The 53954-nt window shown below is 69.3% G+C and carries 61 protein-coding genes and 1 riboswitch (2 of these 62 running past the window's edge); of the genes, 41 read left to right on the forward strand and 20 right to left on the reverse strand.

Going from position 1 to position 53954, the window contains the following annotated elements; translation table 11 throughout:
* Window positions 1-144: the 5' end (the start) of a GbsR/MarR family transcriptional regulator gene (locus ACZ6O0_RS26115; RefSeq protein ID WP_465767601.1), read on the reverse strand. It extends 360 nt beyond the left edge of the window; the window shows 144 of its 504 coding nt (coding positions 1-144); its start codon is at window positions 142-144; its stop codon lies beyond the left edge, outside the window.
* A gap of 97 nt (window positions 145-241) precedes the next feature.
* On the opposite strand from ACZ6O0_RS26115, the gene ACZ6O0_RS26120 reads away from it, so the two are divergent.
* The 7 genes from ACZ6O0_RS26120 to rpe all read left to right on the forward strand — a co-directional run bounded on the left by ACZ6O0_RS26120 (window position 242) and on the right by rpe (window position 6590).
* Window positions 242-1156: an ABC transporter ATP-binding protein gene (locus ACZ6O0_RS26120; protein ID WP_465767602.1), complete on the forward strand. Its 915-nt coding sequence runs from the start codon at window positions 242-244 to the stop codon at window positions 1154-1156.
* Window positions 1153-2751, forward strand: coding sequence for an ABC transporter permease (locus tag ACZ6O0_RS26125; protein ID WP_465767603.1), 1599 nt, complete (start codon window positions 1153-1155; stop codon window positions 2749-2751). The genes ACZ6O0_RS26120 and ACZ6O0_RS26125 overlap by 4 nt, the downstream gene beginning before the upstream one ends.
* Window positions 2752-2869: 118 nt before the next feature.
* Entirely contained in the window at window positions 2870-3256 is a 387-nt protein-coding gene (locus tag ACZ6O0_RS26130) for a pyridoxamine 5'-phosphate oxidase family protein (protein ID WP_465767604.1), read from the forward strand.
* Window positions 3246-4448 carry a precorrin-6y C5,15-methyltransferase (decarboxylating) subunit CbiE gene (gene cbiE / locus ACZ6O0_RS26135; RefSeq protein WP_465767605.1) on the forward strand — a complete coding sequence of 401 codons (1203 nt, stop codon included), beginning with the start codon at window positions 3246-3248 and terminating at the stop codon, window positions 4446-4448. The genes ACZ6O0_RS26130 and cbiE overlap by 11 nt, the downstream gene beginning before the upstream one ends.
* A complete protein-coding gene (gene cobM / locus ACZ6O0_RS26140; RefSeq protein WP_465767606.1) occupies window positions 4445-5185 on the forward strand; it encodes a precorrin-4 C(11)-methyltransferase in 741 nt (246 codons plus the stop codon). Before cbiE ends, cobM begins: the two co-directional genes overlap by 4 nt.
* Window positions 5182-5913 carry a cobalt-precorrin-6A reductase gene (locus tag ACZ6O0_RS26145; protein WP_465767607.1) on the forward strand — a complete coding sequence of 244 codons (732 nt, stop codon included), beginning with the start codon at window positions 5182-5184 and terminating at the stop codon, window positions 5911-5913. The genes cobM and ACZ6O0_RS26145 overlap by 4 nt, the downstream gene beginning before the upstream one ends.
* Window positions 5914-5924: 11 nt before the next feature.
* Window positions 5925-6590 carry a ribulose-phosphate 3-epimerase gene (rpe, locus tag ACZ6O0_RS26150; protein WP_465767608.1) on the forward strand — a complete coding sequence of 222 codons (666 nt, stop codon included), beginning with the start codon at window positions 5925-5927 and terminating at the stop codon, window positions 6588-6590.
* On the opposite strand, the gene ACZ6O0_RS26155 is transcribed toward rpe, so the two are convergent.
* Complete coding sequence (locus tag ACZ6O0_RS26155; protein WP_465767609.1) at window positions 6555-7772, reverse strand: MFS transporter; 1218 nt, start codon at window positions 7770-7772, stop codon at window positions 6555-6557. The two genes, rpe and ACZ6O0_RS26155, sit on opposite strands and share 36 nt — an antisense overlap.
* 222 nt (window positions 7773-7994) lie before the next feature.
* Between ACZ6O0_RS26155 and ACZ6O0_RS26160 the strand changes: the two genes are divergently transcribed.
* Window positions 7995-8747 (forward strand): HAD-IIA family hydrolase, encoded by a 753-nt coding sequence (locus ACZ6O0_RS26160; RefSeq protein ID WP_465767689.1) that lies wholly within the window; start codon window positions 7995-7997, stop codon window positions 8745-8747.
* On the opposite strand, the gene ACZ6O0_RS26165 is transcribed toward ACZ6O0_RS26160, so the two are convergent.
* The 3 genes from ACZ6O0_RS26165 to ACZ6O0_RS26175 all read right to left on the reverse strand — a co-directional run bounded on the left by ACZ6O0_RS26165 (window position 8744) and on the right by ACZ6O0_RS26175 (window position 11014).
* A complete protein-coding gene (locus tag ACZ6O0_RS26165) occupies window positions 8744-9481 on the reverse strand; it encodes a polysaccharide deacetylase family protein (protein ID WP_465767610.1) in 738 nt (245 codons plus the stop codon). The genes ACZ6O0_RS26160 and ACZ6O0_RS26165 overlap by 4 nt on opposite strands.
* A gap of 124 nt (window positions 9482-9605) precedes the next feature.
* Entirely contained in the window at window positions 9606-10199 is a 594-nt protein-coding gene (locus ACZ6O0_RS26170) for an amino acid ABC transporter ATP-binding protein (protein WP_465767690.1), read from the reverse strand.
* A 137-nt stretch (window positions 10200-10336) separates the two neighbouring features.
* A complete protein-coding gene (locus ACZ6O0_RS26175; RefSeq protein WP_465767611.1) occupies window positions 10337-11014 on the reverse strand; it encodes a helix-turn-helix domain-containing protein in 678 nt (225 codons plus the stop codon).
* Window positions 11015-11193: 179 nt separating this feature from the next.
* Between ACZ6O0_RS26175 and ACZ6O0_RS26180 the strand changes: the two genes are divergently transcribed.
* The 8 genes from ACZ6O0_RS26180 to ribH all read left to right on the forward strand — a co-directional run bounded on the left by ACZ6O0_RS26180 (window position 11194) and on the right by ribH (window position 21321).
* Window positions 11194-13215 carry a vWA domain-containing protein gene (locus tag ACZ6O0_RS26180; RefSeq protein WP_465767612.1) on the forward strand — a complete coding sequence of 674 codons (2022 nt, stop codon included), beginning with the start codon at window positions 11194-11196 and terminating at the stop codon, window positions 13213-13215.
* Between the two features lie 587 nt (window positions 13216-13802).
* On the forward strand, window positions 13803-15269 hold the full coding sequence (locus ACZ6O0_RS26185; protein WP_465767613.1) for a serine/threonine-protein kinase: 1467 nt from the start codon (window positions 13803-13805) through the stop codon (window positions 15267-15269).
* Window positions 15270-15402: 133 nt separating this feature from the next.
* Window positions 15403-16548, forward strand: a complete 1146-nt coding sequence (locus ACZ6O0_RS26190) for an MFS transporter (protein WP_465767614.1) — start codon at window positions 15403-15405, stop codon at window positions 16546-16548.
* A 462-nt stretch (window positions 16549-17010) separates the two neighbouring features.
* Window positions 17011-17144: riboswitch (FMN riboswitch) on the forward strand.
* 152 nt (window positions 17145-17296) lie between these two features.
* Entirely contained in the window at window positions 17297-18334 is a 1038-nt protein-coding gene (ribD, locus tag ACZ6O0_RS26195; RefSeq protein WP_465767615.1) for a bifunctional diaminohydroxyphosphoribosylaminopyrimidine deaminase/5-amino-6-(5-phosphoribosylamino)uracil reductase RibD, read from the forward strand.
* The gene (locus tag ACZ6O0_RS26200; RefSeq protein WP_465767616.1) at window positions 18335-18940 is read left to right on the forward strand and encodes a riboflavin synthase; all 606 of its coding nucleotides are present in this window, start codon (window positions 18335-18337) and stop codon (window positions 18938-18940) included.
* On the forward strand, window positions 18937-19611 hold the full coding sequence (pnuC, locus tag ACZ6O0_RS26205) for a nicotinamide riboside transporter PnuC (protein WP_465767617.1): 675 nt from the start codon (window positions 18937-18939) through the stop codon (window positions 19609-19611). The genes ACZ6O0_RS26200 and pnuC overlap by 4 nt, the downstream gene beginning before the upstream one ends.
* 1 nt (window position 19612) lies before the next feature.
* Window positions 19613-20851 carry a bifunctional 3,4-dihydroxy-2-butanone-4-phosphate synthase/GTP cyclohydrolase II gene (locus tag ACZ6O0_RS26210; protein WP_465767618.1) on the forward strand — a complete coding sequence of 413 codons (1239 nt, stop codon included), beginning with the start codon at window positions 19613-19615 and terminating at the stop codon, window positions 20849-20851.
* Window positions 20851-21321, forward strand: coding sequence for a 6,7-dimethyl-8-ribityllumazine synthase (ribH, locus tag ACZ6O0_RS26215; protein ID WP_465767619.1), 471 nt, complete (start codon window positions 20851-20853; stop codon window positions 21319-21321). Before ACZ6O0_RS26210 ends, ribH begins: the two co-directional genes overlap by 1 nt.
* A gap of 632 nt (window positions 21322-21953) precedes the next feature.
* On the opposite strand, the gene ACZ6O0_RS26220 is transcribed toward ribH, so the two are convergent.
* A complete protein-coding gene (locus ACZ6O0_RS26220) occupies window positions 21954-22916 on the reverse strand; it encodes a hypothetical protein (RefSeq protein ID WP_465767620.1) in 963 nt (320 codons plus the stop codon).
* A gap of 62 nt (window positions 22917-22978) precedes the next feature.
* Here ACZ6O0_RS26220 and ACZ6O0_RS26225 point away from each other — a divergent pair, with 62 nt between their 5' ends.
* On the forward strand, window positions 22979-23944 hold the full coding sequence (locus ACZ6O0_RS26225; protein ID WP_465767621.1) for a helix-turn-helix transcriptional regulator: 966 nt from the start codon (window positions 22979-22981) through the stop codon (window positions 23942-23944).
* Between the two features lie 110 nt (window positions 23945-24054).
* Window positions 24055-24603, forward strand: a complete 549-nt coding sequence (locus ACZ6O0_RS26230; protein ID WP_465767622.1) for an anthrone oxygenase family protein — start codon at window positions 24055-24057, stop codon at window positions 24601-24603.
* Here ACZ6O0_RS26230 and ACZ6O0_RS26235 read toward each other — a convergent pair.
* Complete coding sequence (locus tag ACZ6O0_RS26235; protein ID WP_465767623.1) at window positions 24502-25476, reverse strand: P1 family peptidase; 975 nt, start codon at window positions 25474-25476, stop codon at window positions 24502-24504. The two genes, ACZ6O0_RS26230 and ACZ6O0_RS26235, sit on opposite strands and share 102 nt — an antisense overlap.
* A gap of 18 nt (window positions 25477-25494) precedes the next feature.
* On the opposite strand from ACZ6O0_RS26235, the gene ACZ6O0_RS26240 reads away from it, so the two are divergent.
* The gene (locus tag ACZ6O0_RS26240) at window positions 25495-26187 is read left to right on the forward strand and encodes an MBL fold metallo-hydrolase (protein WP_465767624.1); all 693 of its coding nucleotides are present in this window, start codon (window positions 25495-25497) and stop codon (window positions 26185-26187) included.
* Here ACZ6O0_RS26240 and ACZ6O0_RS26245 read toward each other — a convergent pair.
* Window positions 26173-26568: a VOC family protein gene (locus ACZ6O0_RS26245; protein ID WP_465767625.1), complete on the reverse strand. Its 396-nt coding sequence runs from the start codon at window positions 26566-26568 to the stop codon at window positions 26173-26175. The two genes, ACZ6O0_RS26240 and ACZ6O0_RS26245, sit on opposite strands and share 15 nt — an antisense overlap.
* 82 nt (window positions 26569-26650) lie before the next feature.
* Here ACZ6O0_RS26245 and ACZ6O0_RS26250 point away from each other — a divergent pair, with 82 nt between their 5' ends.
* The 3 genes from ACZ6O0_RS26250 to ACZ6O0_RS26260 are packed head-to-tail and all read left to right on the forward strand — an operon-like array spanning window position 26651 to window position 28283.
* Entirely contained in the window at window positions 26651-26914 is a 264-nt protein-coding gene (locus ACZ6O0_RS26250; protein WP_360167066.1) for a phosphoribosyl-ATP diphosphatase, read from the forward strand.
* A gap of 51 nt (window positions 26915-26965) precedes the next feature.
* Window positions 26966-27814: an ATP phosphoribosyltransferase gene (gene hisG, locus ACZ6O0_RS26255; RefSeq protein ID WP_465767626.1), complete on the forward strand. Its 849-nt coding sequence runs from the start codon at window positions 26966-26968 to the stop codon at window positions 27812-27814.
* A gap of 1 nt (window position 27815) precedes the next feature.
* Window positions 27816-28283, forward strand: a complete 468-nt coding sequence (locus ACZ6O0_RS26260; protein WP_465767627.1) for a PH domain-containing protein — start codon at window positions 27816-27818, stop codon at window positions 28281-28283.
* Here ACZ6O0_RS26260 and ACZ6O0_RS26265 read toward each other — a convergent pair.
* Window positions 28280-29161 carry an aldose 1-epimerase family protein gene (locus ACZ6O0_RS26265; RefSeq protein WP_465767628.1) on the reverse strand — a complete coding sequence of 294 codons (882 nt, stop codon included), beginning with the start codon at window positions 29159-29161 and terminating at the stop codon, window positions 28280-28282. The genes ACZ6O0_RS26260 and ACZ6O0_RS26265 overlap by 4 nt on opposite strands.
* Before the next feature lie 93 nt (window positions 29162-29254).
* On the opposite strand from ACZ6O0_RS26265, the gene ACZ6O0_RS26270 reads away from it, so the two are divergent.
* From ACZ6O0_RS26270 to ACZ6O0_RS26285, 4 genes are read left to right on the forward strand one after another with little or no spacing between them, the layout of a single operon-like run.
* Entirely contained in the window at window positions 29255-29599 is a 345-nt protein-coding gene (locus ACZ6O0_RS26270; protein ID WP_465767629.1) for a YciI family protein, read from the forward strand.
* Between the two features lies 1 nt (window position 29600).
* Window positions 29601-30818, forward strand: a complete 1218-nt coding sequence (locus tag ACZ6O0_RS26275) for an RNA polymerase sigma factor (RefSeq protein WP_465767630.1) — start codon at window positions 29601-29603, stop codon at window positions 30816-30818.
* A complete protein-coding gene (locus ACZ6O0_RS26280; protein ID WP_465767631.1) occupies window positions 30815-31597 on the forward strand; it encodes a class I SAM-dependent methyltransferase in 783 nt (260 codons plus the stop codon). Before ACZ6O0_RS26275 ends, ACZ6O0_RS26280 begins: the two co-directional genes overlap by 4 nt.
* Before the next feature lie 25 nt (window positions 31598-31622).
* On the forward strand, window positions 31623-32081 hold the full coding sequence (locus tag ACZ6O0_RS26285) for a group II truncated hemoglobin (protein WP_465767632.1): 459 nt from the start codon (window positions 31623-31625) through the stop codon (window positions 32079-32081).
* Here ACZ6O0_RS26285 and ACZ6O0_RS26290 read toward each other — a convergent pair.
* The gene (locus ACZ6O0_RS26290) at window positions 32060-32731 is read right to left on the reverse strand and encodes a uridine kinase family protein (protein WP_465767633.1); all 672 of its coding nucleotides are present in this window, start codon (window positions 32729-32731) and stop codon (window positions 32060-32062) included. The two genes, ACZ6O0_RS26285 and ACZ6O0_RS26290, sit on opposite strands and share 22 nt — an antisense overlap.
* Window positions 32718-33215 (reverse strand): hypothetical protein, encoded by a 498-nt coding sequence (locus ACZ6O0_RS26295; RefSeq protein WP_465767634.1) that lies wholly within the window; start codon window positions 33213-33215, stop codon window positions 32718-32720. Before ACZ6O0_RS26295 ends, ACZ6O0_RS26290 begins: the two co-directional genes overlap by 14 nt.
* 88 nt (window positions 33216-33303) lie before the next feature.
* Here ACZ6O0_RS26295 and ACZ6O0_RS26300 point away from each other — a divergent pair, with 88 nt between their 5' ends.
* Window positions 33304-33804: an SseB family protein gene (locus tag ACZ6O0_RS26300; protein ID WP_465767635.1), complete on the forward strand. Its 501-nt coding sequence runs from the start codon at window positions 33304-33306 to the stop codon at window positions 33802-33804.
* Here ACZ6O0_RS26300 and ACZ6O0_RS26305 read toward each other — a convergent pair.
* Genes ACZ6O0_RS26305 through ACZ6O0_RS26315 form a run of 3 tightly spaced genes read right to left on the reverse strand, consistent with a single transcriptional unit; the run spans window position 33790 to window position 37436 of the window.
* Window positions 33790-36261, reverse strand: a complete 2472-nt coding sequence (locus tag ACZ6O0_RS26305; protein ID WP_465767636.1) for an FtsX-like permease family protein — start codon at window positions 36259-36261, stop codon at window positions 33790-33792. The genes ACZ6O0_RS26300 and ACZ6O0_RS26305 overlap by 15 nt on opposite strands.
* 3 nt (window positions 36262-36264) lie before the next feature.
* Complete coding sequence (locus tag ACZ6O0_RS26310; protein ID WP_465767637.1) at window positions 36265-37014, reverse strand: ABC transporter ATP-binding protein; 750 nt, start codon at window positions 37012-37014, stop codon at window positions 36265-36267.
* Complete coding sequence (locus tag ACZ6O0_RS26315; protein WP_465767638.1) at window positions 37011-37436, reverse strand: DUF1707 domain-containing protein; 426 nt, start codon at window positions 37434-37436, stop codon at window positions 37011-37013. The genes ACZ6O0_RS26310 and ACZ6O0_RS26315 overlap by 4 nt, the downstream gene beginning before the upstream one ends.
* A gap of 140 nt (window positions 37437-37576) precedes the next feature.
* Between ACZ6O0_RS26315 and ACZ6O0_RS26320 the strand changes: the two genes are divergently transcribed.
* Complete coding sequence (locus ACZ6O0_RS26320) at window positions 37577-38278, forward strand: TetR/AcrR family transcriptional regulator (protein ID WP_465767639.1); 702 nt, start codon at window positions 37577-37579, stop codon at window positions 38276-38278.
* On the opposite strand, the gene ACZ6O0_RS26325 is transcribed toward ACZ6O0_RS26320, so the two are convergent.
* On the reverse strand, window positions 38275-39441 hold the full coding sequence (locus tag ACZ6O0_RS26325) for a glycoside hydrolase 5 family protein (protein ID WP_465767640.1): 1167 nt from the start codon (window positions 39439-39441) through the stop codon (window positions 38275-38277). The genes ACZ6O0_RS26320 and ACZ6O0_RS26325 overlap by 4 nt on opposite strands.
* 60 nt (window positions 39442-39501) lie before the next feature.
* Entirely contained in the window at window positions 39502-40518 is a 1017-nt protein-coding gene (locus ACZ6O0_RS26330) for a LacI family DNA-binding transcriptional regulator (RefSeq protein WP_465767641.1), read from the reverse strand.
* Between the two features lie 85 nt (window positions 40519-40603).
* Here ACZ6O0_RS26330 and ACZ6O0_RS26335 point away from each other — a divergent pair, with 85 nt between their 5' ends.
* The 5 genes from ACZ6O0_RS26335 (at window position 40604) to ACZ6O0_RS26355 (ending at window position 46404) form a co-directional block, all read left to right on the forward strand.
* Complete coding sequence (locus tag ACZ6O0_RS26335) at window positions 40604-41896, forward strand: ABC transporter substrate-binding protein (protein ID WP_465767642.1); 1293 nt, start codon at window positions 40604-40606, stop codon at window positions 41894-41896.
* Between the two features lie 7 nt (window positions 41897-41903).
* Window positions 41904-42782, forward strand: a complete 879-nt coding sequence (locus ACZ6O0_RS26340) for a carbohydrate ABC transporter permease (RefSeq protein ID WP_465767643.1) — start codon at window positions 41904-41906, stop codon at window positions 42780-42782.
* Window positions 42779-43693 (forward strand): carbohydrate ABC transporter permease, encoded by a 915-nt coding sequence (locus tag ACZ6O0_RS26345; protein ID WP_465767644.1) that lies wholly within the window; start codon window positions 42779-42781, stop codon window positions 43691-43693. The genes ACZ6O0_RS26340 and ACZ6O0_RS26345 overlap by 4 nt, the downstream gene beginning before the upstream one ends.
* Window positions 43694-43757: 64 nt before the next feature.
* A complete protein-coding gene (locus ACZ6O0_RS26350) occupies window positions 43758-45092 on the forward strand; it encodes a galactose-binding domain-containing protein (protein WP_465767645.1) in 1335 nt (444 codons plus the stop codon).
* 409 nt (window positions 45093-45501) lie between these two features.
* Window positions 45502-46404 carry an alpha/beta fold hydrolase gene (locus ACZ6O0_RS26355; RefSeq protein WP_465767646.1) on the forward strand — a complete coding sequence of 301 codons (903 nt, stop codon included), beginning with the start codon at window positions 45502-45504 and terminating at the stop codon, window positions 46402-46404.
* Between the two features lie 129 nt (window positions 46405-46533).
* Here the strand turns inward: ACZ6O0_RS26355 and ACZ6O0_RS26360 are convergent, their stop codons facing one another.
* The 3 genes from ACZ6O0_RS26360 to ACZ6O0_RS26370 form a co-directional block, all read right to left on the reverse strand.
* On the reverse strand, window positions 46534-46788 hold the full coding sequence (locus tag ACZ6O0_RS26360) for a helix-turn-helix domain-containing protein (protein ID WP_465767647.1): 255 nt from the start codon (window positions 46786-46788) through the stop codon (window positions 46534-46536).
* On the reverse strand, window positions 46788-47267 hold the full coding sequence (locus ACZ6O0_RS26365; protein ID WP_465767648.1) for a DUF2975 domain-containing protein: 480 nt from the start codon (window positions 47265-47267) through the stop codon (window positions 46788-46790). Before ACZ6O0_RS26365 ends, ACZ6O0_RS26360 begins: the two co-directional genes overlap by 1 nt.
* A 113-nt stretch (window positions 47268-47380) precedes the next feature.
* On the reverse strand, window positions 47381-47761 hold the full coding sequence (locus ACZ6O0_RS26370; RefSeq protein ID WP_465767649.1) for a VOC family protein: 381 nt from the start codon (window positions 47759-47761) through the stop codon (window positions 47381-47383).
* A 132-nt stretch (window positions 47762-47893) separates the two neighbouring features.
* On the opposite strand from ACZ6O0_RS26370, the gene ACZ6O0_RS26375 reads away from it, so the two are divergent.
* Both ACZ6O0_RS26375 and ACZ6O0_RS26380 read left to right on the forward strand, forming a co-directional pair.
* Window positions 47894-48736 carry a type IV toxin-antitoxin system AbiEi family antitoxin domain-containing protein gene (locus ACZ6O0_RS26375; RefSeq protein ID WP_465767650.1) on the forward strand — a complete coding sequence of 281 codons (843 nt, stop codon included), beginning with the start codon at window positions 47894-47896 and terminating at the stop codon, window positions 48734-48736.
* A complete protein-coding gene (locus ACZ6O0_RS26380; protein WP_465767651.1) occupies window positions 48733-49650 on the forward strand; it encodes a nucleotidyl transferase AbiEii/AbiGii toxin family protein in 918 nt (305 codons plus the stop codon). Before ACZ6O0_RS26375 ends, ACZ6O0_RS26380 begins: the two co-directional genes overlap by 4 nt.
* A gap of 123 nt (window positions 49651-49773) precedes the next feature.
* Here ACZ6O0_RS26380 and ACZ6O0_RS26385 read toward each other — a convergent pair whose 3' ends face one another.
* Complete coding sequence (locus ACZ6O0_RS26385; protein WP_465767652.1) at window positions 49774-50148, reverse strand: DUF1844 domain-containing protein; 375 nt, start codon at window positions 50146-50148, stop codon at window positions 49774-49776.
* Between the two features lie 276 nt (window positions 50149-50424).
* Here ACZ6O0_RS26385 and infC point away from each other — a divergent pair, with 276 nt between their 5' ends.
* From infC to ACZ6O0_RS26415, 6 genes are all read left to right on the forward strand, one after another.
* The gene (infC, locus tag ACZ6O0_RS26390; RefSeq protein WP_465767653.1) at window positions 50425-51159 is read left to right on the forward strand and encodes a translation initiation factor IF-3; all 735 of its coding nucleotides are present in this window, start codon (window positions 50425-50427) and stop codon (window positions 51157-51159) included.
* Between the two features lie 79 nt (window positions 51160-51238).
* Entirely contained in the window at window positions 51239-51433 is a 195-nt protein-coding gene (gene rpmI / locus ACZ6O0_RS26395; RefSeq protein ID WP_465767654.1) for a 50S ribosomal protein L35, read from the forward strand.
* 100 nt (window positions 51434-51533) lie between these two features.
* The gene (rplT, locus tag ACZ6O0_RS26400) at window positions 51534-51926 is read left to right on the forward strand and encodes a 50S ribosomal protein L20 (protein ID WP_465767655.1); all 393 of its coding nucleotides are present in this window, start codon (window positions 51534-51536) and stop codon (window positions 51924-51926) included.
* A 27-nt stretch (window positions 51927-51953) separates the two neighbouring features.
* The gene (locus tag ACZ6O0_RS26405) at window positions 51954-52766 is read left to right on the forward strand and encodes a TrmH family RNA methyltransferase (protein ID WP_465767656.1); all 813 of its coding nucleotides are present in this window, start codon (window positions 51954-51956) and stop codon (window positions 52764-52766) included.
* On the forward strand, window positions 52763-53677 hold the full coding sequence (locus tag ACZ6O0_RS26410; protein WP_465767657.1) for a CehA/McbA family metallohydrolase: 915 nt from the start codon (window positions 52763-52765) through the stop codon (window positions 53675-53677). Before ACZ6O0_RS26405 ends, ACZ6O0_RS26410 begins: the two co-directional genes overlap by 4 nt.
* Window positions 53678-53843: 166 nt before the next feature.
* Window positions 53844-53954: the beginning of a hypothetical protein gene (locus tag ACZ6O0_RS26415; protein ID WP_465767658.1), read on the forward strand. Its footprint extends 600 nt past the window's final position; only the first 111 of its 711 coding nucleotides appear in the window; the start codon lies at window positions 53844-53846; its stop codon lies off the right edge, out of view.

Here is a 53954-nt window from a genome sequence, read left to right on the forward strand (position 1 = left end):
GGCGGCGGTCATCCGGCCGTCCACGCTGGACAGGATCGCGGCGAACACCCGGCCGGCCATCCGCGGCCAGCCGGTCTCGGCCAGCAGGTTGCCGAACTGCTCGGTGTAGCGCCTGACGGCGTCGTCGTCTCGCTGTGCACTCACCGCCCCATCATCCCCTCCAGGTGACTCGACTACCTGACACGTGAACGACGTGTTAGAAAGATTCACAATCTTCTGAATGAAGTGTACGTTATGAATCATGACATCAGCCATCGTGGTCTCTGGACTGCACAAGTCGTACGGGAGTACGCACGCCCTCGACGGTCTCGACCTGGACGTCGCGACCGGTGAGGTGCACGGCTTCCTCGGGCCGAACGGCGCCGGGAAGTCCACCACCATCCGGGTGCTGCTGGGGCTGCTGCGGGGTGACGCCGGCGATGTCTCGCTGCTCGGAGGCGACCCGTGGCGCGACGCGGCGAAGCTGCACCGCCGCCTCGCCTACGTGCCTGGCGACGTGAACCTGTGGCCGAACCTGACCGGCGGTGAGGTGATCGACCTGCTCGGCCGGCTCCGCGGTGGGCTGGACGAGAAGAAGCGCGACGACCTGCTCCGCCGCTTCGACCTCGACCCGACCAAGAAGGGCCGCACCTACTCGAAGGGCAACCGGCAGAAGGTCGCCCTGGTCGCGGCGCTGGCGTCGGATGTCGAGCTGCTGATCCTGGACGAGCCGACGTCCGGCCTGGACCCGCTGATGGAAGAGGTGTTCCGGCAGGTCATCGAGGAAGACCGTCAGCGCGACCGCACCGTGCTGCTGTCGAGCCACATCCTCTCCGAGGTCGAGGCCCTGTGCGACCGGATCAGCATCATCCGCCGCGGCAAGGTGGTCGAGACCGGCACGCTGTCCGACCTGCGCCACCTGACCCGGACGTCGATCCACGCGGAGCTGTCCGGTGCGGTGAACGGCCTGGCCCAGCTGCCGGGGGTCCACGACCTCGATGTCGAGGGCAACCGGGTCCGCTGCGAGGTCGACACGGCCCAGCTGGACGCGGTGATGCGGCAGCTGTCCGCGAGCGGGATCAAGAGCCTGGTCGCCCAGCCGCCGACGCTGGAAGAGCTGTTCCTGCGGCACTACGAGGACGACGCCGCCGACGAGCCGCTGGCGGCCGCGCGATGAACGACTTCGTCGGTACCGGGACGCTGGTGCGGCTCGCGCTGCGCCGGGACCGGGTCTTGATCCCGGTGTGGATCGTGGTGTTCGTGGTGATGGCGGCCGGCTCGGCGAAGGCGTCGATCGACCTCTACCCGGACGTGCAGTCCCGGGTCGAAGCCGCGCGTACGTCGAACGCGTCGCCCGCGCTGGTCTCGCTGTACGGCCGGATCTTCGACGAGACCTCGCTCGGGGAGCTCTCGTTGTTCAAGCTGACCGCGTTCGGTGCACTGCTGGTCGGGTTGCTGGCCGCGATGCTCGTGGTCCGGCACACCCGGTCCGAGGAGGAGTCCGGCCGCCTCGAGCTGCTCAGCGCCGGAGTGGTCGGCCGGTACGCCGCTCTGACCGCGGCACTGATCGTGTCGGCGGGGACCGTTGTACTGCTCGGCCTTCTGACCGCACTGTCGTTGATCGGGACCGGACTGCCTGCTACGGGTTCGTTCGCGTTCGGGTTGATGTGGGCCGCGGCCGGTCTGTCCTTCGCGGGCGTCGGTGCGGTCACAGCGCAGCTCACCGAAGGTGCCCGAGCGGCCAACGGGTTGACTGCGATTGTGCTGGGCGTTTCGTACGTCCTGCGCGCGATCGGCGACTCGTCGTCGGACGGGAGCTCGCAGTGGGTGTCGTGGCTGTCGCCGATCGGGTGGTCCCAGCAGATGCGCGCGTACGCCGGTGATCGGTTCGTCGTCGTCCTGGTGCCGCTCGCGTTCCTGGGGCTGATGGTCGCGAGTGCGATGGCGCTGATCCGACGGCGCGATGTCGGTGCCGGTCTGGTCCGGCCGCGTCCGGGGCCGGCCAGGGCGTCGGCGTCGCTGCGGTCGCCGCTCGCACTGGCGTGGCGTCTGCACCGGGGATCGTTGTACGGCTGGGCTTTCGCGTTCCTCCTGCTCGGTCTGCTGGTCGGCAACATCGCCAGCAACGTGGACGGGTTCGTCACCAGCGACAGCGCTCGTGAGCTGGTGCAGAAGATGGGCGGTGTGGAGGGCATCACCGATGCGTTCCTGGCGACGGAGATGGGAGTGATGGGTCTGCTCGCCTCGGCCTTCGGCATCCAGGCGGCGCTCCGGCTCCGCTCCGAGGAGACTGCGTTGCGGGCCGAACCGTTGCTGGCCACTGACGTCACTCGGGGTCGCTGGCTGGGCAGTCACGTGCTGATGGCGCTGTTCGGCACCGGTGCGTTGATTCTGATCGCCGGACTGGGCTCGGGGATCTCCAGTGGTGCGTCGCTGGGCAACATGGGTCGTCAGATCCCACGGATGCTGGCCGCTGCCGCCGTACAGCTGCCGGCGATCTGGCTGGTCACCGCACTGGTCGTCATCCTGTTCGGCTTCGCACCCAAGCTGGTCACCGGAGGCTGGGTCCTGTACGGCGTGTTCCTGCTGATCGGCCAGTTCGGTGAGGTGTTCAACCTGCCGCAGTCGGTCATCAACCTCAGCCCGTACGGCCACACGCCCCGGCTGCCGGGCGGTGACTTCTCGGCGGCTCCGGTGATCTGGCTGACCGCGATCGCCGCGGCGCTGCTTCTGGCGGGCTTCGCCACGTTCCGCCGCCGGGACATCGGCTGACGTCCTTCGGCCGATTCCTTCGCTGAGACTCGGCTGACCCGAGCGGCGCTGGTCTGAGGGGTCCAGCGCCAACGGCCCGCCCGGCACCTCACCGGGCGGGCCTGTTTACGATCGCTGGGTGTTCACTGAGCGACTTGCCGAGTTCTGGACCGAGCGGCACCTGTGTGTACTGAGTACTGTCCGGGCGGACGGGACCGTGCATGCGACGCCGGTCGGCGCCACGCTGGACGTGGAGGCGGGCCTGGCCCGAGTGATCTGCTCGGGGACGTCGCACAAGGCGCGGACGATCCGGAACGCAGGCCCGGAGGGGGCCGCCGTCGCCGTGACCCAGGTGGACGGGCGGCGTTGGAGCACGCTCGAGGGCCGTGCGGTCGTGAGCGACGACCCGGCGCGCGTCGAGGAGGCGGTACGCCGGTACGCGAAGCGGTACCGCGAGCCGCGGGAGAACCCGCGCCGCGTGGTCATCGAGATCACCGTGACCAAGGTGCTCGGCAATGGCGGCTGACGTCATCACGGTCGTGGGCGTCGGTGCGGACGGCTGGGACGGACTCACTGCCACCGCACGTGCCGCGGTCGAGTCCGCCGAGGTGCTGATGGGCAGTGCTCGTCAGCTCGAGCTGGTGCCTGATGCCGGCGCACAGCGGGTGGCCTGGCCTTCTCCGCTGTCGGAGGCGTTGCCTGGCTTGCTGGACGAGCACAGCGGCCGGCGGATCTGTGTGCTGGCCAGCGGTGACCCGACCTTCCACGGCATCGGTACGACGCTGACGCGGTTGCTCGGTGCGGACGCCGTACGCGTCATCCCGCACCCGTCGAGCGTGTCGCTGGCCTGCGCTCGGCTCGGATGGCCGCAGGACCAGGTTCAGGTGGTCAGCCTGGTCGGTCACCCGGTCGAGCGGATCCACCCGCACGTCCAGCCGGGCCGACGCCTACTGATCCTCAGTTGGGGCGCGCACACGCCTTCCGAGGTCGCCGCGCTCCTGGCCGACCGCGGCTACGGTTCCAGCGAACTCACCGTTCTCGAACAGCTCGGCGGCCCCTCGGAGCTCGTGCGGACCACGCGGGCTGCTGAGTGGTCGCATGACGTCGATGCGCTCAACGTGATCGGTGTGCTCTGCGAGGCGGGACCGGACGCTGCGTTGCTGCCCACAGCACCCGGTCTGCCGGACGACCTGTACGAGAGTGACGGTCAGCTGACGAAGCGCGAGGTACGCGCGGTCACGCTGTCCCGCCTCGCACCGGTGCCGGGACAGTTGCTGTGGGACGTCGGCGGCGGCGCGGGAAGCATCGCGATCGAGTGGTCGCGCCATCACCCGACCTGCCGCGCGATCGCGATCGAACGTGACCCGGACCGGGCGAAGCGACTCGAACGGAACGCCGTCTCGCTCGGCGTCTCCGTCGACGTGGTCCACGGCGCGGCCCCGGCGGCACTCGACGGACTGCAGTCACCCGACGCGATCTTCATCGGTGGGGGAGCGACGGCCGCCGGCATGTTCGACGCCTGCTGGAACGCTCTGCGGCCCGGCGGCCGGTTGGTGGTCAACGGCGTGACGCTGGAGACCGAGGTGCTTATCGCCCAGTGGTACGGCGCGCGCGGTGGCGACCTGATCCGGCTGGAGGTCCAGCGCGCCTCGGCCGTCGGGACCATGACCGGGTGGCGTCCCGCGATGCCCGTGACGATCTGGAGCGTGACCAAATGACCGTGCACTTCATCGGGGCCGGTCCGGGGGCCGCCGACCTGATCACCGTGCGCGGCCGCGACCTGATCGCCGCGTCGCCGGTCTGCCTGTACGCCGGTGCCCTCGTCCCGGTCGAACTCCTCGACCACTGCCCGGTCGGCGCCCGCAAGGTCGACACCGCCGCACTGAACCTGGACGAGATCATCGCCGAACTTTCCGCCGCCCACGCGGCCGGCCTCGACGTCGCCCGGCTTCACTCCGGCGACCCGTCCGTGTTCAGCGCGATGGCCGAGCAGATGCGCCGCCTCGACGCGCTCGACATCCCGTACGACGTGACGCCCGGCGTACCCGCCTACGCGGCGGCCGCGGCGACCCTCGGCCGTGAGCTGACCGTGCCCGAGGTCGGTCAGACGGTGATCCTGACCCGCATCGGTGGACAGGCGAGCGCGATGCCGGCGGGCGAGGACCTCGCGACCCTCGGTGCGAGCGGGGCGACGCTCGTACTCCATCTCGCCGTTCAGCAGATCGATCGGGTGGTCGAGGAGCTCACACCGCACTACGGCCTCGACTGTCCGGTTGCGGTCGTTGCCCGGGCGTCTCGCGCCGACGAGGTGGTCCTGCGGGGGACGCTCGCGGAGATCGCGGAGCAGGTGCGGGCGGCGGGCATCCGGCGTACCGCGGTCATCATCGTGGGCAAGGTGCTGTCGGCAACGACCTTCCGGGACAGTCACCTGTACTCGGCCAACCGGGTCCGATGAGGGTTCTGCTGCTTGGTGGCACTGGCGAGGCGCGGGAACTCGCGCAGGAGCTGGTGACTTCCGGTGTCGAGGTCGTCTCCTCTCTCGCCGGTCGCACGGTGGATGCCCGGCTGCCCGTCGGCGAGGTGCGGTCCGGCGGCTTCGGCGGCGTGGACGGCCTCTCGGCGTGGCTCCGCGCTCATCCGGTCGACGCCGTCGTCGACGCAACCCACCCGTTCGCCGCCACGATGACCGCTCACGCCGTCGCGGCCGCCGCGGAGGTCGGCGTACCGCTCCTGATCCTCCGCCGCCCCGGCTGGACCGCCGGCGCCGGTGATCTCTGGCACCGCGCTGACACTCTTCAGACCGCCGCCGCACTCCTCCCGAGCCTCGGATCGCGGGTCTTCCTCACGATCGGCCGCCAAGGCCTGTCCGCCTTCGCCACCACCGGCCTCTGGACCCTCGCCCGGTGCGTCGACCCACCGGAGCCGCCGCCGACCTGGTGCACGCTGATCCTCGCCCGCGGCCCCTTCGACGTCGCCGGCGAGCTGGACCTGATGCGCGAGCACAACATCGACGTCCTCGTCACCAAGGACAGCGGCGGAGACATGACCGCCGCCAAGCTCGAAGCCGCTCGCCGGTCGAACCTCCCCGTCGTGGTGATCGATCGTCCGCCACTCCCGGCCGACGTCCCCACCGCCCGGACCACCGCCGAGGTCCTCGCCTGGCTCGCCGATCGCCCCCGGTAGATTGTCGTCCCATGGGGATTCAGATCGCGCCGAGCATCCTGTCCGCCGACTTCGCACGGCTGGCGGACGAGGCTGCCGCCGTGTCGAACGCCGACTGGCTGCACGTCGACGTGATGGACAACCACTTCGTCCCGAACCTCACCCTCGGGATGCCCGTGGTGGAGTCGCTGGCGAAGGCGACCGACATCCCGCTCGACTGTCACCTGATGATCGAGGACCCGGACCGCTGGGCCCCCGGCTACGTCGAGGCCGGCGCGTCCAGCGTCACCTTCCACGTCGAGGCCTGCAAGGCGCCGATCCGCACGGCACGCGAGATCCGTGCCAAGGGCGCCCGGGCCGCGATGGCGCTCAAGCCCGCCACACCGATCGAGCCGTACGAGGACCTGCTGTCCGAGCTCGACATGATCCTGATCATGACCGTCGAGCCCGGTTTCGGCGGACAGAAGTTCCTCGACGTCTGCGTACCGAAGATCCGCCGGACCCGCGAGCTCCTGAAGAAGCACGGCCTCGAGCTGTGGATCGAGATCGACGGTGGTGTCTCGGCCGACACGATCGAGCGGTGCGCCGACGCGGGCGCCGACGTCTTCGTGGCCGGCTCGGCCGTCTACGCCGCCGACAACCCGAACGCCATGGTCGATCAGCTACGCGGTCTCGCCGAGCAGGCCGCCGGCCGGTAGCGCCGGCTCGGACTGCTGTTGCGGCGGGATCCGCAACAGCAGCACCAACGACACTGCCGCGAATACGGCGGCCAGCAGCCAGACGTACCGCACTCCGAAGCTCTCGATCACCGCGCCCGACAGCGCTGACCCGATCGCGGCACCACCCATCGCGGCGCTGCCCATCCACCCGAACACCTCGGTCCGGACCGCATCCGGCGTCAGGGCGCCCAGACGCTCGTACAGCGCACCGATCGCGGGAGCCAGCGTCAGCCCGGACACCCCCAGCGCCACCCCGAGCGACACGGGTGACCAGGTCGCGAACACACACAGCAGCATCCCCGCCGTGACCAGAGCAGCCCGGCGCCACAGGTACGACGTACGCCGACCGGGCAACGCACCCGCCACGGCACCGCCGACCAGGCTCCCGAACGCCCAGACGGCTTCGAAGATGCCCGCGATCAGCCGCTGACCGTGCTCGTCCGCGAAGGCCACGATGCCGAGTGAGATCCCGTTGAACGCCATCACCCACAGCCCGAAGGAGAGGATGAGCGGCAATCGGTAGCGATGCCAGAGCAACTGGCGCGCGGTCAACGGTGCTTCGCTGTGGTCGTCGCGATGGACGGCCGGAGGTTGTCGGAGCGCGTACCACCAGATGAAGACGGCCGACATCGACCCTGCGAGCAGAACACCGAGACGCGGACTCGCAACGCTCACCGCCGTTGCCCCGAGCATCGGCCCGACGATGAACAGCAACTCCTGGGCCGTCGCATCCACCGCGTACGCCGTGCGCAGCGCGGGGCCATGGACTACCCGGGGCCAGGCCGCCCGCAGCGTCTGCATCACCGGTGGCACGAGCGCCCCGCAGACCAGCGTGATCAACGGCATCAGCCGATACAACCCGGCCGGTAGCAGGGCCAGCCCGACGCACACCACGCTCCAGGCGATGCCGGTGGTCAACAGCACCCCACGCGCACCACGCCGATCGGCGGTCCGGGACCACAGCGGTCCGGCGATCGCCATTCCGACCGAGTACGCACCCGCGACGACGCCGGCCCAGCGGAACGTCCCACTCAGGTCCTTGGCGAGGAACGCGAGCGGCACCATCATCGCGAGCATCGGCAACCGCGCCAGCAGCGACGACACCAGCAGCGCCATCACGCCGTGCGTTCGCCACAGCTCGCGGTACCCGGCCAGATCCATGCCCGCATTCTCGCGCCGGCCACCGACATTTATCAGTCCCCGCCCCAGTCATGCATTTGTCCGCCCCGGCCCCACCGCCCCGGTCGGGCATTTCTCCGTCCCCGCCCCACCGCCCCCACCGCCCCGGTCAGGCATTTCTCCGTCCCGGCTCCACCGCGCCGGTCAGGGAATTACGATGAGTCGGTGACCGAGCACAAACCGGTGGAGAGCTGGTTGACCGACATGGACGGCGTGCTGGTGCACGAAGAGCGCGCGATCCCCGGGGCCGGCGAGTTCATCGCAGCGCTCCAGGCGTCCGGCAAGAAGTTCCTTGTCCTCACCAACAACTCGATTTTCACGCCCCGCGACCTGCGGGCGCGGCTGCTTGCCGCGGGCATCGACATCCCCGAGGACGCGATCTGGACCAGTGCGCTCGCCACGGCCCAGTTCCTGGACGACCAGCGCCCGGGCGGGACGGCGTACGTGATCGGGGAGGCCGGGCTGACCACGGCGCTGCACGAGGTCGGGTACGTGCTGACCGAGCGCGCCCCGGACTACGTCGTACTGGGGGAGACCCGCACGTACTCGTTCGAGGCGATCACCAGGGCGATCCGGTTGATTTCCGACGGTGCGCGATTCCTCGCGACCAACCCGGACCCGACCGGCCCGTCACAAGAGGGTCCGCTGCCCGCGACCGGTTCAGTGGCCGCGCTGATCACCCGCGCCACCGGAGTCGCGCCGTACTTCGTCGGCAAGCCCAACCCGCTGATGATGCGCAGCGCGCTGAACCGGATCGAGGCGCACTCCGAGACGACCGTGATGATCGGCGACCGGATGGACACCGACATCATCAGCGGTCTCGAGGCCGGCCTGCGGAGCGTGCTCGTGCTCTCCGGGTCCACTGGCGAACACGAGGTCGACCGGTTCCCTTACCGTCCGACGCGGATCGTCGAGTCGATCGCGGACGTCGTACCGCTGGTGACCGCGCTGTCCTAGCAGGTCAGCGTGCGGAAGCCGTAGCCCTGGGATTTGAGCGTCTTCAGGATCTGGGGGAGCGCGGCCACGGTCTGCGTGCGGTTCCCGCCGCCGTCGTGCATCAGGATCACCGATCCGTTGTGGACGCCGGCCAGCACGTGGCGGACGATCGCCGTCGCCCCGGGCTTGGTCCAGTCGCGGGAGTCGACGGTCCACACCACGAGGTCCTTGCCGAGTGCCTTCGCGCGCTGACGGACGGTGGCGTTCATCCCGCCGTACGGCGGTCGCAGACAGGCCGGCGTACTTCCGGTCGCGGCCCGGATCGCCTGGTCCGTCGACGCGACCTCCTGCCGGAACGCGGCGGCGCCCAACTTGCGGAGGTCGGAGTGGGTCCAGGTGTGGTTCTCCACGCTGTGGCCGGCGTCGTGGATCCGCTTGCTCAGCTCGGGGTGCTTCGCGACGTTCTTGCCGACCTCGAAGAACGTGGCCTTGGCGTCGTACTTCTTGAGGATGTCGAGGATCTGCGGTGTGTAGACCGCGTCGGGTCCGTCGTCGAAGGTGAGTACGACGTACTTGGTGGGGAGGGCAGGGGCCTTGGCGGGTGCCGCTGCCGCAGGAGCCGGCGGCTGGGGCGGTGCCGGCCGATCGGGGGTGCGGCCGGCCGCCACGACGACAGAACCGATCACCGCACTGACCACCATCATCATCGCCAGTCCGATGATCCGGTGGCCGGCACGCGTCAGGCGCACGTCCATGCGTCCCCCAGGGCGGTGGGTGGCTCACTTCCTCACCCGTCCACCATGGACGTGCCGCCGCCGAAAGCCAGCGACCACGCCGCTGCCGTGTCAACAATTCTCGGATAGCGGACGCTTCTCGGGCCTAAAGGACTTGGGAGAGGAACTGTCGCAGCCGCGGCGACTCCGCGTCCGTGAACACTTTCTCCGGTACGCGGGACTCCACCACGACCCCCTGATCCATGAACGCGACCTGGTCGGCGACCTCGCGCGCGAACCCCATCTCATGCGTGACCACGACCATCGTCATCCCCGCCTGCGCGAGATCCGCCATCAACCCGAGCACGCCCTTGACCAGCTCGGGATCGAGCGCCGACGTGGCCTCGTCGAACAGCATCACCTCAGGCTTCATCGCCAAGGCCCCGGCGATCGCGACGCGCTGCTGCAGGCCGCCGGACAGGTTGCCGGGACGCGCCGCGGCCTTCTGGGTGAGCCCAACCAGCTCCAGCTGCTCGAGCGCGGCGGCCCGAGCCTGCTCAGCGTCGAGCCTCCTGATCTTGCGCAACGGCAACGTGATGTTGTCGAGCACCGACTTGTGCGGGAACAGGTTGAAGTGCTGGAACACCATCCCGATCCGGCGCCGCAACTCGTCCGGATTGCCCGTCAGCACCGAATCGCCGGCGAGCGTCACGTCGCCCGCATCCGGCCGGGCGCACCGGGCGCACCGGGTGTGCGCCAGAGCGCAGCCTGTGGGTCAGAGCGGCCGAGCTCAGCCCGATGACCTCGATGGGGTTTTTCCAGCCCATCGCCAGATGTTCTTCATCGGCGTCCGACTCTCAACCGTGCTCGCCCTCGCAGACCGCGATCGGCGGGCGCTCATTCGTGGTGTTTCTCATAGTGGGCAAGCGCATCGGCCGTGCGTCCGGTCCCGTACGCCAGCAGCAACTCGGCCACCGCCGGCGAATGCTCCGCCGCTGCGGCGGCCGCACTCTGAATCTCCTCAGCGGACGCGACCGCGCGGAACAGGTCCTGGATCTCCCGCACGACGGCCCGCGCAGATGGCGTGGCACTCACCGGCTGCTCGCCCGGGACGCCACCTGGCCCCGTCGGCCAGGGCTGCCCCGCCGGCAACTGCTGCCCCGTCGGCGTCGATAACCCGGCGGGCGTCGCGAACGGCGCCCCCGAGATCCTGGTGTGTCCTGGTGAGTGGACAACCCCTCGCGGCAGTTGCGCGGTGGTCGACGCGGTGTAGGCCCCGGTGGCCGCACGAATCCTGTCCAGCTCATCGGGAAGATGGTCGGGATCGATCTCGCCGGCCACCGCCAGATCGGCGAGCTCGGACACGGCGCGCAGACGTGACACCACCGCGGGGTTCCCGATCTTGACCCGCTGCGCGCTCATCAACTGCGACAGCATCGGAGCCGACAGCCCGATCACCTGTGCCAGGGCACTCTGTGTCAGATTGAGCGGTCCCGCGACGCGCCGGACCACCTCACCGAGCGGCTCGCCGTACAGCTCGATCTGCTGCTGGATGTTGTGCGCTGTCTGATCCATCGGTGTGATCCCCTCTCCTGCTCGCCCGTCCCTGACCGGCTGCAAACATCTTCGCAGTTGCGAATCGATATTTCCAGTCCTGGGTTTGCATCTGTGCACAACTGAGCCTGCCGAGCGGCTTGACATTTGCGATCGCAAACTGAAAAGGTTTGCGGCAGTGAATCTCACTGGAGGAAACGATGACGGCTCTGCAGGGACACCGCCGCCCCGCGGTCTGGGCGCTTCTCGCCATCACCCTGACCGCGGTCCTGGCCGGACTGACCACCGGGACGGCGCTGGCCGATCCCGACCCGGCGAGCGGCAAGCTCGTCCTCGTGCTCGACTCGTCCGGCTCGATGAAGGAGCCGGCCGGCGACGGCCAGACGAAGATCGCCGCGGCCCGGACGGCGCTGTCCAGCGTCGTCACCAAGCTCCCGACCGACGCCCAGGTCGGCCTCCGGGTGTACGGCGCGACCGTGTTCAAGCGCACCCAGCCGGGTGCCTGCACCGACACCCAACTCACCGTCCCGATCGGCACCGGCAACCGCCCACAGCTGCAGACCGCGATCGCCAAGTACAAGCCGTACGGCGAGACCCCGATCGCCTACGCCCTGCAGCAAGCCGCGAAGGATCTCGGTCCGACCGGGCAGCGCACGATCGTGCTGGTGTCCGACGGGGAAGCGACCTGCGCCCCGGAGCCGTGCGAGGTGGCCCGCTCGATCGCCAAGCATGGCATCGATCTGAAGATCGACGTCGTCGGGTTCCGGGTCGGCGGGAAGGCGCGCAGCCAGCTGCGGTGCGTCGCTCGCGAGGGCCGCGGTGACTACTACGACGCCGACTCGACCGTCGACCTTGAGGCCGGACTCGATCGCTTGTCCACCCGAGCCTTCCGCCCGTTCCGCATCTCCGGAGTGCCGGTCCAGGGCGCGGCTCAGCAGGAAGGTGCGCCGGTGCTTGCCCCGGGCCACTACTCGGACACCTTCGGCAACGACCAGACCGCGAAGTACTACCTGATCAAGCGGACGATGGCGAAGTCGACGCTGCGCGCCGGTGTGAGCTTCCGGCGGCCGTCGGGCGGCAGCTTCGTGCTCAAGGCCGAGGTCAAGCTGAAGACGCTCGCCGGGGAGAACTGCGGCTGGAGCTACCCGCTCGCGTTCGACGGCGAGCAAGGCATCGCGACGGGTGCGGCCTCGAGCTGGACGGACTATCCCAAGGACTGCACCGACGCAGATCAGGTGGTCCTGTCCATCTCGGCCGGCGAGGCGTTCCGCGAGATGAAGGGCGTTCCGTACGAACTGCGCATCGACGAGGAGCCACCGGTCGACTCCACCGCCAACCTCCCGGCGGAGGCGGACGACCCGACCTGGACACCGATGCCGGGCTCGACCCCACGCGAGATCGTGCCGGGCTCGAGCTTCGCGGACGCACCCCTGATCACAGCGGGCAGCTACAAGACGACGCTGATGCCGGGCGAGGTGCAGCTATACCGGATCAAGACCGACTGGGGTCAACGGATCCAGGCGCAGGTCGCCGTACCGCAGCTCGGCGCGGCAACCGCCAAGGCGCTCGACGGCATCCGCTACCTCGACCTCGGTCTGATCTCGCCGATCGGTGAGGACGTCTTCGCCGTCTTCGCCAAGAAGGTCCCCAGCAACGCAGGCAAGCGCGGCGTCCTCACCAAGGACGGCATCGTCAAAGGCCTGACCATGAAGGAGATCCGCTACCTCAACCGCGAAGGCCCCAACAACCAGGACACCGGCACCTCAACACCCGGCGAGTACTACATCGCCGTCTCTCTGACCCGCCACGACGACGACAAAGCCTTCGCCATCCCGATGACCCTCACCACAACCCTGATCGGCACCCCCGGCACCGGCAAGCCCGAGTACACCGACGGCGCCACCCCTGTCGACGGCACCTCCATCACCCCGTCCGCCACCCCCGAGCCAACCACCTCCGGCAACACCCCCCAGGCCGGCGGTCCCATCCACAGCAACACCCCCACCTCCGGCACCCGAACCCCGGTCGCCCTCATCGCCGGCCTCAGCGGCGGCGGCGTGGCCCTACTCCTCGTCGGCCTCTTCGCAGTACTCCGCCTCCGCCGCAAGCCCGCCCTCACCCAACCACCCGCCCCCCGCTGGCAACCCGCTCCCCAGCAATACCCGAACCACCCCCCGCAGCAGCACCCAACCCAGAGCGGCCCGCAGCCGCCCCACCCCTAACCCCCGCGCACAGCCCGGATCACCCCAGGTGATCCGGGCTCGTACCATGTCGAAACCGCACCGGCCAGCGGCCCGCCACCAACCGCCGTTCCGCCAGCTGCCCCGCCGCCAGCTGCTCGCCGCCGGCCGGCGGCCGTCCGCCCCGCCGCCAGCTGCTCGCCGCCGGCCGGCGGCCGTCCGCCCCGCCGCCGTCCGGCCCGCTGCCGACCGCCCCGCTGCCGTCCGCCGGGCCGCCGTCCGCCCTGGTGCCAGGCGCCGTGCCGCCGTCCGCCCCGGCGCCAGCCGCCGTGCCGCCGACCGCCGTGCCGCCGACCGCCGTGCCGCCGACCGCCGTGCCGCCGACCGCCCCGGCGCCAGCCGCCCTGCCGCCGACCGCCGTGCCGCCGACCGCCGTGCCGCCGACCGCCGTGCCGCCGACCGCCCCGGCGCCAGCCGCCCTGCCGCCGACTGCCCCGCCGACCGCCGTGCCGCCGACCGCCGTGCCGCCGACCGGAACGCCGGCTGCAGCCGGTCCGTCGGCCGACCGTTGGAGGTCTACCGACTAATCGCGGCGGGTGGTGGGCGGGTTGGGCGGTAGGTTCTGGTTGGTGGAGGCGTTTGCGGGGCGGTATCGGCTGATCGACCTGATTGGGACCGGAGGGATGGGGTCGGTCTGGCGGGCGTGGGATCTTCGGCGGTCGGCGTACGTCGCGGCGAAGGTGCTCGGTCAGCACGATGCGGCGACGCTGCTGCGGTTCGTCCGGGAGCAGTCGTTGCGGATCGAGCACCCGCATCTTGTTGCGCCTCACGGCTGGGCTGCTGACGACGACAAGGTCGTGTTCGCGATGGATCTGGTGCGTGGCGGATCGGTCGCGACGTTGCTCGGTGATCACGGTCCCCTGCCGCCGGCGTACGTCGCCGTCCTGCTCGATCAACTCCTGCACGGTCTGTCCGCGGTTCATGCCGCGGGCGTCGTCCATCGCGATGTGAAACCCGCCAACCTCCTGCTCGACGTGACGGGCACGGGGCGACCGCACCTCCGGTTGTCCGACTTCGGCGTTGCGGGTCTGCTCGACGAGCCGCGGATGACGCGGCACAGCACGGTCCTCGGCACGCCGGGCTACCTCGCACCTGAACAGTTGGCCGGCGCGGACCCGGATCCCCGCCAGGATCTGTACGCCGTCGGTGCCGTGGCCGTCGAGCTCCTTACCGGCGAGCGCCCCGGCCCCGACTGCAAGCTCCCGGTCGTAGACGGTCCACTCGGCGAATTCATCCGCCGGAGTACGGCGCCGGATCCGTCTGACCGCCCCGAATCCGCCCACGAAGCAGGCCGCCTCCTGGCCGCCAGCGGTGTACTCCCGCCCGCGCCCACCGCGCCGTGGGCCACCGATCCCGATGCCCCGGAAGTCTTCGACCAGATCCCACCCCTCCCACCCGGCTGGACCCCAACCGGCCCAGCGCCACAACCACCGGCCCCACAACCACCGGTCGCACAGCAACCGGCCGCACAACCACCGGTCGCACAGCAACCGGCCGCACAACCACCGGCCCCACAACCACCGGCCGCACAACCGCCGGTCGCACAGCAACCGGCCGCACAACCGTTGGCCGCACCGCAACCGGTCGCACAGCAATCGGACGCACCGCAACCGGTCGCACAGCAATCGGACGCACCGCAACCGGTCGCACAGCAATCGGACGCACCGCAACCGGTCACGCAGCCGTCGCCTCCGGAGCACGCGGTTCAGCGGCAACCGGCTCTGCAACGTGCGGCTGCGGAGCAGACGGTTGTACCTCAGTTGGCGGCACTGCGACAAGAGGGTCCGCGACGTCTGGGAGCGGCGGGTCAGGAGGCTGGCTCGCCGGTGACCGCGCGGCCGACTGACAAGCGGGTCACGACGAGCGCCGAGGCGCTACGAACCCCACCTGATAGCCGGGTGCAGGTTTCGGTCGATCATGGGGAGCAGAGGGACGTTGTCGGGCGGTCGCGGCGGGTGTTGGTGGTGATGGCTGTTGTGAGCTTTGTCGGGGCGGCCGGGCTGCTTGGGGCAGCCGGGTGGCTCTTGGTTCGATGAGGCCGGCCGATCGTTCGATGGCCCGGGGTGATCTTCGATGACACGGGCTGATGCTTTGGTGACTCGGGCCAGTCGGGCTCGGGTTCGGCGGCTGGTGGGGGCGCTGGCGGTTACGACCACGGTTGGGTATGGCGTGCTGACGTATGCGTTCAGCGTGCTGCTCGGGCCGATGAGCGACGAGTTGGGCATCTCGACGACGACCGCGGTTGGGGCGTCGACGACCGCTGTGCTGGTGAGTGGACTGATGTCTATCCCGGTTGGACGCTGGCTTGATGCGCGGGGCGGGCGGGGGTTGATGACGTGGGGCTCGGTTCTGGCGGCGGTTGCGGTGCTCGGGTGGTCGCAGGTGGAGAGCACCGGGCAGTTGTACGGCGTCTTTGTCGGGATCGGGATTGCCTCGGCGATGGTGTTGTATCCGCCGGCGTTCGCGGTGGTGGTGGCTGCGGCGGCTCCGGCGACTCGGACGAACGCGATTCTGACCATCACGTTGGTCGGTGGGCTCGCTAGCTCGATCTTCCTGCCTCTCACCGGTCACCTCGTCCATGCGTATGGCTGGCGGACCACGCTGGTTCTGCTGGCTGGTCTGCTCGCCGTGACCACGATCCCGTTGCATCTGTTCGCGGTACGCCGGGTCGCGCCGCAGCCTGCGGTTGCCGGAAAGCGGACCGGGGCGCCTGGGCGGGTGCTGCGGGATCCCGGGTTTTGGTTGCTGGCTGGGGCGTTCGTTGTGCACAGTGCGGCGTTGGCGGTGATCTCGGTTCATCTGGTGCTTTACCTGATCAGCCTGGGGCATCCGCCGGCGCGGGCGGCGACGTTGGCTGGGCTGCTCGGGTTGTTGTCGGTGACGGGGCGGTTGGTGACGAGTCTGTCGGCGCGGTGGTTGCCGATGGCGACGATCACCGCGGGGATCCTCTTCCTCCAGGGGGTGGCGATCTCCTTGTTGCCGCTGGTCGGGCGGCAGGTCGTCGGGGCGGTTGGTTGTCTGGTGGTGTTCGGGCTCGGGTTCGGGGTGTCGTCGATCGCTACGCCGGCGATCCTGCTCGGTCGGTACGGCGCGACCGGGTTCGGCACCATCTCCGGGATGCTGACGACGCCGACCACGATCGCGAAGGCGCTCGGGCCGCTGGCTGGGGCCGGGCTGGCCGAGGCCTTCGGGTATCGGCCGCTGATCCTGACAGTCGCCGTGGCGTGCGGCGTCGCGGCCGTCGCACTCGCCCTCACCCGGCGGATGCCACCCAAGCGCGGGGCCCTCGAAGCCGATGACGCCCCGAGCGGATGACAGCTCCAGCGGACAGTGCCCGAGGTGGTGGGTGAGCGGCGAGCGGGACGGTGCCGGGGTGAGTGAGTCCCGAGCGGGACAGTGCCCGGCGTGGGTGAGCCGCGAGCGGGACAGTGCCCGGCGTGGGTGAGCCGCGAGCGGGACGCTGCCCGGCGTGGGTGAGCCGCGAGCGGGACGGTGCCGAGGGTGGGTGAGTGTCGAGCGGGAGGGTGCCCGGGGTGGTGGGTGAGCCGAAGACGGGAGGTCGCCCCGGCGGATGACGGCCGCCGGCGGATGGCGCGCGGAGTGGGTGACGCGTCCAGCGGTAGTGCCCGGGGTGGGTCAGCCGCGAGCGGGATGGTGTCCAGGGTGGAGGACGCGCCGGGCGGTCCGGCGGATGAGGGCCGGTCGAGGACCAGGATGTGACCTGGGTCGTGGTGGTGATTGGGGGGAGGGGCATACTTGAATCACGAGTGAACCCACTCGCGTGCTCCGGGGTCGGTGTAATTCCGAGCCGGCGGTGACAGTCCGCGACCCGGCCGCTGCGGTTTGGCGGTTGGTTGACCTGGTGGAATTCCAGGACCGACGGTGAAAGTCCGGATGGGAGGCGCACGCGATCGGCGGGTGCGCTCTGGCGTCCGGTGACGCTGCCCGCGGTGGGCGGCGGTCCGGCGGGTAGCGACCAGGCCCGCGCGGAGCACCCGGACGGCAGCGCGTGTGCGCCGGTTGTCATGGCCCCGGAGTGCGTCCGTGACAACGAGGGGCCGTAGTGAGCAACGTTTCGCCGATCGACGTCGCCTGGATGCGGCGTGCGATCGAGTTGGCCGCGAAAGGTATCGGCGGCACGCATCCCAACCCGGTGGTCGGCTGCGTGATCACCGGGCGGGACGGGCATCCGGTGGGTGAGGGCTTCCATGCCGTTGCCGGTGGCCCCCACGCCGAGATCGTCGCCCTGCGGATGGCGGGGTCGCTCGCGCGGGGCGGTACGGCGTACGTGACGCTGGAGCCCTGTAATCACACCGGCCGGACCGGGCCGTGTGCCGATGCGCTGATCGAGGCCGGGATCACCCGCGTCGTGTACGCCGTACCCGACCCGAACAACCAGGCCGCCGGTGGTGCCGAGAGGCTCCGGAGCAAGAACATCCGGGTCGAGGAAGGCGTCCTGTACGCCGAGGCCGAGGCCGTCAACCACGTCTGGCTGCACAGCGTGCGGATGGGCCGGCCGTTCGTCACCTGGAAGTTCGCCACCACCCTCGACGGGAAGTCGGCGGCTCCGGATGGCACCAGCCGGTGGATCACCGGTCCGCTCGCGCGGGCCGACGTACACCGGCATCGGGCCGAATGCGACGCCATCGTGGTCGGCACCCAGACCGTACTGAACGACGATCCCGAACTCACGGTCCGCGACGAGCACGGCGTACCGGCCGTACGGCAGCCGCTCCGGGTCGTCGTCGGCGATCGTGAGATCCCACCGACCGCGCGGGTCCGCAACGACCGCGCGGAGACTCTGCTGCTGCCCACCCACGATCCCGCCGAGGTACTCCGGCAGCTGGACGACCGGCAGATCCGGCACCTCTGGCTCGAAGGCGGCCCGACGCTGGCCGCCGCGTTCCTCCGTGCCCAGCTGGTCGACCAGATCGTCGCGTACGTCGCCCCGGCCGTGCTCGGCTCCGGGTACGGCGCGATCGGCGACCTGGGCGCGGAATCGATCGACCACCTGCGGCGGTTCAAGCTAGCGGACGTCACCCGCCTCGGCGACGACGTCCGGCTGACCCTGACGCCGCTCGACTCGCAAAGGAAATCCTGAATGTTCACCGGAATCGTCGAGGAGCTCGGCACCGTCGAAGCCCTCGACCTGCTCGAAGGTGACGCCGCCCGGCTCACCATCCGCGGCCCGAAGGTGACCGAGGACGCCGGCCACGGCGACTCGATCGCGGTCAACGGGTGCTGCCTGACCGTGGTCGAGACCGGCGACGGTACGTTCACCGCCGACGTGATGCGCGAGACGCTCGAGCGCACCAGCCTGGGCCAGGCGACCAAGGGGGCGCGGGTCAACCTGGAGCGCGCGATTGCCGCCCACGAGCGGCTCGGCGGCCACATCGTCCAGGGCCACGTCGACGGCGTCGGTACGATCGCCAGCCGCACGCCGTCCGAGCATTGGGAGAACGTCCGGGTCGCCGCACCCGCGAGCATCCTCAGGTACGTCGCCGAGAAGGGCTCGATCGCCATCGACGGCGTCTCGCTCACTGTCACCGACGTGGACGACAGCAGCGGCACCTTCGGGGTCAGTCTGATCCCGACCACGCTCGAACTCACCGTCCTGGGGCGTAACCACGTCGGCGACACCGTCAACCTCGAGGTCGATGTGATCGCGAAGTACGTCGACCGTCTGCTCAACGGAGGAACCAAGTGAACCCGGTCGACTGGCTGCTGCACGCCCAGGTGACGATCGCCGGCTCGCCCGTCCTGGTCCGCGAGATCGTCGGCAACGTGTTCGGTCTCGGCAGTGCCCTGTTCGGCATGCGCCGGCTGGTCGCCGCGTGGCCGGTCGGCATCATCGGCAACGTTCTGCTGTTCACCGTGTTCGTCGGCGGGATCTTCGACACCCCGCAGGACAAGGACCTCTGGGGCCAGGCCGGCCGCCAGGTGTTCTTCGCGATCATCAGCCTCTACGGCTGGTACCGCTGGTACCAGACCCGCCACCACGGCTCGGCCACCGCGGTCCAGCCGCGCTGGGCGTCGGCCCGCGAGCGGGCCGAACTGCTCGGCATTGCGGTCGTGCTCTACGCGATCGCGTACTTCGTCCTCCGCGAACTGGGCTCGTGGGGTCCGCAGTGGGACGCGTGGATCCTGACCGGCTCGATCCTGGCGACGTACGGGATGGCGCGCGGATTCGTCGAGTTCTGGCTGATCTGGATCGCCGTCGACGTGGTCGGCGTACCGCTGCTGGTACAGGCGAAGTTCTACCCGTCGGCGACGATGTACGTCGTCTACGGACTGTTCTGCGTGATCGGGTTCGCCTCGTGGTGGCAGATCCAGAACCGTGAACGCACCTCGACTCCGGAACCAGTGGTGGTGGGCTGACATGGGTGACGTACTGAAGCTCGACACGATCGAGCACGCGATCGACGAGATCCGGGCCGGCCGGCCCGTCATCGTGGTCGACGACGAGGACCGCGAGAACGAGGGCGACCTCATCTTCGCCGCGTCCAAGGCGACCCCGGAGCTGCTGGCGTTCCTGATCCGGTACAGCTCCGGCGTGGTCTGTGTCCCGATGGAGGGCGCCGAGCTCGACCGGCTCGGGATCCCGCTGATGACCCCGCACAACCGGGAGCGGATGCGTACGGCGTACACGATCTCGGTCGATGCCCGTGACGGCATCAGCACCGGGATCTCGGCGGCCGACCGGGCCCGGACGATCCGGGTGCTGACCGACTCGGCGTCGGAGCCGTACGACCTGGTCCAGCCCGGCCACGTGTTCCCGCTGCGCGGGCGCGAAGGCGGCGTACTGGTCCGGCCCGGGCACACCGAGGCGTCGATCGACCTCGCCCGGATGGCCGGGCTGACGCCGGCCGCGGTGATCTCCGAGCTGGTGAACGACGACGGCACGATGAAGCGCGGCCCGCAGCTGCGGGCGTTCGCCGACGAGCACGGGCTGGTGCTGGTGTCGATCGACGACCTGATCCGCTACCGGCGGCTGACCGAGTCGCAGATCCAGCGGGTCGCGACGACCACGCTGCCGACGCAGTATGGCGACTTTGTTGCCCACGGCTACCGGAACATCGTCGACGGGTCGGAGCAGCTGGCGCTGGTCCGGGGCGAGATCGGGGACGGGCCGACGCTCGTACGGCTGCACTCCGAGTGTCTGACGGGCGACGTGTTCGGGTCGCTGCGGTGCGACTGTGGACCGCAGCTCGACGAGGCGATGCGGCAGGTCGCGGCCGAGGGTGGCGTCGTGGTGTATCTGCGCGGTCATGAGGGTCGCGGCATCGGGCTGCTGCACAAGCTGCAGGCGTACGAGTTGCAGGACGCGGGCCGGGACACGGTCGACGCGAATCTCGACCTCGGGCTGCCCGCGGATGCGCGCGACTACGGCACCGGTGCGCAGATCCTGGCGGATCTGGGCGTGAAGGAAGTACGGCTGCTCACCAACAACCCCGACAAGCTGGCCGGGGTCCAGGGCTACGGCATCGACGTGGTCGAGCGCCGCGGCATCTCGATCGACCCGACCGAACACAACCTGCGGTACCTGCGCACCAAGCGCGACCGGATGGGCCACCACCTGCCGGGTGGCGTACTGACCGAAGAGAACGGAGCCGGCTGATGTCGGGCAGTGGAGCACCAACCATCGAGATCGTCCGCGCAGAAGGCGCCCGGGTCGCGATCGTCGCCGCCCAGTGGCATCCCAAGGTCACCGACGCCCTGGTCGCGGGCGCTCTGCGGGCGCTCGATGACTCTGGCGTCACGGACTACACGGTGATCCGGGTGCCGGGGTCGTTCGAGCTTCCTGTTGCGTCACTGCATGCGGCGAAGAACGGGTACGACGCTGTGGTCGCGCTCGGTGTGGTGATCCGGGGGGATACACCGCACTTCGAGTACGTGTGCCAGGCGGCGACCGAGGGGCTGATGCAGGTTGGGGTGACTACGGGGATCCCGGTGGGCTTCGGCGTACTCACGTGCGACAACGACCCACAGGCGCTGGACCGTGCCGGGCTGCCGGACAGCCGCGAGGACAAAGGCTACGAGGCAACCCAGGCAGCCCTGTCGACGCTGGTGGCGATCCGGGAGTTGTAGCTGATCCGTCCCGCGCGTGAGGTGGTCCTTCCCACGCGTGCTACGCGGCCACTCCTTCGTCGCAGCCGCTACGCGCGCTCCCGCCCGCCCATGGTTGAGCTGCGGGCTGCCGCCCGCGGTGTGCGCGCTGCCGCGCGCGTGAGTGCTGGGGGGCGGGCGTGGTCCGGTGGGTGGGTGTGGTCGCGGGGACTGTGGTTGGGGCGCGGGCTGTCGCCCGAGATGTCCACGCTGTCCCGCGCGGTTGAGGGCTGGGGCGGATGTGGCCCGGTGGGTGGGTGTGTTCACGGGGACCGGGTCGTTCGGGGATCGTTCGCGGTCCAGGATGCTCGAGTCGTGGCGACTGGCAGCCGGGGGCTTGCCGAGTCGTGGATCGGTGCGCTCGAAGATCGTGATTGCACAGCCCGGATCCACGACTCGATGCCTGACCGGATGAGCGGGTTTGCGTGACCACGGTTGCTCGCGGGACCACGCCCGCCCAGGCCCTCAACCGCGAGCGGCAGCGCGCCCACCGCGGGCGGCAGCCCGCAGACGGCGGGCGCCAGCCCGCAGCTGAACCATGGGCGGGCGGGAGCGCGCGGAGCGGCTGCGACGAAGGAGTGGCCGCGTAGCACGCGTGGGAAAGACCCCCAGTCCTACTTGATCCGAGTGTGTTCCATTTCCCAGTTGGGCACCCACGTGTCTCCGCCGTCGGTGGAGAAGGATTGTTGCCAGGCGGCCTTGTCGACGCCGGGGGTCCACAGGAAGCGGACGTCGATCTCCTGGCCCTCCCAGACATCCGGGCCCTCGAAGACCCCGGTGCCGTCCGGACCGAAGGAGCCGATGACGGGGGTTTCCAGTTGGCCGCGGAGGCTGTTGATCCAATGGATGGCCCAGGTCTTGGATGACGGGTTGTAGATGCGGAGGGTCGCGCCGCGGAAGCCCTCGGTGGGGAACCAGCCCTCGTCGAAGCTGATGGCGCCGTCGAAGTACGTCGTGACCTGCATCTCGGACTGCATGTCGTACCACTCGAAGGGCTCGCCGAGTGCGGGGCGACGGCGGCGGTTGTGCATGTCCCACCGGCCGACGAGGAAGTCGAAGTCACCGGTGAGCTTGGGGACGTCGAGAGCGGGAGGCGGCGTGGAGCGGCGGGTGAAGTCCATGATCCAGTTGGCTTCCCAGGTCTCACCGCCGTCGTTGGAGTACGCCTGCTCCCAGTGCGCGGTCGTGTCCGTGATGTCCGACCACTCGTAGCTGCACAGGATCGGTTTGCCGTCGAGTTCGTCGTCGCCGACGAGCCGGCAGCGCGAGCCGTCTTCGGACCAGCCGCCGCGGACCGGCGGGTAGAGGCGCATGGTTCGGCTGTCGACCCACCAGATGCTCCACTCCTTGGCGACCGGGTCGAACAGCCGGACGGACAGGCCGTACGAGCCTTTGGTCGGGAAGCGCATCTCGTCGATGCTGATCGCGCCGTCGAAGTACGTGTGCGCCGTCGTGGTTCCGTCGTACTCCAGCCACTCGTCGGAGCCGGCGAAGGCTTGTTTCAGGGTTCGGTGCCGGACGTCGAAGTACCCGTTGAGGAAGTCGAAGTCGCCGGTCACCTTGGTCCAAGTCGTCATACCGCCAAGCTTCGACCCGATACCTGACAGTTCATGGCAGTGTTCCGGGCTAACCTCGGAGTATGCGTTCGAGTCGGTTGCTGTCGATCCTGCTGTTGCTGCAGACCCGCAGGCAGCTGACTGCGCGCGAGCTCGCCGACGAGCTCGAGGTGTCGCTGCGGACCATCTACCGCGACGTCGAGGCGCTCGCGGCGGCCGGCGTACCGGTGTACGCCGATCAGGGGAGGGCCGGCGGTTATCGCCTGGTCGAGGGGTACCGCACCCGGCTGACCGGACTCACCGAGCAGGAGGCGGCTGCGCTGTTCCTGGTCGGCATGCCGGGTGCGGCCGCGGCCCTCGGGCTGACCGCCGAGACGAGCGCGGCCGAGCTGAAGCTGCTGGCGGCGTTGGCGCCGAACCAGCGCGACCGGGCCGGCCGGTTGAAGAACCGCTTCCACCTCGACCTGCCTGCCTGGTACCAGGACGCCGAGATCTCACCCCAGCTGTCCGCCATGGCCGACGCGGTCCTGCACGACCGCCGGGTCAAGGTGCTCTACCGCCGATGGGAGGCACCGCGCGAGGTCGAGCGCGTCCTGGAACCGTACGGGCTCGTGCTCAAGAACGGCAGCTGGTACGTCGTTGCCGCGACCGCCGGCGGGATACGTACGTACCGGGTCTCGAACATCCTCGAGCTGACGCCCACCGAGGAGGAGTTCGCGCGGGCGGACGGGTTCGATCTGGCCCAGTTCTGGCAGGAGCACCGAGAGGGCTTCGACCAGATCCGCTTCACCGGTGAGGCCGTCGTCCGCGTGTCCGCGAGCCTGGCCGGCCGGATGTACGACGTCTCCTACCCGGCCCTGACCAAGGCCGTCAAAGCCACCGAGCCGGAGTCCGACGGCAGCGTCGTGGTCACGATCCCCATCGAGTCCGTCCCCAACGCCGCGGCCACCCTCGCCCGCTTCGGCGACAGCCTGGAGGTGCTGGAACCACCGGAACTCCGCACCGAACTGGCCGCCCTCGGCCGAACGCTGTCCAACCTCTACTCCTGAGCCGGCCGGTCGTGGCGCAGGTCACCGGTTCATGCCTGTTCCATATCGTATGAATTCCGTACTATATGGTTTACGGAGCAGGTTCCCGGTAGTGCGTGGAGGAGTCCGGAATGAAGATCACAGTGTTCGGGGCGAGGGGCGGGATCCGGGTCGTGCGTGGGGTGAGTCTGCTGTTCAGCGGACTCTTCGCCGGCTTCCTGCTGTGTGTGCTGGTGCTCGAGAACTCGTTGCGCGGCTTCGACGCGTCGGTCTACACCCAAGTGCGGCTGGTCGAGTTGGACTCGCTGGACACGCTCGCGTCGGTGACGCTGATCCCGGCGATCGTGACCACGGTGGTGCTCGCAATCTGGGCCCGAGGCAACGATCGGCGGGTGGTACTGGTGGCGGTCGCGCTGCTGCTGGTCGTGTTCGCGACGACGCTGGCGATCAACCTCCCGATCAACGCGGACCAAGCGTCGTGGTCGGTGCGGAACCCGCCGGCCGACTGGGCCGGCGTGCGCGACCGCTGGCAGGTCGCTCATGTGGTCCGCACCCTCGCGGCGATGGTGGCGTTCGGCTCACTGGTCGTGGCCGCGCTGACTCGCCCGAACCAGATCGTGGGGGACGGCGTGCGCCGTACGCCCCTGGAAACCGGTGGTGGTGTGGGCCATCGTCAATGAGTTGAGCAGGGCTTCCTCGACGGCTTCGGTGACCGCCTGGAAAGGTGCGCGAAGGTCGCGATCCGCAAAGGAACCGAGGCGGTTCGTGGAGTAGGCGATCGCGTAGTCGCCGCTGCCGGGTGCGTAGTCGGAGCCGACGCGGGCGAGCGCGAAGATCGCCCGTCGAGCGAGCCGGCCCAGCTGGCGGGCGTCCAGCGACAGGTCCGTGGCGACGACGATCATGCAGGAGTTGCCGTCGGCGTCGAGCGGCTGCGCCGGGATCGGGGTGCCGAGAACGGTGAGCAGCCCGGAGAAATTGGATTGCACGAGGGCACCGATGGTCCCGGGCTCGACGACGCGGGACGCCGTACCGATGCCGGCCTTGAAGCCGAGGGCCGACGTGCCCGTGCCGGCGCCGACGCAGCCCTCGGCGGGGAGGTCGGGTGAGGCCGAGTCGAGGGCGGCGTGGACGTGCTCCGGCGTGATCGGGCGGCGGCGGATGTCGGAGAGGAACCCGTCGTTGGTCTCGCCGACGACCGGGTTGAGGCTGGTCGCGCCGGGATCGCGGTCGAGCAGCCAGGTCAGCAGGGCGTCCCCGACCCGGAAGACGCTCAGCGTCCCGGTGAGCAGGATCGGGGTCTCGATCACGCCGAGCTCGTCGACCTGGGTGGAGCCGACGAGCTTCCCGTACCCGTTGCCCACCGCAACCGCCGCCGGCAGCCCGGCACCGTACCCGTCCGGCACGATCGCCGTCACCCCGGTGTTCAGCTCGTCGGAGGAGATCGTCGTCTGACCGACCCGCACGCCCGGTACGTCGGTGATCGCGTTGAGCGGACCCGGCGGCAAGGTGCCGACGACAACGCCGAGGTCACGGACTCTCCGGGGTGTCTGCATGCGACTATCGTCAGCCAGGTGCTCGAACACCTGACCGGCCGGGTCTGGATCTACCCCCACGACCCGGACCCGGATGCGATCCGCCCGTCCGTCGCCGTTATCGCCGACGACCGCGGCTCTGTCCTGATCGACGCGGGCAACAGTCCCGAACATGCCCGGTCCATCAGTACGGCGATCGCCGCGGCCGGACTGCCCGCGCCGAAGTGGCTCGTCTACACCCACCACCACTGGGACCACACCTGGGGCGCCTGCGCCTGGCCGGACGACGTCACCGTCGTGGCCCACACGTCAGCCGTCGAGCTGCTCGAAGCCGAAGCCGGCCGCCCGTGGAGCCATCGCTACCTCCACGACCAGGTCCAGGCCGACCCCGAACTCGCCCCGAGCTTCCGCGCCCGCGCTCTGGCCGTCCCCGACTGGACCGACTTCCGCATCGTCGTGCCCCACCAGACCTTCGACGACACCCTGACTCTCCCGACCGGCGTCGTACTGCGCCATGTCGGCGGCAACCACGCCCCCGACTCCCTGATCGCGGTCGACTCCGGCGTCGTTCTCATCGGCGATGCCTTCTACCCGCCGCCGTTCCACCTGCGCGCCCCTGACGACACCATCGACTACGCGATGGTCAAGCAACTCCTCTCCGAGCGCCACGCCTACTACGTCGACGCGCATTCGCCGCCACGCACCCGGAGCGCCGCCCTACTTGGGCTGTAGCGGAGACCTGTCGCCCACGAACCACAGGTGGCCGAAGGGATCCAGGAAGGTGCCCTGCCGGTGCACGCCCCAGGGCATCTGGTGCTCGCGCACGGGATCCCCTCGCCCGTCGGCCCCGGCGTCGACGGCGCGCTGGACGAAGGTGTCCGGATCGTCCACGAACACCTCGACCCGCACCGTCGGGAGGCCGACCGTGGCCGGTGTGGCCCAGCCGTTGTTGCCCGGCTCGCCGAGGAAGAACGCGGCGCCGCCGACGCTCAATCCGATCACGCTGCCCAGGTTCCACAGCTCCACGGCGCCGAGCGCCCGGGCATACCACTCCGCCGCGGCCGGTGCGTCGGACACCGCCAGCATCACCGAGATCTGCACCTGTTCGTCCACGACTCCAGTAACCCACAGAACAGGTCCGCCTACCGGACCTGGGGAGGATGCCGCCGCGGCGGCCCCGTAGGCTGGGCGGGCGATGAAGAGTTTTGAGGAGCTGTTTGCCGAGCTGGGTGAGAAGGCGGCGACGCGGCCGGAGGGTTCCGGGACCGTGGCGGCGCTGGATGCCGGCGTGCACGCGATCGGCAAGAAGCTGGTCGAAGAGGCCGCCGAGTCCTGGATGGCTGCCGAGTACGAGAGCAAGGACCGGGCCGCGGAGGAGCTGTCACAGCTGCTCTACCACGCCCAGGTGATGATGCACGCGCTCGGCCTGGACCTCGACGACGTGTACCGACATCTGTAGGAGCCCATCCCACAGATTCACCGGTTCACAACCCCAGAAAGGGCAGTCGCCATGCTGCGCGTCGCAGTACCGAACAAGGGCTCGCTGAGCGAGGCCGCCATCGAGATGCTCACCGAGGCCGGTTACAAGCAGCGCCGGACCACCAAGGACCTCACCCTCACCGACTCGGCCAACGAGGTCGAGTTCTACTACCTGCGCCCCCGCGACATCGCCGTGTACGTCGGCGCGGGCACGCTCGACGTCGGCATCTCCGGCCGTGACCTGGTGCTCGACTCGCACGCCGACGCGGACGTGATCATGGGCCTCGGATTCGGCTCGTCCACGTTCCGCTTCGCCGGCCGGCCCGGGGTCGCCGACTCGGTCAAGGACCTGGCCGGCAAGCGGATCGCCACGTCGTACGCCGGGGTCCTGCAGGACCACCTGGCCGAGAACGGGGTCGACGCCGCCGTGGTCCGCCTCGACGGCGCGGTCGAGTCGGCCGTCCAGCTCGGTGTCGCGGACGTGATCGCCGACGTCGTCGAGACGGGTACGACGCTGCGCCAGGCCGGACTGGAAGTGTTCGGGGACCCGATCCTGCAGTCCGAGGCCGTGCTGATCAAGCGGCACGGCGTGGAGACGCCGCCGAACGGGATCCAGCAGCTGGTCCGCCGGCTCGAGGGCGTCCTGATCGCGCGCAACTACGTGATGATGGACTACGACATCCGCGCCGAGGACGTCGACGCGGCCACCGCGGTCGCGCCGGGACTGGAGTCGCCGACGGTCTCGCCGCTGCACCGGCAGGGCTGGGTCGCCGTCCGGGTGATGGTCCAGCGGGCCGACGCGCAGCGACTGATGGATCAGCTCTGGGAGGTGGGCGCACGTGCCATCCTCACCACGGACATCCACGCCTGCCGGATCTGACATGACCGCCGGCGATCGGCTGTTCACGTTCCACCCGCGGATCGTCGCGCTGATGGCCGCCGGGATGGGGCTGTCGCTGATCGCCGTGTTCGGCGTGATCTGGTTCCGGTTGCCGGAGAACGCGCGGGAGACGTTCAGCTGGTTCCAGCGGCTGACGTTGCTGGCGTTCTTCGGCGCGGTGCTCTGGATCCTGTACCGGATGACGACCCTGCGGGTGACGGCGTACGCCGATCGGCTGCGGGTGCGGAACGTGTTCAAGTCGTACACGCTGCCGTGGTCCGAGGTGTCCGCGCTCCGGTTCCGCTCCGGTGACGCCTGGCTGCAGCTCTTCGATGCCGACGGCAATCGTCTGGGGATCCTCGCGGTACAGGCCGCCGAGGGGACCCGGGCGAGCCGGGCCGCCAAGGAGCTGGCGGCCGTGGCCCGCGAGCACGGCGCCGGGCCGGGCGCCAAGAAGCCGGACGCCTAGATCGACACCCGGAACGTCGTCGTGTGCGAGTCACCGGGCTTCAGGACGATCAGGTTCTGCCCGGTGATGAAGGCGTTCGGCGGACAGGTCATCGGCTCGACCGCGAGCGCCACCCGCCCGATCGCGCCACCGGTGTAGAGCTGCATCCACGGGGTGTCGCTGGTCAGGACCGACCGGGCGCCGCTGTCCGGATCGCTGAGCGTGACCGACCACAAGCCGCCGAGCCCGGTGAACGCGTTGTCGATCTCGAGCCCGCCGATCGCCCGGCCCGACCGGAAGTCGTACGGCGATCCGTCCACCGGAGCCGTCCCGATCGGCAGCATCCGCTCGGGCGACACCTCGAGCCACTCGGCCGCCCTGAACTCCAGCACGCACTCGTCGATCACCCGGCCGACGCTGAGATACGGGTGTACGCCGTACCCGTACGGCGCGTCGCTCGAGCCGACGTTGGTCGCGGCGGCGGTCACGGTCAGCCCCCCGTCGTCCAGCCGGTAGCCGAGCCGCAGATCGAGCTGATGCGGGTACCCGGGCTGACCGTGCAACCGGTGGCCCACCTCCACGCTCGCGGCATCCGAGTCCACGAGCGACCAGTTCGCCCACCGGGTCAGGCCGTGGATCGCGTTCTGCCGGGCCGGCTCGGTGAGGTACAGCTGCTGGTCGACGCCCTCGAACGTGTACTTCCCGTCCGTGATCCGGTTCGGCCACGGGAACAGGTGCTGGCCGATCCCCGCGTGGGCCGGCTCGTCCTCGCCGTACCCGAGCAGGACCGGGCGGCCGTCGTACGTCAGCCCGCGCAGCCCGCCGCCGACGCTGACCGCGGTCGCCTGGTAGCCGCCGGCCTGGATCGTCCACTGCTCCCCGGAGGGCAAGACGCTCATGCCCCCATCCTGACAAATTTCTCCGTGATCGGCTGTCCATGGGGGGCGAACCCGTTCGTGGTGATGCTGTAGACACGCTTACAGGAGGTTCTGATGAAGTACATGCTCTTGATCAACGCCGGTGAGCTCGACATGAGTGGGGGAGCGGTCGGGTGTGAGCCCGAGGACTGGATGCGGTTCGACAAGGAGATCACCGACGCAGGCGTGGTCGTGGCGTCGGAGTCGCTGGCCGACCTGGTCACCGCGACCCGGGTCCAGGTCTCGAACGACGGGAAGCGGACCGTGACTGACGGCCCGTTCGCGGAGACCCGTGAGGTGCTGGGCGGGTTCTACGTGATCGACGTACCCGATCTGGACGTCGCGCTCGACTGGGCCGCCAAGTGCCCGGGGTCGCGGGCCGGCGGGTCGGTGGTGGTCCGGTCGGTCGCGGAGTTCTGAGGTGGACCAGGTCGAGGAAGTCTTCCGGGAGGAGCGCGGCCGGCTGCTGGCCGCGCTGGCCCGGCGGTTCGGCGACCTCGACCTGGCCGAGGAGGTGACCTCGGAGGCGATCGAGGCGGCGCTGGTGCGCTGGCCGGTCGACGGCGTACCGCCGAACCCGGGCGGCTGGCTGATGACGACCGCCCGGCGGAAGGCGGTGGACCGGCTGCGCCGGGACCAGGTGTACGCCGCGAAGCTCGCCGTACTGCAGGTCGAGACGGACCGGGCCGAGCCGCCGCGACCGGGGGACGGGCTGCCGGACGAGCGGCTGGAGTTGTTCTTCACCTGCGCCCATCCGGCGCTCGCCGCCGAGGACCGGGGTGCGTTGACGTTGCGATGCCTGGCCGGGCTGACCACGCCGGAAGTGGCGCGGGCGTTCCTGGTCCCGACCGCGACGATGGCCAAGCGGATCGTCCGGGCGAAGACGAAGATCCGGGAGGCGCGGATCCCGTTCCGCGTCCCCGGGCCGGACGAGCTGCCCGAGCGCCTGCCCGGCGTGCTGCAGGTGATCTACTCGGTCTTCACCGAGGGGTACGCCGCCAGCTCCGGCCCGTACCTGCAACGCCTCGACCTCGCCGAGGAGGCCATCCGGCTGGCCCGGATCCTGCACCGGCTGCTCCCATCCGAGCGCGAGGTGACCGGGTTGCTCGCGCTGATGCTGTTGATCCACGCCCGCCGCGACGCGCGCAGCGCACCCGACGGCTCGATCGTGCTGCTCGAGGACCAGGACCGCCGCCGCTGGGACGGAGAGATGATCGCGGAGGGCCGTGAGCTCGTGGTCGCCGCGCTCACCGGCGGCCCGGCCGGACCGTACGCCGTCCAGGCCGCGATCGCCGCCCTCCACGACGAGGCGACCGACTTCGCCGGCACCGACTGGCCGCAGATCGTCACCTTGTACGACGTCCTGCTCGCGATCGACCCGTCACCGGTGATCGCGCTGAACCGTGCCGCAGCGATCGCGATGCGCGACGGCCCCGAGGCCGGGCTCGCGCTCGTGGACGAGTTGGCCGCCGAGCCGCGACTCCGGGACTACTACCCGTCCGCACTGGCCCGCGCCGACCTGCTGCACCGGCTCGAACGCTTGCCCGAGGCAACCACGGCGTACGAGCGGGCGTTGGGCCTGGCTGGCACCGAACCCGAACGAGACCACGTCCGCCGCCGGCTCGAGGAGCTCCGATGACCGATCCGCACGAACGCCGCAGCCGGGTGGTGGCTCAGGGCTGGGACCAGGCGGCGAGTGGCTACGAGGTGTACTTCGTACCCCGCTTCGCGCCCTGGGTGAAGGTGGCTGTCGACGCGGTGGGCGAGGTACCGGACGGGCCGGTCCTCGTGCCGTGCTGCGGGACCTTCCCCGAGCTCGACCTGCTCGGCCCACGCTTCCCCGGACGGGCGATCGTCGGCATCGACCTGTCGGCCGAGATGGTGCGACTGGCCCGGGAACGGGCGAGCGGGCTGCCGGACGTCGACGTACTCCAGGGTGACGCCGCGTCGCTCGACCCGCGCTGGTCCGGTGCCTGCGCGGCGGTCGTCTCGGTGTTCGGCCTGCAGCAACTGCCCGACCCGGTGGCCGCCGTCCAGTCCTGGTACGACGCGCTCCGGCCGGGCGGCCGCATGTGCGTCGTCTACTGGCCCGGGGTCACTGAGGAGAGCGGTCCGTTCGCGCTGGTCGCCGAGGTCATCGGGGCCCGGAGCGACCGTTCCTGGGAGGACCGGCTCCTCACGGCCCTCGACGGCGCCGTGATCGAGCGCGACGAACTGGTGTCCCGATCGATGACCCACCCCGATGCGGCGACGTACTTCGACGCCGCCAACCGGTCCGGATCGATGCGAGCGCTCGCGTTGGAGCGTGGCGACGACTACATCGCGGAGCTGCGGGCGAAGTACCTGCAGCGGGCTCCCACGGGGGAGTGGACCCACCATCCGCGTGCCAGGCTGCTGGTCGTTCGGAAGCCGCGGTAGCCCCGGGCGAGTGCACACTGATTCCATGCAGACGGTGTATGAAGCCGCGGGTGGGGCGGAAGGCATGCTGCGGCTGGCGCATGCGTGGCACGAGCGGGTGATGGCGGACGAGGTCGTGAGCCACGCGTTCAGCCACGGGTTCCGTGCGGACCACAGTGAGCGGCTGGCGGTGTACTGGGGTGAGGCGCTCGGCGGACCCGCCGCGTACTCCGGGGTGTACGGGGACGAGACGTACGTCGTCAGGCTGCACAGCGGGAACGGTCCGCACGAGGAGATGGATCGCCGGGCGATCGCATGCTTCGACGAGGCGCTGGTCGATATCGGACTGGCCGAGGGGGACCGTTTGTACTCGGTGCTCCACGACTACTTCGCCTGGGCGACCACTGGGCCGATGGCGCGCTACCACGGGTCGGCGGACGTGCCCGCCGGGCTCAGCATCCCGCTGTGGTCGTGGGACGGCCTTCAGGACGCGGCTGAGTCGTGAGGCGGTAACGCCACCGACTTGGTGATGATCTCCAGTGCCGGGTCGTGCGGGACCGTCGGGTCGCCGTCGACGACGACGTGCGCCCGGGAGCGGGTGGCCTGGTCGGCGAAGTGGTCGCGTTCCCAGCGCATCCACTCCAGCCAGTGGTCGCGCAGGGCCTCGCCGTCGCGCTCGATGCCGCGGTCCAGCCGGACCTCGTTCGAGGTCTCGATCCACAGGCGCAGGGACTGCCAGTGCCCGGCGTCGCGGTCACAGGACGTGACGCCCTCCACGATCAGCAGGTCGACGGTGACCGGTACGACGTGGATCTCGGCGTACGCACCGAGGTGCCAGTCGTAGCGGCGGTAGCGGCCCTCGCGGCCGTCGGCGATCCGCTGCAGCACGTGGTCGCGCAGGAGGCCGAAGCCACGGACGGCACCGGTCCAGCCGTCGTACAGGTCGTCCATGTGGATGACCCGGGTCTGCAGTCCGCGGGCCTCGGCCCGGGCCTGCACGTTCGCGGCCAGGGTGGACTTGCCGGATCCGGCCGGTCCGTCGATGCCGATCAGTCTGGTCCGGCCGAGGCGAGGTGGGCCGGCGAGGACGTTGTCCAGGAGGGTGTCGATGGTCAGGGGCGAGCCGTGGTCAGCGGCTTTCTCAGTTGATTCCATGTCGTTTCAGAATGTCCTCGATCTCGTCGAACTCCGACGATTCCTGCTGCTTGCCTTTGGACCCCTTGGACGGCTTGGCAGCTTTGGCGGGAGCGGCCGACGCGGGTGCGGGACCCGTCGCGGTCAGCTCACCCGCGGGCGAGGCGGGTTTTGACTTCTGTGCCTTGGGTGCGTCGCCGCGCCGGCCACGGGCCACGCCGGAGACGACGTACAGCACCACCGAGACGCCGAACAGTGCGACACCGGCCCAGACCGTCGGCGAGAAGATCAGGTGGGTGACCCAGCTCACGGCCGACCGGACGATGTCCCAGACCAACTCCAGCAGGCCGGTCAGGTACAGCGAGACCGGCAGCAGGGACCAGGCCACGCCGCGCGTGCCGGCCGCGACTCCGCGGCGCCGCCATGCGGCCCACGAGCCGATCAGGCCGAGCAGCGTGAGGCCTACGCAGAACGGCAGCAGCGTCAAATCGTTGAAGTCAGGCACATACCCAGGCTCGCACAGTCCGCGCCCGAACCAAGAGGGGAACAGCCCTGACCCACCCCTGAAACCGGGCTCCGGGGACAATGGCCGGGTGCAACCAGAACGGCGACTGGCATTTACCGGGTTCGACAACGACGACGGGTCGGCTGATCCTGCGCTGGCCGCGGCGCTTGCGCAGGGTGACCATGGCGCGGTGCTGGCGGCGTTGACCAGGGCGCGGCTGCTGGTGCCGGTGGTGGCGATGCTCGGCGAGGTCGAGTACGACGAGAGCGGTCTGGCGCACGACAAGACGTCGGACATGGCGGTCGCGTTGCTGCAGGGCCAGGACGGCCGCAACGCGTTACTGGCCTTCACCGGAACCGAGAGCCTGGCGCGCTGGAGCCAGGAGGCCCGTCCGATGCCCGCCCAGACCCAACTGGTCGCGACGGCGGCCATCCAGGAGGGCGCGGCCGCGATCGTCCTGGACATCGCCGGTCCGGCGGCCGGGGTGATCGAGACCGACGACGTACGGCGCTTGGCCGCCGGCCTCCAGGTGGTTCGCCTGGAAGACGGCGGCTACGCCTGGATCGAACCAGCTTCAGCCGACGGGTGAGCTGAGGGCGTCCATCGGTTTGGGGCGCATCGCGAGGCGGCCGGTGATCGCGGTGGTCGGCAGGACGAGCAGCAGGACGACGGCGACCCAGGCGACCAGGATCCAGGCCGGACCGGACGGAATCGGCCAGCCCCGGGTCGCGACCGCGATCGGAAGCACGGTGAAGGCTGCCGCGATCAGTCCGAGCACGAGACCGAGCGCCGCGATCACCAGACCCTCGAGGGCCAGCATCCGGCTCACCTGCCGCCGGGTCGATCCGGTCAGCCGTTGCAGCCCGAACTCCCGCCGCCGGTCGAGAACCGCGACCGCGATCGTGTTGATCGACGCGATCGCCGTGTAGGCGACGGCGATCCCCGCCAGCAGGTACCCGATCCAGGCGTCGACCCCGAGGCCGGCGTCGTACCCGGCGCCGAGCACCTCCCGGCCACTCATTGTTGCCCCCGGCCACTTCGACAGATCGGCCGCCGGGACCTTGTGGTCCGCGGTGCGGACCAGCAGTTGGCTGGGCAGGCCGGTCGTGGTGTGCGCGGCCAGCAGCGCCGACGGCAGAAGGATCGACTCGTAGCCGGACGGGCCTTCGGCCAGGGCCACCACCTCGAGTTTCACCAGCGCGTCGTCCCCGAGGCGCAATCCGATCTCCGACCCCACGTCGACTTTCAGCTTCTTGGCGGTGCCGGGCGGGAGCGCGACGGTGTCTCCGGTCAGGTCGTCGAGCGACCCCTTGGTCACCTTCCCCTTGTAGACCGGGCCGCTCAGGCCCAGCAGTGGCCAGGCGTCGCTGGTGTGCGAGGTGTCGTACGGCTCCTCGATCCAGCCCTTGCTGCGGACGAGTTCAGACGTCGCGGTGACGCCGGGCAGCGACCGTACGGCGTTGGTCAGGGAGGCCGGGATCCCGCCCGACGTGCTGGTCACGACGACGTCCGCGGCCAGGTTGTCCGTGGACGCGTCGACGGCCGCCTTCTGCTGGGTGGTCTGGGCGTAGATGTTGCCGAGGGCAATGGTCGTGGCGATGGTGATCGGGATCAGGATCGCGGCGAACTGGACGGCGCGGACCCTGAGGTTGATGACCGCGAGGACGCCGCTGGTCCCGCGCTTCTCGATCAGCGTGGTGATGCGGGGTCCGAGCGCGCGCTGGATCACCAGCGGGGCGAGGATTGCGACCGCGATGGACCCGGTCAGGCCCGCCGGGCCGCCGATCGCCGCCGCGTTGGTGGGGCTCATGAACAGCGTGGACACCGCGATCGACACGGTTGCACCGGCGAAGACGGCGCCGATGATCAGCCGGATCCGTCCCAGCGCGACCTCTGGTACGGCGGCCTCCGCGAGCGCCTGGATCGGGCGGATCCGGGCCGCCCGGCCGGCCGCGACGCCGACGGTGACCCGCAGGACGACGTACGTGAGGATCGCCGCACCCGCGAAGGGGAGCGGGCCTTGGTCGAACCGCAGTTGCGCCGGCACGATCCCGCCGTCGGTCAGCATCCCGAAGATCCAGTCACCCGCGATCCGCCCACCCAGCAGTCCGAGGACCAGGCCGATCACACCGACCACCATCGTCTCGGTGATCACCATCTTCCCGACCTGCCGCGGCGTCGCGCCGCTGGCCCGCAACAGCGCGAGCTCCCGCCGCCGCTGCCGGACCGACAACCCCACCGTGGCCGACACCACGAGCGCCATCACCACAGCCACCATCCCCCCGAACACTCCGGCCATGATGATCAACGGCAAACTCGTCGCAATCCCGCTGTACTCCGCCACACCCCGGTCGTCCCCGGTGTAAGCCTTGACCCCTTCCGGAAGCTCAAGCCGCTTCACCAACTCCCGCGCCGAAGTCCCGTCTGCCGGGAACACCCCCACGGCGTCGACACCCGTCGCGAAACGCTCGGCGTCCACGTCGGCGAAGAAGGCAGACGGTACGTCGACCTGGCGCTGAGCGGTCGCGATCCCGGCCAGGGTGAACGTCCGTGGCTCGCCACGCACGGTGACGCTGACCTGGTCGCCGGGCTTGGCCGGACCGGTCAGACGCTGGTCGAGGACAACCTCACCGGATCGCGGCGCACGGCCCGCGGTCAACTGATACGGAGTCAGGGCCGCCGAAGCCCAGCCATGTCCGGTGAGCGGGTCTGCCTCTGCGCCGGCGACCATGGCGGGGAATGTGCGGTCCGCGATTGCCTTTGCGACTCCCGGCGTACTCGCGAGCTTGGTCGCGAGGGATGCGTCGACGGGGTGGCGCTCGGGGTAGGCGGCTGAGCCGGAGCCGTTGGGTGGGTGGTAGGCCGGGTCGCCGGTGACGAGGATGGGGGCGGCGCCGAGGCGCTGCGGGGGTGCGTTGAGGCGGAGGCCGGTCTCCAGCAACCCGCCGGCGGCGCTCAGGAGGGCGCTGCCGAGGAGAACCGCGACGAAGATCGCGAGGAAGGCCGCGGTGCGGTACCGGAGGGTGGTGAGGGCGAGGCGGATCATCAGTCAGCTCTCCGAGCGGGACAGGCGACCGGCGCTGAGATGGGCGAGCTCCGCGGCGACGCCCTCGGCGGTCGGGTGGGTGGATTCCGAGACGATCCCGCCGTCCACGAGGAACACGACGCGATCGGCGTACGACGCCGCGACGGGATCATGCGTGACCATCACGACGGTCTGGCCGAGTACGCGCGACTGATCGCGCAGCAGCCCCAGCACCTCGAGTGCGGTGACCGTGTCCAGCGCACCAGTCGGCTCATCGGCGAACGTGATCGCCGCCCGTCCGGCCAGCGCCCGCGCGATCGCGACCCGCTGCTGTTGCCCACCGGACAGCTCACTCGGCCGGTGCCGCATGCGCTCGCCGAGCCCGACGCGCTGGATCACATCCGACACCCACGCCTGATCCGGCGACTTCCCAGCCAGAGTGAGCGGCAGTACGACGTTCTGCCGCACAGTCAGCGCCGGCATCAGGTTGAACGACTGGAACACGAAGGCGACATGCTCCCTGCGCAGCTCGGTCAGCGCGGTCTCGTCGAGCCCACGCAGGGACCGCCCGGCCAGCTGTACGTCACCCGAGGTCGGCGAGTCGAGCCCGGCAGCACAGTGCAACAACGTGCTCTTGCCGGACCCGGACGGCCCCATCACCGCGGTGAACGTGCCGGCCTCGAACCCGTAGGTGACACCGCCCAGCGCGGTGACCGCGCTGGGACCAGTGCCGTAGACCTTCCGTACGTCGGTCAACCGGACCGGCGCGTTCATGAAGCAACCAGTACGTCGGTCTTGCGGTGATACGACTCGTTGGTCCACCAGAGGATCGCGACGACCAGACCGAGACCGATGTCCGACCACAGCCACCAGGGCCAGTCGAAGTGACCGAACATCGCGAGTACGACCCAGATCACGAACTGCACCACACAGCTGACCAGCCAGACAGCGCTGAATGCTCGCAACGCAACGGTGAGACCGCGCGGTGGAACCGCGTTGGCCACCCCGTCGAAGACCTGACGGAGCTCGCCGCGGGTGCGGGCCGTGTCCAGGTGCTCGAAGCGGTCGAGGGCCTGCGGTGGGGTGAGTTCGCCCCGCCGAACAGCGCTCTCGACCTTGGCGGCGGCGGACTGCCGGTCCGCGGCGGACAACTGGAGCTGGTCGGGGAGCAACAGTGAGTCGAAGACAGTGTTCATCAGCTTTACCTGCTCTCGTGGGGGATACTGAGAAACAGCGTAAGGATTGAACAATTTCCGGCCGAGGGTGTTCGGGACCCTGTTCGGGGTGGTGCTAGCACCCCTCTTCAGGGCGGCCGCCGTACGCGAGGATGGAGACCATGACCGAGAACTTGCCGCCGGGGCTGGCGCTCGCCTGGGGTGTGCAGCCGGTGCAACGGCGTGGGCCGAAGCCGGCGCTGTCGGTCGACCGGATCGTGGCGACCGGGATCGAGTTCGGCGACCGGCAGGGGTTCGGGGCGATCTCGCTGCAGAAGATCGCGGCTCACTTCGGCGTCAGTACGAACGCCATGTACCGCTACGTCCGGTCCAAGGACGAGCTGATCGTGCTGGTGCACGACAAGGCGGTCGGACTACCGCCGGAGCTTCCGTCCGGCTGGCGCGACGCGGCGACCGCGTGGGTGAACGCCCAGGTCAAGCTGTACGCCGAGCGTCCGTGGCTGCTCGATGTCCCGATCCGCGGCGCGCCCGCCACGCCGAACCTGCTGCGCTGGGTCGAGGCGATGCTCCAGGCGCTGGCCGGGACCGGGCTCAACCAGCACGACAACCTCGGCTGCCTGATGCTGCTGGACGGATACGCGCGCAACTACGCGAACCTGGCCCGGCAGCTCGGGTCCGGCGACAACACTCCGGTGCAGGCCGAGCACGTCGGCCGGTTCCTCGTGCCACGGCTGATCGAGGGCGGCTACCCGATGCTGACCGCGCTCTACACGGACCAGGAGTACGAGGACGGCCTGGATGACGATCTCGAGTTCGGCCTGACCCGCATCCTCGACGGCATCCAGGCCCTGATCGATGCCTAGGGCAAGACGATCCGGACTGGTCCCTGAGCGCGGGCGGCGACCCACCGCAGGTGGAATTCGCTGCCGGGGGCAACTTCCGGGCGCCGGTGCGGCTCGGTCCGCAGGTTGACCGGCGCGGTCAGCGTCGTCGCCTCCTGCTGGGCCACGCCGTTCGCCCGGACCTCCGCGATCACGTCCGCGAGCGCCTGCGCGGCCGGCTTGCGCTCGTGATCGACGGTGAACAGGCCGAGGTCGTACTCGCGGTCCGGGAAGTCCAGCAGCCGCCGGTCGATGTCATGCGACGACCACCACGTGACACCCCACAGCGCCGGGTTCGGCAGCACTGTCTCGACGGTCCGCCGGGTGAACTCGGCCTGCAGTTCCACCGGAATGTCCGGGCCCGGCACGCCGATCTCCTGCAACCACACAGGTCGCGCCGGATCCAGCGACGTCGCCGCCGCGAGCTCGACCAGATAGTCCGCGTGGCTGAGCGTGGCCGGCCCGAGGGGACCGTCCACCCGTGAGACCCCGTTGAAAACCCACGAGTGGACAGTGCTCAGGTCACCCAGATCCACGACATCAACGGGGTGGAACGGGTGGTCCGCCTGGTACCAGGCGTCGTCGAACAACGAGTGCAGGGCGAGTACGCCGGGCGCCGCGTCCTTCAGCGTGGTGAGCAGATCCTGTGCCCACCCGGTCGAGCTCCCGAACGTCGTCGGGCTGTCCGGCCACAGGTTGTTCACCTCGTTCCCGAGCGTGATCGCGAACACGTTCGGCTTGGTCGCGACCGCGCGCGCCACGGTGTCGACGTACGCCGTGAGTCCGTCGCGGACCGTTGCATCCTCGAACAAGCTCGCCTTGTGCCACGTGAGCACCCAGGACGGCAGGAAGTCGAAGCTGGACAGGTGACCCTGGATCAGGTCCACCGCCACGGTCAGTCCGTGCTCCGCGGCGGCGTCGATGGTGTCCAGCAGGTCCTCGATCGCACCCTCGCGGATGATCGCCCGGTTCGGCTGGATCCAGGGCCAGACCGGGAACACCCGGACGTGGTCCAGGCCGATCCCGGCCAGGTCCGCGAAGTCCCGCCGTACGGCGTCGCCGTCGTAGTCGAGCCAGCTGTAGAACCAGCCGGCCGACGGGACGTGGTTCGCGCCGAACCTGGGCGTGACGGGATCCGAGAGCATGCGGACGATGCTAAAACGGTTTAGGACCGACGAGCAACTGAGGGTCCGGTTCCGGCCGGGTCAGGACGGGGGAGCGGTCGACTCGCGGACGGTCAGGACCGGGTCGGCGGTCCGGCGGTTGATCACCTGGGTGGGGTCGGCGATCGTCTCGAGCAGCACCTCGGCCGCCTGCCGGCCGAACTCGAAGGTGTCGCGGGACAGCGCGGTCAGGGCCGGATGCATCAGCTGGGTCAGGATCGAGTCGTCGAAGGCGACGATCGACAGGTCGCCCGGGACCGACACGCCCATCTCCATCGCCACCCCGAGCCCGGCCACCGCCATCACGTCGCTGTCGTAGACGATCGCGGTCGGGCGGTTGGACTGGGACAGCAGTTTGCGCGTGGTCGCCGCGCCCTCGGCGTCGCTGAAGTCGGTGGTCAGCGAGGGGGCGTCGATCAGCCCGAGGCGCGGGGCGGCGTCGCGGACGGCCCGGATCCGGCGCTGGGTGTGCTGGAAGACCGGCGTACCGGCGACGTGGGCGATCCGGCGGTGGCCGAGGGCGGCCAGGTACTCCACGATCGAGAGCATCGCGTCCCGGTCGTCGGCCCAGACCGACGCGAGCGCGCCCTTGCCGCCGCGGCCGCCGATCACCACGGCCGGCAGCTCGAGCGCCTTCAGCTCGTCGACCCGCGGGTCCTTCACAGTCAGGTCGACCAGGATCACGCCGTCGACCCGGTGCTCCGAGGCCCACCGCCGGTACACCTCGATCTCCGCCGCGGTGTCCTCGACGATCAGCAGCTGCAGCGAGATCGACTCCGCGGACAGTCCGGACTGCACGCCGGACAGCAGATGGGCGAAGAACGGCTCGACCCCGAGCGTGCGGGCGGGCCGCGCGATCACCATGCCGACCGAGTCGACCCGGCCCTCACCCAGCGCGCGGGCAGCGCTGTGCGGCCGCCAGCTCATCTGCTCGGCGATCTTCAGGATCCGCTCCCTGGTCGCGTCGCTGACACCCGGCCGCCCGTTCAGCGCGAACGACACCGCGCCCTTGGACACCCCGGCCCGGTTCGCGATGTCGGCGATCGTCGGTCTGGCCATCCGGCACCTCCCTCACCCTTGACAGCGGATTCTACGATGTGGATAGTTCGGGAGCTATACCGGTTTATCAAACCCAGGAGATTTCATGCGTAGACGCCGTCTGGCGCCGGTGGCCGCCCTTGCCGCTGCCGCACTCACTCTGGCAGGTTGCGGCCTCGGATCCGGCGATTCCGGCAGCGGTGGCGCCAAGCCGACCGTCGACGCGAACGCGCAGGTGACCGGCGAGGTCAGCTTCCAGACCTGGGCGCTGAAGCCGAAGTTCACGTCGTACGTCGAGGGCGTGATCAAGGCCTTCGAGGCCAAGTACCCGGGCACCAAGGTCACCTGGCTGGACCAGCCGGGCGACGGCTACGACAAGAAGGTGCTGAGCCAGGCGTCGGCCGGCCAGCTGCCCGACGTCACCAACCTGCCGCCGGACTTCGCGCTCTCGCTGGCCAAGCAGGACATGCTGCTCGACGTCGGCGCCGCGGACCCGGAGATCAAGGACGAGTACGTCGAGGGCGGCGTGCAGGCGTACGAGTACCAGGGCATGGACGGCACCTTCGGCTATCCGTGGTACCTGAACACCGACATCGACTACTGGAACGCGACCAAGTTCGCCGCGGCCGGGCTGGACGTGAAGAACCCGCCGAAGACGTTCGACGAGCTGCTCGCGGCCGCCAAGGTCATGCACGACAAGACCGGCGGCAAGGAGTACCTGATGAGCCGGCTGCCCGGCATCGGTGACTTCACCAACGCCGGCGTCAAGATCCTGTCCGACGACGGCAAGAAGTTCGTCTTCAACACCCCCGAGGCCGCCGCGCTGCTGGACAAGTACCGCGACGCCTACAAGGCCGGCTACCTGCCGCGCGACATCCTGACCCAGGAGTACCTGGGCAACTCCAAGCTCTTCACCCAGGGCAAGGTCGCCTGGACCACCGGTGGCGGCAACGCCATCCAGGACTTCCAGAAGGACAACCCGTCGCTGAAGGGCAAGGTCGTCCCGTCGCCCGCGCTCGACACCCCGCCGCTGTACGTGCAGGGCCTGTCGGTGTCGGCCAAGACCAAGAACCAGGCGGCCGCGATCGCGCTGGCCCGGTTCGTCACCAACGCGGAGAACCAGGCGGCGTTCGCCAAGATCGTGAACATCTTCCCGTCCACCAAGGCATCCGCCTCGGACCCGTACTTCTCCAAGAGCGACGGTACGCCGGAGAGCGACGCGAAGGTGCTCGCGTTCGAGTCGCTGGCCAAGGCGAAGGTGCTGCAGCCGCCGGTCATCAGTGGTGCGACCAACGACTTCATCGGGCAGCAGATCTCGCTCGCGATCTCGGGCAAGATCTCGTCCCAGGCCGCCCTCGACGCGGCGGTGGCGAAGGCCAACCAGCTCCTCACCCAGTAAGGACGCGATGCGCTACCACCGCTGGTTCACGCCCTGGGTGCTGGTCGTCCCGGCCCTCGCCTGGTTGCTGGTGTTCAACCTCTGGCCGTCGATCAACACCGTCATCCTGTCGTTCACCAACGCCAGGCCGATCGGCGGCGGCACCTTCGTCGGGCTGAAGAACTTCGAGACCCTCCTGCACGACGAGCAGTTGCGCTGGGCGCTGCTGAACAGCGTCATCTACATGGTGGTCTGCCTGCCGTTCCTGACCGTCCTGCCGCTGCTGCTCGCCGTACTGGTGGAGAAGAAGCTGCCCGGGATCACGTTCTTCCGGACCGCCTTCTACACACCGGTGGTGGCCTCGGCCGTGGTGGTGGCGCTGATCTGGCAGTGGATCCTGGACGATCGCGGTCTGGTCAACGGACTGGCCGAGAAGCTCGGGGTCATCTCGGGTCCACTCCCGTTCCTGTCCGACCAGTGGCTGTTGTTGCTCAGCGCCATCAGTCTGACGATCTGGAAGGGGCTCGGGTACTACATGATCATCTACCTGGCCGCGCTCGGGAACGTCGGCCGTGAGCTGCACGAGGCAGCCGCGGTCGACGGTGCCGGACCGTTCCGGCGGTTCGTGCACATCACTATCCCGGGCGTCCGCGGGACGATGATCCTGATCTCGATCCTGATCTCCGTGTCGGCGCTGCGGGTGTTCTCCGAGCTGTTCATCCTCAGCGGTGGCAAGGGCGGTCCGGGTGGCCGGGACAACTCGGTGGTGATGCTGATCCAGCAGTACAGCCAGGGCTTCGAGGGCAACCTCGGGTACGCGTCGGCGTTGTCGATCGTGCTGTTCTTCGTCACCGTCGTACCGATGCTGGTGCTGGCCCGCCTCAACCGTCGAGGAGCCGAAGCATGACCACAGTGACCGATCCGGCCCGGCCGGCCGTGGCTCCGGAGGCTCCCGCGCCGGTCAAGCGGCGGAGCGGATCCTTCGGGTTCAACACGGTCTCGCCGCGCGAGAAGGTGGTCCGCTACCTGCTGCTGGTGTTCGTCCTCCTGATCACGATCGGGCCGTTCCTGTGGCAGCTGTCCACGTCGCTGAAGGGATCCGGGGAGGACATCTACACCCGGATCCCGCGGCTGCTGCCGGCCCAGCCGACGTTCGACCACTACAAGGCCGTGACCGACACGATCCCGGTCTGGGACTATGCGCGGAACTCGCTGGTGGTCGCCGTACTGGTTGTCGGCGGCAACGTCCTCGGTGCGTCGCTGGCCGGGTTCGCGCTGTCGCGGTTGCAGTTCCGCGGCCGGCGTCTGGTGCTCGGTCTGTTCCTGGCGACGCTCGTACTGCCGGGTGAGGTCACGATCATCTCGCAGTACGTGACGGTGCGGGAGTTCGGGCTGGCGAACACGCTGTTCGGTGTCGCGTTGCCCGGCATGATCGGCGCGCTGAACGTGCTGCTGATGTACAACGCGTTCCGGTCGCTGCCGGTCGAGGTCGACCAGGCCGCGATCGTGGACGGTGCGAACGCCTGGCAGCGGTTCCTCCACATCGGTCTGCCGTCGGTGCGCGGAACGATCAGCGTGGTCGCGATCTTCGCGTTCATCGGCGCGTGGGACGACTTCCTCTGGCCGTTGATCGTGCTCACCGACCCGGACAAGTACACACTGACAGTCGGTCTGCAGTACCTTTCGGGCACGTTCAGCAACAACCCCCGGCTCATCGCCGCGGGCACGATGATCGCGTTCATCCCGATCGTGATCGTGTTCGCGACGTTGCAACGGTTCTTCTTCAAGGGCGTCGAGGAGGGCGCCGTGAAGGGTTAGACCCGTTGCGCTTGTTCGACCAGCCCTACCGCCCATTCTCGGTTTGGTTCGAAGGAGTGTTGCGATGTTGCGTCAGGCAATTGCTTTGGCCGCTCTGCTGGGGTCCGCGCTGGTCGCGGCCCCGGCGCACGCGAGTACGACGGCCGACAGCAAACGGGTCGTCGTCTACTACCAGACGCAGTACGTGAACGGCGTCTACGTGTCACCGAAGGCACTGACCGACAACACCACCGGCGTGACGAACGTCCTGGTCGGGGCGATCCACCTCGACCCGGACGTCGTCCACCTCAACGACGACCCGCCGGAGTCGCCGAAGTTCACCCAGATGTGGTCCGACCTGCACGCGATGCAGGCCGCCGGCGTGAAGGTGTCGGCCTTCGTGGGTGGTGCCGCGCAGGGTTCGTTCCAGCGGCTCGACACGGATTTCGACACGTACTACCCACGGTTGAAGAACCTCGTCACGACGTACGGACTGGACGGCCTCGACCTGGACGTCGAGGAGACCATGTCGCAGGCCGGCATCAACCGGCTGGTCGACCAGCTCACCACGGACTTCGGCACCGGCTTCATCATCACGCTCGCGCCGGTCGCGACCGCGTTGAGCGGCGGTGGCAACCTGTCCGGGTTCAACTACGAGACGCTCGAGCGCGATCGCGGGTCGAAGATCGACTGGTACAACGCCCAGTTCTACTGCGGCTGGGGCTCGATGGCGAGCACCACCGGCTACGACAACATCATCAACCGTGGCGTCTTCGCGGCGTCGAAGGTCGTCGCCGGTGTGGTCACGAACTCGGCGAACTGCTCCGGGTACGTGCCCTTGGCAACTTTGAAGTCGACTCTCGGCTCTTTGGTCGCGAAGTACCCGACGTTCGGTGGGGTCGACGGGTGGGAGTACTTCAACTCCGACCCCGGCGGTACGGCGGCGCCGTGGCAGTGGGCTCGTGAGATGACGTCCGCGATGTCCGGCACCACGGGCCCTGTGGATCTGGCGTTGAACAAGCCCGCCACCGGGTCGGCTTCGTGCAACTCTTCGGAGACCCCGGCCAAGGCGGTCAACGGGAGCGTGTCCGGCGGGAACTCCGACAAGTTCTGCTCCCTCGCGTCCTCCAAGTGGCTCCAGGTCGACCTCGGCTCGTCCGTCGCGATCGGCTCTGTCGAGATCTCCCACGCGTCGGCCGGCGGCGAGTCGGCGTCGTACAACACCCGCGCGTACACGTTGCAGACCTCGGTCAACGGTTCCACCTGGACCACCCGAGCCACCGTCACCAACAACACCGCGGCCGTCACCACTCACACCCTCTCCGGCGTGACCGCCCGCTACCTCCGCCTCAACATCACCACCCCCACCCAAGGCACCGACCCCGCCACCCGAATCTACGAACTCAAAGCCTTCGCCTAACCCCGAACCCCGAGCGGCGCCGCCGCTCGGGGTTCCACCCCACGCGTGCTCCCACCGCGCGGGTTCCACCCACGCGTGCTCCCGCGTTCGCTCCTGCGTCGCGCCCGCTGCGCGCGCTCCCGCCCGCCCGGGGGTGCGCGCTGGCGCGCTTCATCAGCCACCCCGTGGTCCCGGGCGAGCTGGTTGCGTCAACCGGCCGGTGGTGGGTGGGCTGTCCCACGCGTGCTCCCCGCGCTCCCACCCGCCCCGGGTGCGCGCTGCCGCGCTTCATCAACCACCCGGTGGTCCCGGGCGGGCCGGTTGCGTCGACCGGCCGGTGGTGGGTGGGTTGGCCCACCGCGGGCTCCCGCGGTCGCTCCTGCAGCTCGGTCCGGGTGGTTGTGTCGGACCCCGGTGCGACGATGAGGTCATGAGCTTCCCCATCCAGGGCAGTGTGACCACCCCGGTGCTCGAGATCGGTTACGAGGCGGCGGGCGAACCGAGCGCGGACGGCGTTCCGGTGATCCTCCTGCACGGCTTCCCCTACGACGTGCGCGCATTCGACGATGTGGCCGACGAACTCGCGGCGAGCGGCCGGTACGTCCTCGCCCCCTACCTGCGCGGCTACGGCCCAACGAGGTTCCGCGATACCCGGACCCTGCGCTCCGGGCAGCAGGCGGCGATCGGCCAGGACCTGCTGGACTTCATGGACGCGTTGGAGATCGACCGGGCCGTCGTCGCGGGCTACGACTGGGGCGGCCGGGCCGCGTGTATCGCCGCAGCCCTGTGGCCGGAGCGCATCACGGGCCTGCTCACCTGCGGCGGCTACGCGATCCAGGACATCGCGAAATCCGGCGAACCCGCGCCCGCCGAGGTCGAACCGAAGCTCTGGTACCAGTACTACTTCCACTCCGAACGCGGCCGACGCGGCCTGACCCGCAACCGCGATGAGCTGTGCGCCCTACTCTGGCGCGACTGGTCGCCGACCTGGACCGCCTCCTCCGCCGCCTACCCCGCCACCGCGCCCAGCCTGCACAACCCGGACTTCGTCGACGTGGTGATCCATTCCTACCGCCACCGTTACGGCCTGGCCGAAGGCGACCCGCGCTACCAGCCGGTGGAGGCCGCGCTCGCCGCGCTACCGAAGATCGCCGTCCCCACCGTCATCCTCGTCAGCGAGGCCGACGGCGTGACCGGTCCAGCCGGCCTCGACCACGGTCCGCACTTCACCGGACCCTGCGAGATCCGCTCGCTGCCGGGCATCGGCCACAACGTGCCACAGGAGGCGCCGACCGCTTTCGCCAAGGCGGTGCTGAGCCTGCCCGCGAAGTGACCTGCTCGTGGTAGATCGCACGATCCGGATCGGACCGAACGAACCGGGTTTGGCGTCACCCAGGCAGAGGATCACCGGCCGGGGAGCGGATCGGCGAAGCGCCCGTGGCTGGGTCCGGGGCAATCTCACTTACGCCGGGTGCTCCTGTGTCGCTCCCCGTTCGGCCTGGTCGACCTGCTTGTCGTCGACCCATTCGAGGAGGTCGCCGGGTTGGCAGTTCAGGGCTTGGCACATGCCTTCGAGGGTGCTGAAGCGGACTGCTTTGGCTCGGCCGTTCTTGAGAACTGCGACATTGGCCGGCGTCAGCCCGACCTTCTCGGCAAACTCGCCGACGCTCATCTTCCGCTTGGCGAGTTCGACGTCGATGCGGACCACGATCGGCATCAGATGACTGCTTCCATATCGGTGCGCAGCGTCGTCGCTTGTTGCAGCAGCGCTCGCAGGACGACGACGAGCAGGATCAGTACGCCGCCGACCAGGATCATCCCGGTCATGATGATCGGGAGCGCGGGATCGGTGGCCAGCACACCGAGGTACACGTACACGCCGAAGAACAGCAGCCAGCCGGCGCCGAGTGTCCAGACGATCGCGTCGACCCAGGCGAAGGCCGCCGTACTGAAGATGCGGTCGGCTGTCACGAGGGTGAGCAGTTTCCAGGTGCACACGATCACGACCTGGACGCACAGCAACTCGACGATCGACCAGATCGTCAGCGGCCAGCGCAGGTAGGCGAGGTCCGGGTCTTCGCGAGCCATGTACGCGAACTGGCCCGGCATGCTCATCACCTGCGCGACGACCAGCCCGGCGAACAGCAGGACGAGCAGGACGCGGAGCGGCAGCACCACCCGATTCAGCAGAGTCATGCATCGACTGTCGGCCGTTATCTATCGATTGTCAATAGGTTCTGACCGTCTCACGATAACGGACGCGGATGCGGACCCGTTCCCGCGCCAACCTCACCCTGCAAGACGGCGCCTCACTCACCCCGCTCGAGGCAGAACTCGTTGCCTTCCGGATCCGCCATCACGACCCATCCACCAGGCGTCGAGCTCCGCCGGTCGTCAAGCACCCGAGCGCCCAACCCTTCCAACCTGGCAACTTCCTCCTCCTGCGAACCTTCCGCAGGCTTGAGGTCGAGGTGAACCCGGTTCTTCCCAACCTTCCCCTCGGCCACCTCCACGAACACCAGGCGAACCCCGTCATCCTCGCCCCGCGCCACCAGCCAGAACGGATTCCCAGGCATCTCCACCAGCGAAGCCGGCCACCGAGTAACCCCACTCCAGAACCGCGCCACCGCCGCAGCATCCCCACAGTCGAACGTCACATTCAAAACCGCACTACGCACATCACCCTCCATCGCCACCGACGTTGCCGGGAGCGTCGCAGAACCTCCTGAACCCGTCCACGCGATATCCAGCCGTAGCGGCGTTCGATACTGCAAAACTAGCCACTGATGTATACTTTTGCAGTATAGGAAGGAGGTCTTGAAGTGTCTCTGCTGGATCTGGCTGACCTTGCTAGCGAGCAATGGGGTCTGGTGACGACGGCCCAGGCTGCCGGCGTTGGCGCGTCTACACAGACGATGGCCCGCTGGGCTAACGAGGGCGCACTGACTCGTGTGACCCATGGCGTCTACAAAGTCGCAGGAAGCCCCTACGATCCGCGCGATCAGCTCCGCGCCGCCTGGCTGGCACTCGACCCCGGACACACCGCGCCGCAGCGGCTCGTCTCCAAGCCGATCGACGCGGTCGTCTCGCACAGCTCAGCGGCGCGGGTGCTCAGCCTGGGGGACATGAGTGCGGATACGCATCAGTTCATCGTCCAGGGCCGCAAGCAAACCCGGCGGCCGGACGTACAGATCCGACGCAGGAGTGGCGGAATCGATCCGACCTCCTGGCAAGTCGTCGACGGCCTCCCAACAACAACGGTGCTGACGACCATCGTCGACCTGGCCGCAGACCACGTCGACGGCGGCCACCTGGCCGGCGTCGTCCGCGACGCCATCGCGACCTCCGCCGTCGATCTGCGTGCCCTCAGCACGGCCCTCCGGCCCTTCGCACACCACTACGGCGCCCACCTAGGCGACGGCGACGCCCTCATCGAGCGCTTCCTGGACGAGGCCGGGATCCCTCAAGCAATGCTGGACGCCGCGAACCTCGTGACCTCGATGTCGAGCGCCACTCTCTCCGAAGCAGACCTACGCGAACTGGCCGAGAAACTAGCCAGCACCGACGTGCGCCAAATACTCGATGTCCTCGCGAACCCCCGTACGCAGCGCAACCTCGCAGACCTGAACAAGACCCTCGAGGCACTCCGAAGGGCCGCCGGATGAGAGCCCAGCCATACCGCAACGCAGCTGCTTTCCGCGCCGGCGTCGAGGCCCGGATCAAGGCCGAGGTCAAAGGGCATCGGACCCGAACGATGGAAGAGGTCCGGCGGCAGTTTCTCCTGCAGCGGTTCCTTGCCCGTGTGTTCGCCGATCCGGAGACCCGGTGGGTCCTCAAGGGCGGCACCGGCCTGCTGGTTCGAGTGCCCGAAGCGCGACACAGCAATGACATCGACCTCCTCTATCCGGATCCCGACAGGCTGGAGGATGTGGTCGCGGATCTACGCCGCCGAGCCGATATCGCACCAGCCGGCGATCTGCTGCGGTTCGAGCAGGCCGAACCACGCCGTGGCGGAGGCCAAGGCGTGGACCATGTGGTGGCGCAGGTGAAGGTGTCCGCCTACCTCGGCGTCACGGAGTACGGACGCTTTCCGATCGACCTGTCGTTGAATCAACGGATCGCCGAGCCGGTCGAGCGCCGGCGGCCGCGACCGGTGGTCGACCTGCCGGGCTGTGACCCGCTGCCGGAGTTCGTCCTCTATCCACTGGCCGAACAGATCGCCGACAAGCTCTGCGCGATGTATGGGCAGTACGGCCCGAACCGGGACCAGCCGTCGACGCGCTTCCGTGACCTGGTCGACCTCGTCATCATCGCCACTCACGAGGCGATCGACGCGATCCGAGCGACGGAAGCGCTGAACGACGAGGCCACGCGGCGAGAGCTCGAGCTGCCCCGCAAGCTGGTGGCTCCGAGCGAACAGTGGCGAGCCGGCTACGCGCGCACAGCGGCCGGAACCATCCTGACCCCCGAACTTCAAGCGATCGATTGCGCCCTGGAAACCGTCGCCCGCTGCGTGGAGCCAATCCTCGGGGGAGCGGCAGCCGGCAGGTGGAGTCCCGCGTCGATGCAGTGGGAGTAGGGAACACGCCGGACCGGGACCACGGTGTTCTCGATGAAGCGCGATGAGCGCGTGGTCACGGGTGGGTGGGAGCGCGCGGAGCGGGCGCGACGAGGAGCGGCCGCTGTAGCACGCGTGGGCTGACTACCTGCGGGCGGCGGTGGGGTGGACGGGGCCGGTGTATTTCTCGCCGGGGGCGGCGCCGGGTTCGTCGGGGATGGTGGAGGCTTCTTTGAAGGCCAGTTGGAGGGAGCGGAGGCCGTCGCGGAGGGGGGCGGCGTGGTGGTGGCCGAGGGAGGGGGCGGCGGCGTCGAGGAGGCCGGCGAGGGCGTCGATGAGGGAGCGGGCCTCGTCGAGGTCCTTGTGGTCGGGGAGGTCTTCGGCCAGGCCGAGGTTGACGGCGGCGGCGCTCATCAGGTGCAGGGCCGCGGTGGAGATGATCTCCACGCTGGGTACGTCGGCGATGTCCCGGGATACCGTGGACAGGGGATCGGGCGAAGTGGCACCTGGGTCGGTCATGCTGCTACTCTTGCACGGCGACCGACCTGGTCCGCTGGTGACCCCTGAGCGGAATACTCGAGGGAATCCGGTGGTTCAAGTCTAAGCGGAGGGCCACCTCCCACCCAGTCGATGAAGAGTCGGCGGGTCCCGGTCACGCTGAGAGATTCTGGAGGACATCCGGAGAATCGAAGCGATCGTACGGCGCAGCACCCGGAGGGGTTGGGGCGTCGTCGATCTGGGAATTGGGCCTTCGTGTGATCGCACGAGGGCCTTCGTGTTTTCCAGGGGCTGTCGGTGATCACGAGGTGGCACCAGTACGAGGACAACCCAGGAGGACCCATCACCATTGAACTGCGCGTCAACGAGCGCATCCGCGTTCCCGAGGTGCGACTGGTCGGACCGAACGGTGAGCAGGTAGGCATCGTCCGGATCGAGGACGCACTTCGGCTGGCACAGGAAGCTGATCTCGACCTGGTCGAGGTTGCGGCCACGGCACGCCCGCCGGTCTGCAAGCTGATGGATTTCGGCAAGTACAAGTACGAGACCGCGCAGAAGGCGCGCGAGTCCCGCCGGAACCAGACCAACACCGTCATCAAAGAGATGAAGCTGCGGCCGAAGATCGACCCGCACGACTACGAGACCAAGAAGGGTCACGTCGTTCGGTTCCTGCGTGCCGGTGACAAGGTCAAGATCACCATCATGTTCCGCGGTCGTGAGCAGTCCCGGCCGGAGCTCGGGTTCCGGTTGCTGCAGCGGCTGGCCGAAGACGTGAGCGAGCTCGGCTTCGTCGAGTCCTCGCCGCGGCAGGACGGCCGGAACATGATCATGGTGCTCGGACCGCACAAGAAGAAGTCCGAGGCGCGCGTGGACGTGGAGGCCGAGAAGGCGAAGAAGCAGGCCGAGCGTGAGGCCGAGCAGGAAGCGGAGCGCGCCGAGCGCGCCGAGCAGGCTCAGGCGCACGAGGCCGAGCGCGCCGCCGGCACCACGAAGAAGCCGAAGGGTCCGGCCGACAACCTCGACCCGGAGTGAGGTCTGGCTCCGGTCGTGCGGCCGGAGCAGCCACACCCTGACGATCGAGTCAACGAAAGAACAACAGGAGTACATAGCCATGCCGAAGATGAAGACCCACTCGGGGATGAAGAAGCGTGTCCGGATCACGGGCTCGGGCAAGTTGCGCCGCGAGCAGACCGGCAAGCGTCACCTCGCCGAGGCGAAGGCCACCAAGCGCAAGCGCCGCCTGTCCGGCACCGTCGAGGTCGCGCCGACGCATGTGAAGAAGGCCAAGAAGCTTCTCGGCATCTGAGGCCTGCTTCCGCAGGGCCCTCATCCCGCCCTTCCCCCCGAACATCCCCGCCGAGTGGGCGCAGTCGTCTCCGGCGCAGAAATACAAGGAGTAACACCTCATGGCACGCGTGAAGCGGGCAGTCAACGCCCACAAGAAGCGCCGGGTCGTTCTCGAGCAGGCCAGCGGTTACCGCGGCCAGCGCTCGCGGCTGTACCGCAAGGCCAAGGAGCAGGTCACCCACTCGCTCGTCTACGCCTACCGGGACCGCAAGGCGCGCAAGGGCGACTTCCGCAAGCTGTGGATCCAGCGGATCAACGCCGCCGTCCGCGCCGAGGACCTGACCTACAACCGGTTCATCCAGGGCCTGCGCCTGGCCGAGGTCGAGGTCGACCGCAAGATCCTCGCCGACCTGGCCGTCAACGACCCGGCCGCGTTCTCCGCGCTCGTGCAGGTGGCCAAGGCCGCCCTGCCGGCCGACGTGAACGCGCCGAAGACCGACGCCGCGGCCTGAGCACCACCCCTTAAGTAAGCACCTCAAGTGGCGAGCCCTGGTCTGCTGACCGCACAGTCCGTGCGGATCAAGCAGGCCCGGCGGCTCGCCACTCGTGCGTTCCGGCGCAAGTCCGGCCGCTTCCTGGTCGAAGGCCCTCAGGCGGTCCGCGAGGCGCTCGAGCACCGCGAGCTCGTCATCGAGGTGTACGCCGAACCCGCCCTGGCGACTCGGCACCGCGATCTCCACGACCTCGCCGCGGCCGCCGGCGTGCCCTGGTTCGAGGTCAACCGCGCCGCCATCGAGGCCCTCAGTGAGACAGTCACCTCGCAAGGCGTGGTGGCGGTCTGCTCACTCGTCGACGTGCAGCTGGACGAGGCAGTACGGCGTACCGCGCGGCTGGTCGCGGTCGGCGTACAGGTCCGGGATCCGGGCAACGTCGGCACCTTGATCCGTACGGCGGACGCCGCCGGAGCGGATGCGGTCGTGCTGTCGTCGGAGTCCGTGGATCCGCACAACCCGAAGGCGGTCCGGGCCAGCGTGGGCAGCATCTTCCACGTGCCGGTCACCGTCGACGTGGACATCACCGCGGCCGCCAAGTCCTGGCGGGACCAAGGCCTGCAGGTCCTCGCCGCCGACGGGTACGGCGCCACCGATCTCGACACCTGTATCGACGACGGCACGCTCGCCAAGCCGACCGCTTGGCTGTTCGGCAACGAGGCCCACGGGCTCCCGGACGGGTTCGACGCGATCGTCGACCGCTCGGTCAAGGTGCCGATCTACGGCCGCGCCGAGTCCCTCAACCTCGCCACCGCCGCCGCGATCTGCCTCTACGCCTCCGCCCGCGCCCAGCGCCGATGACGGATCTGCCGTTCGACGTGCCGGGACGCTTCTGGCGGGGGAACCTGCACACGCACTCGGACCGCTCGGACGGGGCGTTGTCGCCTGCGGAGACCGCCCGCGTGTACCGGGAGGCCGGGTACGACTTCCTGGCGATCACCGATCACTTCCGGCCGGAGTACGGGTTCCCGATGACGGAGACGCGGGAGTTGCGGTCGGATGGGTTCACCACGCTGGTGGGGGCCGAGCTGCACGCGCCGCGGACCGAGGTGGGCCAGTCGTGGCACATCCTGGCGGTCGGGCTGCCGGTGGATTTCCGGCCGCCGACGGAAGCGGAGACGGGGCCTGAGCTGGCGCGGCGGGCGCGGGCGGCGGGGGCATTTGTCGGGATGGCCCACCCGTCGGCCTCGCTGCTGACGGCGGCCGACGCCGAGAGTCTGGACGCGGCCCACTCGGTCGAGGTCTACAACGCGCTCGCCGACCGGGAGAACCGTGGCGACAGTTGGCACCTCACCGATGTCCTGCTGAACCGCGGTCACCGACTGACGACGTACGCCGCGGACGACGCGCACCTGCAACCCCAGGACCCGCCCCCGTGCCAGGCGTGGGTCCACGTCCGCGCCGCAGTACTCGAACCCGACGCTCTTCTGCACGCGCTCAAGGCCGGCCATTTCTACTCGAGCACCGGCCCCGAGCTGTACGACGTACGCATCGAAGGTGACGTGGTAATAGTCCGTTGCTCGCCGGCGACCAAGGTACTGCTGAGCGGCGGCACCCCCGGCGCAGAGGTTGCGCAGGGCACCGATCTGACCGGGTGCTCGCTCCCGGTGAGCATGTTCCGTGGCACCCATTGCCGTGTCACCGTCGAGGACGCCACCGGCGGCCGCGCGTGGACCAACCCGATCCACCTGCCATCGCAGCGCCACAGTTGACGGCGTGGCGCGGCGCGTGTCAGCGTTGGGGCAGCGCGCGCCAGGGCGCCTCCTCTCCGCGGCAAGCACCGAGTGCACCTGGAAACGAGAGCAGGATCTGTGATGGCCGGTGAACCCTTCGGGACGGCCTGATTCAGCGGAGCGGGCTGCCCTGGAAGGATCGTCGATGTCGACCACACCGCTGCCCGCCAAAGCCAGTCTCAGCCAGCTGCGCGCGCGGGCGAAGGACCTCCGCAAGGCCGTGCTCAAGGGCCGTCCGGACGCGATCGAGCGAGCC

The organism is Kribbella sp. NPDC048837 (genome assembly GCF_055586945.1).

Excerpts from the sequence above, each read along its gene's own strand:
- cbiE (WP_465767605.1), top strand. The coding sequence starts at position 3,246 with ATGGCGGCTGACGTCATCACGGTCGTGGGCGTCGGTGCGGACGGCTGG.
- ACZ6O0_RS26225 (WP_465767621.1), top strand. The coding sequence starts at position 22,979 with ATGCGTTCGAGTCGGTTGCTGTCGATCCTGCTGTTGCTGCAGACCCGC.
- ACZ6O0_RS26325 (WP_465767640.1), bottom strand. The coding sequence starts at position 39,441 with ATGCTCTCGGATCCCGTCACGCCCAGGTTCGGCGCGAACCACGTCCCG.
- ACZ6O0_RS26320 (WP_465767639.1), top strand. The coding sequence starts at position 37,577 with ATGACCGAGAACTTGCCGCCGGGGCTGGCGCTCGCCTGGGGTGTGCAG.
- ACZ6O0_RS26200 (WP_465767616.1), top strand. The coding sequence starts at position 18,335 with ATGTTCACCGGAATCGTCGAGGAGCTCGGCACCGTCGAAGCCCTCGAC.
- rpe (WP_465767608.1), top strand. The coding sequence starts at position 5,925 with ATGGGGATTCAGATCGCGCCGAGCATCCTGTCCGCCGACTTCGCACGG.
- ACZ6O0_RS26340 (WP_465767643.1), top strand. The coding sequence starts at position 41,904 with ATGCGCTACCACCGCTGGTTCACGCCCTGGGTGCTGGTCGTCCCGGCC.
- ACZ6O0_RS26235 (WP_465767623.1), bottom strand. The coding sequence starts at position 25,476 with ATGCAGACACCCCGGAGAGTCCGTGACCTCGGCGTTGTCGTCGGCACC.
- ACZ6O0_RS26180 (WP_465767612.1), top strand. The coding sequence starts at position 11,194 with ATGACGGCTCTGCAGGGACACCGCCGCCCCGCGGTCTGGGCGCTTCTC.
- ACZ6O0_RS26270 (WP_465767629.1), top strand. The coding sequence starts at position 29,255 with ATGAAGTACATGCTCTTGATCAACGCCGGTGAGCTCGACATGAGTGGG.
- ACZ6O0_RS26220 (WP_465767620.1), bottom strand. The coding sequence starts at position 22,916 with ATGACGACTTGGACCAAGGTGACCGGCGACTTCGACTTCCTCAACGGG.
- ACZ6O0_RS26345 (WP_465767644.1), top strand. The coding sequence starts at position 42,779 with ATGACCACAGTGACCGATCCGGCCCGGCCGGCCGTGGCTCCGGAGGCT.
- ACZ6O0_RS26350 (WP_465767645.1), top strand. The coding sequence starts at position 43,758 with ATGTTGCGTCAGGCAATTGCTTTGGCCGCTCTGCTGGGGTCCGCGCTG.
- ACZ6O0_RS26290 (WP_465767633.1), bottom strand. The coding sequence starts at position 32,731 with ATGGAATCAACTGAGAAAGCCGCTGACCACGGCTCGCCCCTGACCATC.
- ACZ6O0_RS26355 (WP_465767646.1), top strand. The coding sequence starts at position 45,502 with ATGAGCTTCCCCATCCAGGGCAGTGTGACCACCCCGGTGCTCGAGATC.
- ACZ6O0_RS26250 (WP_360167066.1), top strand. The coding sequence starts at position 26,651 with ATGAAGAGTTTTGAGGAGCTGTTTGCCGAGCTGGGTGAGAAGGCGGCG.
- ACZ6O0_RS26145 (WP_465767607.1), top strand. The coding sequence starts at position 5,182 with ATGAGGGTTCTGCTGCTTGGTGGCACTGGCGAGGCGCGGGAACTCGCG.
- ACZ6O0_RS26210 (WP_465767618.1), top strand. The coding sequence starts at position 19,613 with ATGGGTGACGTACTGAAGCTCGACACGATCGAGCACGCGATCGACGAG.
- ACZ6O0_RS26265 (WP_465767628.1), bottom strand. The coding sequence starts at position 29,161 with ATGAGCGTCTTGCCCTCCGGGGAGCAGTGGACGATCCAGGCCGGCGGC.
- ACZ6O0_RS26120 (WP_465767602.1), top strand. The coding sequence starts at position 242 with ATGACATCAGCCATCGTGGTCTCTGGACTGCACAAGTCGTACGGGAGT.
- ACZ6O0_RS26285 (WP_465767632.1), top strand. The coding sequence starts at position 31,623 with ATGCAGACGGTGTATGAAGCCGCGGGTGGGGCGGAAGGCATGCTGCGG.
- ACZ6O0_RS26280 (WP_465767631.1), top strand. The coding sequence starts at position 30,815 with ATGACCGATCCGCACGAACGCCGCAGCCGGGTGGTGGCTCAGGGCTGG.
- ACZ6O0_RS26175 (WP_465767611.1), bottom strand. The coding sequence starts at position 11,014 with ATGGATCAGACAGCGCACAACATCCAGCAGCAGATCGAGCTGTACGGC.
- ACZ6O0_RS26335 (WP_465767642.1), top strand. The coding sequence starts at position 40,604 with ATGCGTAGACGCCGTCTGGCGCCGGTGGCCGCCCTTGCCGCTGCCGCA.
- ribH (WP_465767619.1), top strand. The coding sequence starts at position 20,851 with ATGTCGGGCAGTGGAGCACCAACCATCGAGATCGTCCGCGCAGAAGGC.
- ACZ6O0_RS26385 (WP_465767652.1), bottom strand. The coding sequence starts at position 50,148 with ATGACCGACCCAGGTGCCACTTCGCCCGATCCCCTGTCCACGGTATCC.
- ACZ6O0_RS26330 (WP_465767641.1), bottom strand. The coding sequence starts at position 40,518 with ATGGCCAGACCGACGATCGCCGACATCGCGAACCGGGCCGGGGTGTCC.
- ACZ6O0_RS26315 (WP_465767638.1), bottom strand. The coding sequence starts at position 37,436 with ATGAACACTGTCTTCGACTCACTGTTGCTCCCCGACCAGCTCCAGTTG.
- ACZ6O0_RS26160 (WP_465767689.1), top strand. The coding sequence starts at position 7,995 with ATGGACGGCGTGCTGGTGCACGAAGAGCGCGCGATCCCCGGGGCCGGC.
- ACZ6O0_RS26410 (WP_465767657.1), top strand. The coding sequence starts at position 52,763 with ATGACGGATCTGCCGTTCGACGTGCCGGGACGCTTCTGGCGGGGGAAC.
- ACZ6O0_RS26125 (WP_465767603.1), top strand. The coding sequence starts at position 1,153 with ATGAACGACTTCGTCGGTACCGGGACGCTGGTGCGGCTCGCGCTGCGC.
- ACZ6O0_RS26370 (WP_465767649.1), bottom strand. The coding sequence starts at position 47,761 with ATGGAGGGTGATGTGCGTAGTGCGGTTTTGAATGTGACGTTCGACTGT.
- ACZ6O0_RS26380 (WP_465767651.1), top strand. The coding sequence starts at position 48,733 with ATGAGAGCCCAGCCATACCGCAACGCAGCTGCTTTCCGCGCCGGCGTC.
- ACZ6O0_RS26155 (WP_465767609.1), bottom strand. The coding sequence starts at position 7,772 with ATGGATCTGGCCGGGTACCGCGAGCTGTGGCGAACGCACGGCGTGATG.
- ACZ6O0_RS26305 (WP_465767636.1), bottom strand. The coding sequence starts at position 36,261 with ATGATCCGCCTCGCCCTCACCACCCTCCGGTACCGCACCGCGGCCTTC.
- hisG (WP_465767626.1), top strand. The coding sequence starts at position 26,966 with ATGCTGCGCGTCGCAGTACCGAACAAGGGCTCGCTGAGCGAGGCCGCC.
- rplT (WP_465767655.1), top strand. The coding sequence starts at position 51,534 with ATGGCACGCGTGAAGCGGGCAGTCAACGCCCACAAGAAGCGCCGGGTC.
- ACZ6O0_RS26310 (WP_465767637.1), bottom strand. The coding sequence starts at position 37,014 with ATGAACGCGCCGGTCCGGTTGACCGACGTACGGAAGGTCTACGGCACT.
- cobM (WP_465767606.1), top strand. The coding sequence starts at position 4,445 with ATGACCGTGCACTTCATCGGGGCCGGTCCGGGGGCCGCCGACCTGATC.
- ACZ6O0_RS26365 (WP_465767648.1), bottom strand. The coding sequence starts at position 47,267 with ATGACTCTGCTGAATCGGGTGGTGCTGCCGCTCCGCGTCCTGCTCGTC.
- ACZ6O0_RS26165 (WP_465767610.1), bottom strand. The coding sequence starts at position 9,481 with ATGGACGTGCGCCTGACGCGTGCCGGCCACCGGATCATCGGACTGGCG.
- ACZ6O0_RS26260 (WP_465767627.1), top strand. The coding sequence starts at position 27,816 with ATGACCGCCGGCGATCGGCTGTTCACGTTCCACCCGCGGATCGTCGCG.
- ACZ6O0_RS26360 (WP_465767647.1), bottom strand. The coding sequence starts at position 46,788 with ATGCCGATCGTGGTCCGCATCGACGTCGAACTCGCCAAGCGGAAGATG.
- rpmI (WP_465767654.1), top strand. The coding sequence starts at position 51,239 with ATGCCGAAGATGAAGACCCACTCGGGGATGAAGAAGCGTGTCCGGATC.
- ACZ6O0_RS26230 (WP_465767622.1), top strand. The coding sequence starts at position 24,055 with ATGAAGATCACAGTGTTCGGGGCGAGGGGCGGGATCCGGGTCGTGCGT.